Annotated in this window: 47 protein-coding genes and 1 pseudogene; 35 read left to right on the top strand and 13 right to left on the bottom strand. The window is 70.2% G+C overall.

Annotated elements, in window-relative coordinates:
* The 11 genes from ACZ6ZQ_RS27110 to ACZ6ZQ_RS27060 form a co-directional block, all read left to right on the top strand.
* The coding region (locus ACZ6ZQ_RS27110) for a hypothetical protein (RefSeq protein ID WP_469771117.1) at positions 1–1,054 on the top strand (1,054 nt) is incomplete at its 5' end.
* Positions 1,047–1,367 carry a hypothetical protein gene (locus ACZ6ZQ_RS27105; RefSeq protein ID WP_469771116.1) on the top strand — a complete coding sequence of 107 codons (321 nt, stop codon included), beginning with the start codon at positions 1,047–1,049 and terminating at the stop codon, positions 1,365–1,367. The genes ACZ6ZQ_RS27110 and ACZ6ZQ_RS27105, both read left to right, overlap by 8 nt.
* A 24-nt stretch (positions 1,368–1,391) precedes the next feature.
* A complete protein-coding gene (locus tag ACZ6ZQ_RS27100) occupies positions 1,392–1,982 on the top strand; it encodes an exonuclease (RefSeq protein ID WP_469771115.1) in 591 nt (196 codons plus the stop codon).
* 38 nt (positions 1,983–2,020) lie between these two features.
* Positions 2,021–2,278 carry a hypothetical protein gene (locus ACZ6ZQ_RS27095; RefSeq protein WP_469771114.1) on the top strand — a complete coding sequence of 86 codons (258 nt, stop codon included), beginning with the start codon at positions 2,021–2,023 and terminating at the stop codon, positions 2,276–2,278.
* Positions 2,279–2,852: 574 nt separating this feature from the next.
* Entirely contained in the window at positions 2,853–3,707 is an 855-nt protein-coding gene (locus ACZ6ZQ_RS27090; protein ID WP_469771113.1) for a HipA family kinase, read from the top strand.
* On the top strand, positions 3,704–4,087 hold the full coding sequence (locus ACZ6ZQ_RS27085) for a DUF3037 domain-containing protein (protein ID WP_469771112.1): 384 nt from the start codon (positions 3,704–3,706) through the stop codon (positions 4,085–4,087). Before ACZ6ZQ_RS27090 ends, ACZ6ZQ_RS27085 begins: the two co-directional genes overlap by 4 nt.
* Before the next feature lie 162 nt (positions 4,088–4,249).
* Positions 4,250–5,011 (top strand): 3-oxoacyl-ACP reductase FabG, encoded by a 762-nt coding sequence (gene fabG / locus ACZ6ZQ_RS27080; protein WP_469771111.1) that lies wholly within the window; start codon positions 4,250–4,252, stop codon positions 5,009–5,011.
* A gap of 16 nt (positions 5,012–5,027) precedes the next feature.
* Positions 5,028–5,801 (top strand): SDR family oxidoreductase, encoded by a 774-nt coding sequence (locus tag ACZ6ZQ_RS27075; protein ID WP_469771110.1) that lies wholly within the window; start codon positions 5,028–5,030, stop codon positions 5,799–5,801.
* A gap of 118 nt (positions 5,802–5,919) precedes the next feature.
* A complete protein-coding gene (locus ACZ6ZQ_RS27070; protein WP_469771109.1) occupies positions 5,920–7,500 on the top strand; it encodes an ABC transporter substrate-binding protein in 1,581 nt (526 codons plus the stop codon).
* A gap of 102 nt (positions 7,501–7,602) precedes the next feature.
* Positions 7,603–8,286, top strand: coding sequence for a uracil-DNA glycosylase (gene ung / locus ACZ6ZQ_RS27065; RefSeq protein ID WP_469771108.1), 684 nt, complete (start codon positions 7,603–7,605; stop codon positions 8,284–8,286).
* 147 nt (positions 8,287–8,433) lie between these two features.
* Positions 8,434–8,871, top strand: a complete 438-nt coding sequence (locus ACZ6ZQ_RS27060) for a hypothetical protein (protein WP_469771147.1) — start codon at positions 8,434–8,436, stop codon at positions 8,869–8,871.
* Between the two features lie 11 nt (positions 8,872–8,882).
* On the opposite strand, the gene ACZ6ZQ_RS27055 is transcribed toward ACZ6ZQ_RS27060, so the two are convergent.
* Both ACZ6ZQ_RS27055 and ACZ6ZQ_RS27050 read right to left on the bottom strand, forming a co-directional pair.
* The gene (locus ACZ6ZQ_RS27055) at positions 8,883–9,395 is read right to left on the bottom strand and encodes a DinB family protein (RefSeq protein WP_469771107.1); all 513 of its coding nucleotides are present in this window, start codon (positions 9,393–9,395) and stop codon (positions 8,883–8,885) included.
* Positions 9,396–9,438: 43 nt separating this feature from the next.
* The gene (locus tag ACZ6ZQ_RS27050) at positions 9,439–10,050 is read right to left on the bottom strand and encodes a TetR/AcrR family transcriptional regulator (RefSeq protein WP_469771106.1); all 612 of its coding nucleotides are present in this window, start codon (positions 10,048–10,050) and stop codon (positions 9,439–9,441) included.
* Positions 10,051–10,126: 76 nt separating this feature from the next.
* Here ACZ6ZQ_RS27050 and ACZ6ZQ_RS27045 point away from each other — a divergent pair, with 76 nt between their 5' ends.
* Positions 10,127–11,344: an FAD-dependent monooxygenase gene (locus ACZ6ZQ_RS27045; protein WP_469771105.1), complete on the top strand. Its 1,218-nt coding sequence runs from the start codon at positions 10,127–10,129 to the stop codon at positions 11,342–11,344.
* 10 nt (positions 11,345–11,354) lie between these two features.
* Positions 11,355–12,260, top strand: coding sequence for a Gfo/Idh/MocA family protein (locus ACZ6ZQ_RS27040; RefSeq protein ID WP_469771104.1), 906 nt, complete (start codon positions 11,355–11,357; stop codon positions 12,258–12,260).
* On the opposite strand, the gene lnt is transcribed toward ACZ6ZQ_RS27040, so the two are convergent.
* The 6 genes from lnt to ACZ6ZQ_RS27010 form a co-directional block, all read right to left on the bottom strand.
* A complete protein-coding gene (gene lnt, locus ACZ6ZQ_RS27035; protein ID WP_469771103.1) occupies positions 12,184–13,791 on the bottom strand; it encodes an apolipoprotein N-acyltransferase in 1,608 nt (535 codons plus the stop codon). The two genes, ACZ6ZQ_RS27040 and lnt, sit on opposite strands and share 77 nt — an antisense overlap.
* A 74-nt stretch (positions 13,792–13,865) precedes the next feature.
* The gene (locus ACZ6ZQ_RS27030; protein WP_469771102.1) at positions 13,866–14,327 is read right to left on the bottom strand and encodes a nuclear transport factor 2 family protein; all 462 of its coding nucleotides are present in this window, start codon (positions 14,325–14,327) and stop codon (positions 13,866–13,868) included.
* Between the two features lie 97 nt (positions 14,328–14,424).
* A complete protein-coding gene (locus tag ACZ6ZQ_RS27025; protein ID WP_469771146.1) occupies positions 14,425–16,425 on the bottom strand; it encodes an APC family permease in 2,001 nt (666 codons plus the stop codon).
* Between the two features lie 119 nt (positions 16,426–16,544).
* Positions 16,545–17,420: an undecaprenyl-diphosphate phosphatase gene (locus ACZ6ZQ_RS27020; protein WP_469771101.1), complete on the bottom strand. Its 876-nt coding sequence runs from the start codon at positions 17,418–17,420 to the stop codon at positions 16,545–16,547.
* A 215-nt stretch (positions 17,421–17,635) separates the two neighbouring features.
* Positions 17,636–18,685, bottom strand: coding sequence for a helix-turn-helix domain-containing protein (locus ACZ6ZQ_RS27015; RefSeq protein WP_469771100.1), 1,050 nt, complete (start codon positions 18,683–18,685; stop codon positions 17,636–17,638).
* Positions 18,686–18,939: 254 nt separating this feature from the next.
* Positions 18,940–19,395: a winged helix-turn-helix transcriptional regulator gene (locus ACZ6ZQ_RS27010; protein ID WP_469771099.1), complete on the bottom strand. Its 456-nt coding sequence runs from the start codon at positions 19,393–19,395 to the stop codon at positions 18,940–18,942.
* Positions 19,396–19,514: 119 nt separating this feature from the next.
* Here ACZ6ZQ_RS27010 and ACZ6ZQ_RS27005 point away from each other — a divergent pair, with 119 nt between their 5' ends.
* Positions 19,515–20,684: a thiolase family protein gene (locus tag ACZ6ZQ_RS27005; protein ID WP_469771098.1), complete on the top strand. Its 1,170-nt coding sequence runs from the start codon at positions 19,515–19,517 to the stop codon at positions 20,682–20,684.
* A gap of 240 nt (positions 20,685–20,924) precedes the next feature.
* Here ACZ6ZQ_RS27005 and ACZ6ZQ_RS27000 read toward each other — a convergent pair whose 3' ends face one another.
* Positions 20,925–21,647, bottom strand: a complete 723-nt coding sequence (locus ACZ6ZQ_RS27000; RefSeq protein WP_469771097.1) for a UdgX family uracil-DNA binding protein — start codon at positions 21,645–21,647, stop codon at positions 20,925–20,927.
* Positions 21,648–21,815: 168 nt separating this feature from the next.
* Here ACZ6ZQ_RS27000 and ACZ6ZQ_RS26995 point away from each other — a divergent pair, with 168 nt between their 5' ends.
* From ACZ6ZQ_RS26995 to ACZ6ZQ_RS26960, 8 genes are all read left to right on the top strand, one after another.
* Positions 21,816–22,304 carry a hypothetical protein gene (locus ACZ6ZQ_RS26995; RefSeq protein ID WP_469771096.1) on the top strand — a complete coding sequence of 163 codons (489 nt, stop codon included), beginning with the start codon at positions 21,816–21,818 and terminating at the stop codon, positions 22,302–22,304.
* Positions 22,301–22,618, top strand: a complete 318-nt coding sequence (locus ACZ6ZQ_RS26990; RefSeq protein ID WP_469771095.1) for an MrpF/PhaF family protein — start codon at positions 22,301–22,303, stop codon at positions 22,616–22,618. The genes ACZ6ZQ_RS26995 and ACZ6ZQ_RS26990 overlap by 4 nt, the downstream gene beginning before the upstream one ends.
* A gap of 1 nt (position 22,619) precedes the next feature.
* Complete coding sequence (locus tag ACZ6ZQ_RS26985) at positions 22,620–22,925, top strand: monovalent cation/H(+) antiporter subunit G (protein WP_469771094.1); 306 nt, start codon at positions 22,620–22,622, stop codon at positions 22,923–22,925.
* Positions 22,922–23,212 (top strand): Na(+)/H(+) antiporter subunit B, encoded by a 291-nt coding sequence (locus ACZ6ZQ_RS26980; protein WP_469771093.1) that lies wholly within the window; start codon positions 22,922–22,924, stop codon positions 23,210–23,212. The genes ACZ6ZQ_RS26985 and ACZ6ZQ_RS26980 overlap by 4 nt, the downstream gene beginning before the upstream one ends.
* Positions 23,209–23,949 carry an MnhB domain-containing protein gene (locus ACZ6ZQ_RS26975; protein WP_469771092.1) on the top strand — a complete coding sequence of 247 codons (741 nt, stop codon included), beginning with the start codon at positions 23,209–23,211 and terminating at the stop codon, positions 23,947–23,949. The genes ACZ6ZQ_RS26980 and ACZ6ZQ_RS26975 overlap by 4 nt, the downstream gene beginning before the upstream one ends.
* Positions 23,946–24,290 carry a sodium:proton antiporter gene (locus tag ACZ6ZQ_RS26970; protein WP_469771091.1) on the top strand — a complete coding sequence of 115 codons (345 nt, stop codon included), beginning with the start codon at positions 23,946–23,948 and terminating at the stop codon, positions 24,288–24,290. The genes ACZ6ZQ_RS26975 and ACZ6ZQ_RS26970 overlap by 4 nt, the downstream gene beginning before the upstream one ends.
* Before the next feature lie 8 nt (positions 24,291–24,298).
* On the top strand, positions 24,299–26,152 hold the full coding sequence (locus ACZ6ZQ_RS26965) for a complex I subunit 5 family protein (RefSeq protein WP_469771090.1): 1,854 nt from the start codon (positions 24,299–24,301) through the stop codon (positions 26,150–26,152).
* Positions 26,153–26,630: 478 nt separating this feature from the next.
* A complete protein-coding gene (locus tag ACZ6ZQ_RS26960; protein ID WP_469771089.1) occupies positions 26,631–27,563 on the top strand; it encodes a cation diffusion facilitator family transporter in 933 nt (310 codons plus the stop codon).
* Positions 27,564–27,805: 242 nt separating this feature from the next.
* On the opposite strand, the gene ACZ6ZQ_RS26955 is transcribed toward ACZ6ZQ_RS26960, so the two are convergent.
* Positions 27,806–28,510: a TVP38/TMEM64 family protein gene (locus ACZ6ZQ_RS26955; protein WP_469771088.1), complete on the bottom strand. Its 705-nt coding sequence runs from the start codon at positions 28,508–28,510 to the stop codon at positions 27,806–27,808.
* A 49-nt stretch (positions 28,511–28,559) separates the two neighbouring features.
* Here ACZ6ZQ_RS26955 and ACZ6ZQ_RS26950 point away from each other — a divergent pair, with 49 nt between their 5' ends.
* The 5 genes from ACZ6ZQ_RS26950 (at position 28,560) to ACZ6ZQ_RS26930 (ending at position 32,745) form a co-directional block, all read left to right on the top strand.
* Positions 28,560–29,261, top strand: coding sequence for a DNA alkylation repair protein (locus ACZ6ZQ_RS26950; RefSeq protein ID WP_469771087.1), 702 nt, complete (start codon positions 28,560–28,562; stop codon positions 29,259–29,261).
* A gap of 62 nt (positions 29,262–29,323) precedes the next feature.
* Positions 29,324–29,485, top strand: coding sequence for a hypothetical protein (locus ACZ6ZQ_RS26945; protein ID WP_469771086.1), 162 nt, complete (start codon positions 29,324–29,326; stop codon positions 29,483–29,485).
* Between the two features lie 111 nt (positions 29,486–29,596).
* On the top strand, positions 29,597–30,766 hold the full coding sequence (gene tuf / locus ACZ6ZQ_RS26940; protein ID WP_469771085.1) for an elongation factor Tu: 1,170 nt from the start codon (positions 29,597–29,599) through the stop codon (positions 30,764–30,766).
* A 65-nt stretch (positions 30,767–30,831) separates the two neighbouring features.
* Entirely contained in the window at positions 30,832–31,704 is an 873-nt protein-coding gene (locus tag ACZ6ZQ_RS26935; RefSeq protein WP_469771084.1) for a patatin-like phospholipase family protein, read from the top strand.
* A 195-nt stretch (positions 31,705–31,899) separates the two neighbouring features.
* A complete protein-coding gene (locus ACZ6ZQ_RS26930; RefSeq protein ID WP_469771083.1) occupies positions 31,900–32,745 on the top strand; it encodes a spermidine synthase in 846 nt (281 codons plus the stop codon).
* On the opposite strand, the pseudogene ACZ6ZQ_RS26925 reads toward ACZ6ZQ_RS26930, so the two are convergent.
* Positions 32,707–33,000: pseudogene (locus tag ACZ6ZQ_RS26925) on the bottom strand (MFS transporter); the annotation flags it as partial. The gene ACZ6ZQ_RS26930 and the pseudogene ACZ6ZQ_RS26925 overlap by 39 nt on opposite strands.
* 179 nt (positions 33,001–33,179) lie before the next feature.
* Here ACZ6ZQ_RS26925 and ACZ6ZQ_RS26920 point away from each other — a divergent pair.
* Positions 33,180–34,094, top strand: a complete 915-nt coding sequence (locus ACZ6ZQ_RS26920; protein WP_469771082.1) for an aminoglycoside phosphotransferase family protein — start codon at positions 33,180–33,182, stop codon at positions 34,092–34,094.
* Between the two features lie 3 nt (positions 34,095–34,097).
* On the opposite strand, the gene ACZ6ZQ_RS26915 is transcribed toward ACZ6ZQ_RS26920, so the two are convergent.
* Positions 34,098–35,474 carry a sporulation protein gene (locus ACZ6ZQ_RS26915; RefSeq protein WP_469771081.1) on the bottom strand — a complete coding sequence of 459 codons (1,377 nt, stop codon included), beginning with the start codon at positions 35,472–35,474 and terminating at the stop codon, positions 34,098–34,100.
* Between the two features lie 196 nt (positions 35,475–35,670).
* Between ACZ6ZQ_RS26915 and ACZ6ZQ_RS26910 the strand changes: the two genes are divergently transcribed.
* On the top strand, positions 35,671–36,231 hold the full coding sequence (locus ACZ6ZQ_RS26910; protein ID WP_469771080.1) for an ATP-binding protein: 561 nt from the start codon (positions 35,671–35,673) through the stop codon (positions 36,229–36,231).
* A gap of 309 nt (positions 36,232–36,540) precedes the next feature.
* On the top strand, positions 36,541–36,846 hold the full coding sequence (locus tag ACZ6ZQ_RS26905) for a hypothetical protein (protein ID WP_469771079.1): 306 nt from the start codon (positions 36,541–36,543) through the stop codon (positions 36,844–36,846).
* 410 nt (positions 36,847–37,256) lie between these two features.
* On the opposite strand, the gene ACZ6ZQ_RS26900 is transcribed toward ACZ6ZQ_RS26905, so the two are convergent.
* Entirely contained in the window at positions 37,257–38,036 is a 780-nt protein-coding gene (locus ACZ6ZQ_RS26900) for a GntR family transcriptional regulator (protein WP_469771078.1), read from the bottom strand.
* 150 nt (positions 38,037–38,186) lie between these two features.
* On the opposite strand from ACZ6ZQ_RS26900, the gene ACZ6ZQ_RS26895 reads away from it, so the two are divergent.
* The 5 genes from ACZ6ZQ_RS26895 to ACZ6ZQ_RS26875 all read left to right on the top strand — a co-directional run.
* Complete coding sequence (locus tag ACZ6ZQ_RS26895) at positions 38,187–38,546, top strand: SCO3933 family regulatory protein (RefSeq protein ID WP_469771077.1); 360 nt, start codon at positions 38,187–38,189, stop codon at positions 38,544–38,546.
* The gene (locus ACZ6ZQ_RS26890; protein ID WP_469771076.1) at positions 38,546–39,847 is read left to right on the top strand and encodes an FtsK/SpoIIIE domain-containing protein; all 1,302 of its coding nucleotides are present in this window, start codon (positions 38,546–38,548) and stop codon (positions 39,845–39,847) included. The genes ACZ6ZQ_RS26895 and ACZ6ZQ_RS26890 overlap by 1 nt, the downstream gene beginning before the upstream one ends.
* On the top strand, positions 39,844–40,041 hold the full coding sequence (locus ACZ6ZQ_RS26885) for a hypothetical protein (RefSeq protein WP_469771075.1): 198 nt from the start codon (positions 39,844–39,846) through the stop codon (positions 40,039–40,041). The genes ACZ6ZQ_RS26890 and ACZ6ZQ_RS26885 overlap by 4 nt, the downstream gene beginning before the upstream one ends.
* A 296-nt stretch (positions 40,042–40,337) precedes the next feature.
* Complete coding sequence (locus ACZ6ZQ_RS26880) at positions 40,338–41,717, top strand: replication initiator (protein WP_469771145.1); 1,380 nt, start codon at positions 40,338–40,340, stop codon at positions 41,715–41,717.
* A gap of 563 nt (positions 41,718–42,280) precedes the next feature.
* Positions 42,281–42,748, top strand: a 468-nt coding sequence (locus ACZ6ZQ_RS26875) for a hypothetical protein (protein WP_469771074.1), incomplete at its 3' end; no start/stop codon positions are given.

Here is a 42,748-nt window from a genome sequence, read left to right as displayed (position 1 = left end):
GGAGGAGCCTGGAGCCCCCGACGACTGGTCGCCGGACGGCTGCGCAGAGCCGGAGGAGCCTGGAGCCCCCGACGACTGGTCGCCGGACGGCTGCGCAGAGCCGGAGGAGCCTGGAGCCCCCGACGACTGGTCGCCGGACGGCTGCGTACAGCCGGAGGAGCCTGAAGCCCCCGACGACACGGCGGAGCCGTCGACTGCCGACGCCGACGGTGTGGACGCTGCCGACACAGTCGATGCCAGGAAGCAGGCGGCGCAGGCCAACGGGCTGATAGACGAAGCCGGGCGTGTTCCGGTCGAGGAACTGGACTCGGGCGACCGGGTGCGGGGTTGGCCGTGCGACGACACCGGGTACGAGATACGGGCCGAGGACTTGGAGTACCTGGGTTTGGACGAAGAACAGGTGGAGGCCTGGCAGCGGTTCGAAGCGCCGCTGGGCATGACCCCGGAACAGTTTACGGAGTTCAGAGCCGGGCTGAACGAAGCGCTCGCGGCGGACGGGATCGATCCGGAGCGAGTGGATATCCGCCTGCAGGGCTCAGCGGCACATTTCTTCTCGGGGTCCCACAAGGACTTTCCCGTTGAGCGGGACCTGACCGACCAGCCCGAAGCGCAGACCAGGCTGGCGGAATGGATGGGTGACCGACCGGAATCCGAACGGCCTGCCCGGATACCCTTTGACGCCAAGCATCTGCTGGGGGTGGAGGACAGTGAGGGCACGTGCGAGCCGCGCAGCGACTACGATGTTCAGCTTTCCTCCAGCGAAATGGTCGACAAGGCCAAGGAGACGTGGGAGGCCGCGGACCCCGACGTGCGCAGGCCCAGCGTCATCCACCCGAAGTATGACTTCGTGGACAAGAAGACAGTTGAACAGGCGTTCCCTGCGCTGAATGAGTGGAAAAATCACTGGGAGCAGGAGACCGGGCGCGAAGTGGCCCCGGCTCTGTTCTCGTCGGACGGCCCCCCGGACAGGACCGACGTGGGCAAGGGAATCTCGACGCATTTTCGTGAAACCGATTGGATCATCAACCGTCCGAGAGGCGACGTAGATGAATGACCAGCTGCAGATTCGAATGAAGGGAGAGCTCAGCGAAGGCCGGCTCTCCGCCTTCCGGGAGAAGGTGGGGTTGGCGCCGCGAGGTCGCCTCGACGATGACTGGGACGAGGAGTTCGGGAGGCGGGAGCTGCGCCCCAAGGAAAAGGGCGGGGTGAATCTGTCCCTATGGCGTTACGCAGATGACGACTGGATGATTTCACTCACTTACGAGCGGGATCCGCTGCCCGCCGAGGAAGCGGCAGAGGTGCGGCGAAACGTTCTGGACGCAGCTGCCCACGTCGGGCTGACGATCACCGCCCAGGTCCCCTCGTAGAGCTCGGAACGCGGAGAAAAGATCATGACGAAATCTGAGTTCCATGTTTCGGCTGATGTGGAAGCCGACGGACCGGTACCCGGGCCGTTCTCGATGTCGAGCTTCGGCCTGGCGGTCGCGGGGGTTCACGACGGAACGGCGTTTCAGGCCTGTGACCCCGCCGAGCGCACGTTCTACGCCGAACTCAAGCCGATCAGTGACGCCTACGACCCGGAGGCCCTGGCAGTCAGCGGCCTGGACCGCGGCCGGCTGGCACGAGAAGGCCAGGATCCCGCGCAGGCCATGAACGCTGCGGCTGCCTGGCTCGCAGGCGTATCCGACGAGCTGGCCGCCGTTCCGGTATTCGTCGCGTACCCGCTGGGCTATGACTGGATGTGGATGTACTGGTACTTCATGCAGTTCGCCGATTCCGGCTCGCCGTTCGGGCACTCCCGCTGCATGGACCTCAAGACGCTGTACGCCGCCAAAGCCGCCGTGCCGATCAACGAGGCGACGAAGCGGTCGATGCCTCGCCATCTGCTGTCCTCGCGCCCCCATACCCACAACGCCCTGGACGACGCGATCGAACAGGCCGAGCTGTTCCAGAACCTGATGCGCTGGGAAGTCGACGCCTGAACCGTCAACGGGGGACGCGCAATAAGCGAGTCGGCGCCATGCTGATCGGCCATTGCCCGTACCTGGTCGACCGCTTCACCTTCAACGGCACGATCATCGAGACCGGCACTGACCTGTCGGAACGAAGACCGGTGCTGAAAGACGGTTGTATGTGGGTTCAGCGAGTGATCGAAATGACCGGGTGGGAACCGCTCGGGATCTCCGTCGACTGGGCGGCGATCGAGGCAGAGCTGGGGTTCCGCTGCCGGCGGACGACAAGGAGCTCTACGAGGCGTTCGGCGCGGCGTCTTCAGTGATTCCGTCTACTTTCTGGGGCGCGACGAGGGCGTCTCGTTCGACTTCCTGACACAGTGGCGGGTCTCCCTGTCGGTCGACCAGGACAGCAAGCTCGGAGACGTCTCCGCCGTCGGTCCCTATGCGATCTACGCGCCGGGCGGCAAGGGGCTGGTTGAGTGGGGCTTTTTCCGGCGCGCCGCTTCACAGCCGGTGCAGAAGGTCTGCCGCCAGGGAGCGGGCGTGTTGAAGGCGGTCGCCGTTCGACGCGCGTCCTGCCTCCCAAGCGACTGGACCCGCCCCTCGTCATGCGCGGGCTCGCCTCGGGTGAAGAGCTGCGGCGGGCACCGGCTTCCGTGCCCTGAGGCCCACACGCTTCGGTCGTCCCGGAGGACGACGAGTCGGTGGTCACCCTGGCGAGGGGGCTGGGGAAGGGGCGCCGAGACATCGACGGTCTGCCGGGCGGCCCGGGGAGCGAGGCCCCTGAGCAGAACGCCCAGAATCTCCCCAGGGGGGATCGCCGCCCGCCCCAGGGTGAGTCGTGATTTCGGGAGGGATCTTGGATCGTGAAGCTCAGCCGCCGGATAGCCTGGGAAAATGCTCACAGAAGTGATCGCGACCCGATACGTCACGCCCTTGCGTGAAGGCGGCTCGCTCCCGGGGATCGTCGAGGCCGACGACCTCGGCACGTACGTCATGAAGTTCACCGGGGCAGGACAGGGACGCAAGCCCCTGGTCGCCGAGGTCATCTGCGGACAGCTGGGTCGGCGGCTGGGGCTGCGGGTCCCGGAGCTCGTCCAGATCCAGCTCGACCCCGTCATCGGGCTCTCCGAGCCGGACCAGGAAGTGCAGGAGCTGCTCAAGGCCAGCGGTGGGCTGAACCTGGGGATGGACTTCCTGCCCGGCTCCCTCGGCTTCGATCCGCTCGCGTACGAGGTGAGTGCGGCGGAGGCGGGCCGGGTCATCTGGTTCGACGCGCTCATCAACAATGTCGACCGGTCCTGGCGCAACCCCAACATGCTTGTCTGGCACGGCGACCTGTGGCTGATCGACCACGGCGCCACCATGATCTGGCACCACAACTGGCCGGGTGCCCAGGCCTCCGTGGCCAAGCCCTACGACGCCTCCGACCATGCCCTCGCGCCCTTCCGGCCCGACATCGCCACGGCTGCCGCCGAGCTCGCTCCGCTGGTCACCGAAGAGCTGCTGACCCAGGTCACGGCGGATGTCCCGGACGAGTGGCTGGTCGACGAACCGGGCTTCGACTCCACCGACGCCGTGCGCCGCGCCTATGTGGAGGCCCTGCTGCCGCGCGCGGCCACCATTCATGAACGGATCACTCTGAGCGCCCCGTCCAAGCCCCGCACCTCCCAGGCACCCGGCTGGCTGACCGAGCACCTCACGCCCTGGCCGCACCCGACCAAGAAGAGCAAGAAGGGCGACAGCCGGTGACCGAGCGCGATGTCTTCGAGTACGCGCTGCTGCGCGTCGTACCCCGCGTCGAGCGGGGCGAGTGCTTCAACGCGGGCGTGGTGGTGTACTGCCGCGCCAAGTCCTTCGTGGCCGCCCGCACCCACCTCGACGAGGGCAAGCTCAGGGCGCTCGACCCGCAGGCCGATGTCCTGGGCGTACGGGCCGCGCTGCACGCCGTCGAGGGCGTCTGCCGGGGCGGCGAGGACGCCGGCCAGGCCGCGCGCGACGACGCCGGGCGGCGCTTTCGCTGGCTGATCGCCCCGCGCTCGACGGTCGTCCAGCCCGGCCCCGTACACACCGGACTCACGGCCGACCCGGAGGCCGAGGTCGAGCGGCTGCTGGATGTGCTGGTGCGGTGAGCGCCCGGAGGTGAACCGAGCCCTGGAAAGAGGGGGGCACGTTGACACCGGGTGCCAGGGCTTCTAGCGTCTCGTCCACGAAGGTACTAAGCGGTCGCTCATCCATCTGGGCCGTGCCGGGCAGCCGCTTCCAACGGGATCCAAGGGCGAGGAGAACCAACCATGTCCACCACCGAGCAGCGCGTCGCGATCGTGACGGGAGCGGCGCGAGGCATTGGCGCCGCCACCGCCGTACGCCTGGCGGCCGAGGGCCGTGCCGTCGCCGTACTCGACCTCGACGAGGCGGCCTGCAAGGACACCGTCGAGAAGATCACCGCGGCGGGCGGGAAGGCCATCGCCGTCGGCTGCGACGTCTCGGACTCCACCCAGGTCGAGGCTGCGGTGGCGCGTGTCGCCACCGAGCTCGGCGCGCCGACGATCCTCGTCAACAACGCGGGTGTGCTCCGCGACAACCTGCTCTTCAAGATGAGCGAGTCCGACTGGGACACCGTGATGAACGTGCACCTCAAGGGCGCGTTCCTGATGGCCAAGGCCTGCCAGAAGCACATGGTGGACGCGGGCTTCGGGCGGATCGTCTCGCTGTCGTCCAGCTCGGCCCTGGGCAACCGCGGCCAGGCCAACTACTCCGCGGTCAAGGCCGGCCTGCAGGGCTTCACCAAGACCCTCGCCAAGGAGCTCGGCAAGTTCGGCATCACCGCCAACGCCGTCGCGCCCGGCTTCATCGTCACGGAGATGACCGCCCAGACGGCCGCCCGCGTCGGCATGGGCTTCGAGGAGTTCCAGGCCGCGGCCGCCACGCAGATCCCGGTGCAGCGGGTCGGCAGGCCGGAGGACGTTGCCAACGCGATCGCCTTCTTCGCGGGCGACGACGCCGGCTTCGTCTCCGGCCAGGTCATGTACGTGGCCGGCGGCCCGCTCAACTGAACCGGAGGTGACTGACATGACTGCTCAGGAGCAGGAGCTTCCCCCGCTGTCCGGAAAGGTCGCCCTGGTCACGGGAGCCAGCCGGGGCATCGGCTACGGCATCGCGGAGGCGCTCGTCGCGCGCGGCGACCGGGTGTGCATCACCGGCCGCGGCGAGGACGCCCTCAAGGAGGCCGTCGAGAAGCTCGGCGGCGACCGTGTGATCGCCGTCGCGGGCAAGGCCCATGACGAGACGCACCAGGCGGTTGCTGTCGAGCGCACCATGGAGGCGTTCGGCCGCGTCGACTTCCTCGTCAACAACGCCGGCACGAACCCGGTCTTCGCCCCCATCGCGGAGCTCGACCTCAACGTGGCCCGCAAGGTCTTCGAGACCAACGTGATCTCCGCGCTCGGCTTCGCCCAGCAGACCTGGAAGGCCTGGCAGAAGGAGAACGGCGGTGCGATCGTGAACATCGCGTCGGTCGCCGGTATCTCCGCGTCCCCCTTCATCGGGGCGTACGGGATGAGCAAGGCGGCGATGGTCAATCTGACCCTCCAGCTGGCGCACGAATTCGCCCCGGCCGTCAGGGTCAACGCCATCGCCCCTGCCGTGATCAAGACGAAATTCGCGGAAGCGCTGTACGAGGGCCGGGAGGCCGAGGCGGCGGCGGCCTATCCGCTGGGCCGGCTCGGTGTTCCGGCGGACATCGGAGGAGCGGCCGCGTTTCTCACGTCCGACCAGTCGGATTGGATCACGGGGCAGACACTTGTGGTCGATGGCGGTATTTTCCTGAATGCCGGAGTTCACTGAACCGGTTTGTGCCTGAATGACCAGGGATTGCCTTAAGTGCCCCGCCGGACCTCCACGTTGGTCCGGCGGGGCACTGCGGTATGGTTCGCCGACCCATGGCTGAACGAGGAGCGTGCACGTGTTCAACCGGACGATGCTGCGGGCGGCTGCAGCCCTTGCGTCCATATCCCTGGTGGCGGGATGCGGTCTGTTTTCGGAGGACGACGCCGATGGGGCGCAGCAGATAGTTGTCGGTACGACGAGTGCGCCCAGCACACTCGATCCGGCCGCCGCGTGGGACGGCTCCTGGGAGCTGTTCCGGAATGTGTTCCAGACCCTACTGAGCTTCCCGACCGGGAGCACCGCGCCGGAGCCCGACGCGGCGGAGAAGTGCAAGTTCACCGATCCCACCAATACGGCATACCAGTGCACGCTGCGCGAAGGCCTCAAATTCTCCAACGGGAATCCGCTGGACGCGGCCGCGGTCAAGCACTCGATCGACCGTATTCAGAAGATCAACGTCAACGGCGGTCCGAATGGACTGCTCGGATCGCTCCGTGCGGTCGAGACGGACGGGAACCGTACCATCACCTTCCGGCTGACCAAGCCGGACGCCACGTTCCCGTTCATCCTCGCCACGCCCGCGATGTCCCTCGTCGACCCGGCCGAGTACCCGAAGGACAAGCTCCGCGAGGACGGCAAGGTCACCGGCTCCGGCCCGTACACCCTGGAGTCGTACCAGGAGGGCACGCAGGCGGAGCTGAAGAAGAACGCGCGCTACAACGGCTTCGCCGACCGTAAGAACGACGCCGTCACCATCCGTTACTTCAAGGAATCCGAAGCGATGGTCGGCGCCCTCAAGCGGAAGGAGATCGACGCGACGTACCGCGGTCTCACCGCGGAGGAGGTCGTCGATCTGCAGGAGAAGAAGAAGGCGAACGAGGGCCTCCAGCTCATCGAGACCACCGGCGCCGACATCCGTTACCTGGTGTTCAACCCCAAGGACCCGTCGGTCGGCAAGCTGCCGGTCCGCCAGGCGATCGCCCAGGTCGTCGACCGCGGGGCGCTGGTCGGCAAGGCCTACCGGGGCACTGCAGAGCCGCTGTACTCGATGGTCCCCAAGGGCATCGCCGGGCACACCACCGGCTTCTTCGACAAGTACGGTGACGCCGACGCCGACAAGGCACGCGCCATCCTGAAGGACGCGGGAATCGACACCCCCGTTCCGCTGACCCTCTGGTACACCACCGACCGGTACGGATCCGGCACCGCCGGCGAGTTTGCGGAGCTCAAGCGACAGCTCGAATCGTCGCGGCTGTTCAAGGTCACGCTCCGGGGCAAGCCCTGGAAGGAGTTCCAGGAGGGGTACAAGAAGGGCGAGTACCCGGTCTTCGGCCGAGGCTGGTTCCCCGACTTCCCCGACCCGGACAACTTCATCGCGCCCTTCGTCGGCACGCAGAACGTGCTCGGTACGCCGTACGAGAGCCCGGAGATCACCCAGCAGCTGCTGCCCCAGTCGCGGAAGACGAGCGATCGCGGGGACGTGTCCAAGGAGTTCGCCCGGGCACAGGAGATCCTCGTGGACGATGTGCGGCTGCTGCCGCTGTGGCAGGGCAAGCTCTACGTCGCGTCGAGCGAGGAGATCGCCGGCGGCGAGCGCGCCCTGGACCCGCAGACGGTCATGCAGATGTGGGAGCTGCACCGGCAGACCAGCTGGTAGGGGTGGGGCCGGTGCCGGGCGGACCGTCCGGCGGGAGCGATTGTCAGTGGCCGCAGGTAGGTTCTGTGGTCGAGAACTGATCGCACACCGGAGGTTGTTGACGTGACCGACACCGACATGCTGCCCGAGTCCTGGCGCGGCGTCCTCGGCGAAGAGCTCCAGAAGCCGTACTTCAAGGAGCTCGTCGACTTCGTCGAGGACGAGCGCGCCAGGGGGCCGGTGTACCCGCCGCGCGAGGAGGTCTTCGCCGCGCTGGACGCCACGCCCTTCGACCGGGTGAAGGTGCTGGTCCTCGGCCAGGATCCCTACCACGGTGAAGGGCAGGGGCACGGCCTGTGCTTCTCGGTGCGCCCGGGCGTCAGGACCCCGCCCTCCCTGCGGAACATCTACAAGGAGATGCAGGAGGAGCTGGGCCTCCCGGTGCCGGACAACGGCTATCTGATGCCGTGGGCCCAGCAGGGTGTCCTGCTGCTCAACGCGGTGCTGACGGTGCGCTCCGGCGAGGCCAACTCCCACAAGGGCAAGGGCTGGGAGAAGTTCACGGACGCGGTGATCAGCGCCGTCGCCTCGCGGCCCGATCCGGCGGTCTTCGTGCTCTGGGGGAACTACGCGCAGAAGAAGCTGCCGCTGATCGACGACGAGCGCCATGTCGTGGTGAAGGGCGCGCATCCTTCGCCGCTGTCCGCGAAGAAGTTCTTCGGCTCCCGCCCGTTCGCGCAGATCAACGAGGCAGTGGCGGCCCAGGGGCACGAGCCGATCGACTGGCGCATCCCCGACCTGGGCTGACGGTTCGCGCACCTGGCTGACAGGTTCGGGCCCGGCGCCCGAGCCTGTGCCGGATCACCGGTGGCGGCGGCTAGCGTCGGCACCACCGATGTCGAAGCGCTGGAGGCCGCACTCGTGGAGCAGCAGGAGGCGTCGGAAGACGCGGTCATGACCAGGATCGGGCAGGCGATCATGCTGCTCCACGGCGGGGACCGCGAGGAGGCGCGCAACCGCTTCACGGAGCTGTGGACGCTGCTGGGGGAGGGCGGCGACCCGTTGCACCGCTGCACCCTCGCCCACTACATGGCGGACACCCAGGACGATCCCGGGGACGAGCTGGCCTGGGACCTGCGGGCGCTGGCGGCGGCGGAGGGACTGACCGACGAGCGTCTGGCGCAGCACCACTCGGCGGCCGCCGTGCGCGGCATCTATCCGTCCCTGCATCTGAATCTCGCCGCGGACTATCTGAAGCTCCACCGCCCCGAGGCCGCCCGCGCCCATCTGGACCGGGCGCGGGCGGCCTCGGACGCACTGGGGGACGACGGCTACGGGGACGGGGTGCGTGCGGCGATCGACCGGCTGGGCCGCCGGTTGTCGGAGGGGTGACGCGAGGCGCGTCAGACCCCCGCCGTACCGTCGATCCGCTCCCGGAGCAGATCGGCGTGCCCGTTGTGACGGGCGTACTCCTCGATCATATGGACATAGATCCAGCGCAGGTTGAACGTCAGTCCGCCGTGGTGCGTGCCGGTTCCGAGGTCGTCCAGGGAGCGCGAGGCGGCCAGCTCCCGGGCGTGCGTGATCTCCTCGCTCCAGGCTGTGTGCGCGGCCTCCCAGGTGTCCCCGTCGGCCAGATGGAACTCACCGTCCGGGTCCTCCTCGCTGTAGTACAGCGGCGGTGCGTCCTCCGCGGCCAGGATGCGGCGGAACCAGTTCCGTTCGACGTCCGCCATGTGCCGTACGAGGCCGAGCAGGGAGAGCTGCGAGGGCGGCACGCTCGTTTCGCGGAGCTGCGTGTCGTCGAGCCCCGCGCACTTCAGCGCCAGGGTCTCGCGATGGAAGTCGAGCCAGCCCTCCAGCATGTCGCGCTCGCCGGCGGTCGTTGGTGCTGTGGTCCGCTCAGATGTGGTCATGCTGCGCATCTTCGACGATGCGCGTCCACCCCCGCCAGGGAATTCAGTGACCGAGCATTCCGTGCAGCAGCTCGCCGAACCCCTTGCGCAGCTCCGCCCTGCTGGGCACCTGCGCGTGGTACGACCCGGCGGCGCAGGAGAACATGAGTCCCTCGCACCACGCCACCAGCGACAGCGCGTGCCGCTCCGGTTCGGCCGATCCGGCCCCCGCCATCAGCGCGACCAGCGGCTCGCGGAACGCCGCACCCGTCCGGTCGTAGAAGGCCCTCAGCTCGGGCCTGCGTGTGGCCTCCAGAGCCAGCTCGTACCGGCAGACCAGCAGCGGCCGGTGATCGGTGAGGTAGCGGTGCAGCGCCAGGGAGAGCGCGTCGAGCAACTCGTCCGTGCCGCCTGCCGGCTCCGGCATCTCCTCCGGGGTGAGCACCTGCGCCTCGCGCTCCGCCAGGCGGCGAACCGCTGTCTCCAGCAGCGCCTGCCGGGTGCGCGCGTGATTCGACGTCGAGCCCTGGGGGAGCCCGGCTTGTCCGTCGACCGCCCGGTGGGTCAGCCCCCGCATGCCGCGCTCGGCGAGGAGGGTCAGGGCGGCGTCGGCGATCAGCTCGCCGCGTGGGACGGCGGCGGCGCGGGAGCCGGGGCCGGTGGCGCGTGGGGTCATGGGGACAACCTACCGCTGTCACTACACCTGTAGTACGGTGAGCCTGTCACTACAGGTGTAGTTCCGAGGAGGAGTCATGGACCGGCACACCGCGCCCCGGGCCGTCGTCGTCGGTGGCGGAATCGGCGGACTCACCGCTGCCGTCGCCCTGCACCAGCAGGGCTGGGACATCACCGTGCTGGAACGTGCCGCCGCCCTCAGCCCGGTGGGTGCCGGAATCGGCCTCGCCCCCAACTCCCAGCGCGCTCTCGACGTCATCGGCCTCGGCGACCGGGTCAGGTCCCTCTCCGCCTGGCAGGGAGACGGCGGACTGCGCACTCCACGGGGGCGCTGGCTCAACCGCACCGACAGCGCCGCCGCCGCCGAGCGGTTCGGCGGCCCGCTCGTCCTGCTGCACCGCGCCACCCTCGTCGACATCCTCGTCTCCGCGCTGCCCGGCGCAGCCGTACGGACCGGCGCCGCCGCCACGCTCCTCGACGCGGGTGACGAGCGCCGCCGCGCCGTCGTCACCACTCCCGACGGTGACGTCGAAGCCGATCTCGTCGTCGGCGCGGACGGCATCAACTCCGCGGTGCGCCGGGCGCTGTTCCCGGGGCATCCCGGACCCTGTTACTCCGGTTTCACCACCTGGCGCGTCGTCGTCCCCGCACCGGACCGGCCCTTCGCGCCGCACGAGACCTGGGGCAAGGGCCGTCTCTGGGGCACCCAGCCGCTCAAGGACGGCCGTGTCTACGCCTATGCCGCGGCGGTGACGCCCGCCGGCGGGCACGCCCCGGACGACGAGCGGGCCGAACTGCTCCGCCGCTTCGGCGACTGGCACGATCCGATCCCCGCGATCATCGACGCCACCGAGCCCGACGGGGTGCTGCGCCACGACGTGCACCACATGGCCGTGCCGCTGCCCGCCTACCACCACGGCCGGGTCGCGCTCCTCGGCGACGCCGCGCACGCCATGCAGCCCACCCTCGGCCAGGGCGGCAACCAGGCCATCGAGGACGCGATCGTCCTCGCCCACCACGCCGGACGAGGACCGGACATCACCCGGCGCCTCGCCTCGTACACGCGCGAACGACTGCCCCGGACCATGGGGATCGTGCGGCAGGCCACGAGGACCGGCCGGCTGGCCATGCAGAGCAGCGCACCCGCCGTCGCCGTGCGCGACGCACTCATCGCCGCCGTCTCCCGCTTCGGACCCGGCCTCGTCCTGCGCGGCTTCGACGACATCGCCGGCTGGCGGCCGCCCCAGCACACGTATGCTGCCGGAACAGCGAAGCCACAGAGGACAACGCCATAGGGAGGCCCTCGTGAAGGTCGGCTGCATCGGGCTCGGAGACATCGCGCAGAAGGCCTATCTGCCGGTGCTCAGCACTCGTCCGGGCGTCGAACTGCATCTGCACACACGCACGGCGGCCACCCTGGACCGGGTCGCCGCAGCCCACCACATCCCCGGGGAGCACTGCCACACCACCCTGGACTCCCTCCTCGCCCAGGGCCTCGACGCCGCCTTCGTCCACGCCCCGACCACCACGCACCCCGAGATCGTCTCCCGGCTGCTGGAGGCAGGTGTGGCGACGTACGTCGACAAACCGCTCGCCTACGAACTCACCCAGTCCGAGCGCCTGGTGGAGCTGTCCGAGCGGACCGGGACCAGCCTCGCCGTCGGTTTCAACCGCCGCTTCGCCCCCGGCTACGCCCAGTGCCTGGAGCACCCGCGCGAGCTGATCCTCATGCGGAAGAACCGGGTCGGCCTCCCCGAGGACCCCCGTACCCTCGTCCTCGACGACTTCATCCATGTCGTCGACACCCTCCGCTTCCTGCTCCCCGGGCCGGTCGAGCACACCGACGTACGAGCCAGGATCCGCGACGGGCTCATGCACCACGTGGTGCTGCAACTCTCCGGCGACGGATTCACCGCGATCGGGATGATGAACCGGCTGAACGGCTCCACCGAGGAGATCCTCGAAGTGGCCGGGCAGGACACCAAGCGGGAGGTGGTCAACCTCGCGGAGATCATCGACCACAAGGGCCAGCCGACCTTGCGGCGGCGAGGCGACTGGGTGCCGGTGGCGCGCCAGCGCGGCATCGAACAGGCCGTGATGGCCTTCCTCGACGCCGTTCGCGCCGACAAGTTCCTCAGCGCCCAGGACGCGCTGCTGACCCATGAACTGTGCGAGCGGGTGGTGCGGGAGGCGCTGGAGCAGGCCTCCTGAGGGCTCGCAGGCCCTCCGCCGCGCAGAGCGCCGCCAGCACCGCCAGCGCGCCGTACACGGCCCAGTCGCCGAGCCGGACGTACGGCGTCGTACCCCGGGCGAGCGGGATCTCGTACACGGCGGTGGTGCTCGCGTCCGTACCGAGCCTGGCGCCCACCGGCTCACCCTCGGGACCGTGGACCGCGCTCACGCCCGTGAGCGTGGCGTGCACCATCGGCCGGCCCGTCTCGGCGGCCCGCAGCGCCGCCAGCGAGGCATGCTGCCCGGGCGCCCAACTGCCCTGGAACGTCGAGGTCGCCGACTGGGCGATCAGCAGCTGGGCGCCGCCGCGGACCAGCCGCCTGCTCATGTCGGGGAACGCCGACTCGAAGCAGACCAGCGGCCCCACCCGCAGCCCGCCGCGCGCCCCGTCACCGGGCAGCGTCATCACGACCTGGCGGCTGCCGCGCATCCGGTCCTCACCCGCCGCCTCGCCCACGGACGTCGCCCAGCCGAGCAGCGCCCGCGCCGGTACGTACTCGCCGAAGGGGACCAGCCGCATCTTGTCGTAGCGGTCCCCGGTCGGACCCTCCGGGCCGACCAGCACACTGCTCTTGAATATCCCCGGGCGGTCCGAGCGCCGGGCGTCCACGTTGACCAGCACGGGGGCACCCACCGTCCGCGACAGCGCGGCGATCCGTGCCGCGAGATCGCGCCGTGCCGCCAGGTCCGCGCCGACGCTGCTCTCGCCCCACACCACGAGATCCAGCCGTTGCCCCGCCAGCTCCCCGGTCAGCTGCTCGCCGCGCGCGAAGCGCCGCTCCGCCCCGCCGACCCCGTTGATGACGCCCGGCTGGACGACGGCGACCCGCAGCACCTGGCCCGGCCGTTCGGGGCGCGGCGACCACACCCACACCGCCCCGGCGGCCACGGCGCACGCGCAGACACCCGCGACCGCGGGGACGCGTGCGGTGGGGAGCGCCAGGAGCACGGTCACCGCCGTGTTCACCGCGACGACCAGCAGGCTCACCAGCCAGACCCCGCCCACCGAGGCGAGCCGCAGCGCGGGCGGGACCTGCCACTGGCTCGCCCCGAGCAGACCCCACGGGCCGCCCAACCCCTCCCAGGATCTGACGAGTTCCACCATCAGCCAGCCGGACGGCACGACGACCAGCGCCGCGGCCGCCCGCGCCGCCGACGGCGAACCGCCCAGCACCGAGCGGACCAGCCACCCCCACGGCGCCCAGAGCAGCCCGAGCAGGGTCGCCAGCACAACGAGGAAGACATGCAGATTCGGCACCAGCCAGTGGTGCACGGCGAGCATGAAACCGATACCGCCGAGCCAGCCGTCGAGAGCGGCGCGGGGGCCCGTCTGCGCGGTCCGGATCAGCAGCAGCCACGGTACGAGCGCGACATACGCGAACCACCACAGCGCGGGTGCCGGGAACGCGAGCGCGGGCAGCGCGCCCGTCACGAGCACGGCCGCTCCGCGCAACCACGGCGACGACAACAGCCTCGTCAGCTGCTCCCGCCGGCCGACCGGAATCCGCATGCCGCGCCTCCCCGAGAGCAGTGTCTTCCTCCAGTGTGATGGAGCGGCGCGGCCCGGGACAGGCCACGTGTCGATCAGTCGGCGGCCGGCGCGGGGAAGGCGGCGTGCCGCCACTTCTCCCGGACGGTCACCGAACGCAGCCGCCAACCGCCGTCCGTACGCGTCAGGCCGAACGCGTACCGCCCGCCGGAGACGAAGTCGTCCCCCGACTCCAGCCGCATCGGATTCACGTAGTCGGCCTGTACGTCGGCCCTGTCGCCGGGGTAGCCGCCGAGGTCCTGGAGACGCACCTGCCGGTTGACGATCAGGTGCTGCCGTACGGGGAACAGCCGCATGGTCTCCGCCAGCCAGTCGGCGACCGTCGCCGCCGGGCCCTCGATGCCGCCCGCGCTGCGGTAGTCGGCACGGCCCTCCGGGGTGAACAGGGCCCGGTAGCCGGGCCAGTCCGCGTCGTCCACGGCCACCGCGTACCCGGTGATCACCTCGTCGATGGCCAGCCGGTCCATCACCGTCGCGAGATCCACGCGCTGCGTCATCGGCCAAGTGTCGGTCAGCGGACGCGTCACGCCAAGGGCCCACGCAGGGCCGGGGACATACGCGGGGCCGGCGAAGGGGCTCAGGGGTCGTGCGCAGTCAGCGCCTGGAGCGGGCGGCCGGCTCGCCGCGGCGGACCGAGCCGGGGGCGCGCGCCGCGGGGTGGTCCGCGTGAACGGAGGAGCTCAGCTGCCAGGGGACGCTGGTCACCATGACTCCCGGTGTGAAGAGCAGCCGGCTCTTCAGCCACAGTGCCGACTGGTTGTGCAGCAGGTTCTCCCACCAGCGGCCGACCACGTACTCCGGGATGAAGACGGCGATGACGTCCCGCGGGCTCTCACGCCTGATGGAGCGGACGTACAACAGAACGGAGGCGGTGATCTCCCGGTACGGGGAGTCGAGGACCTTGAGCGGCACCTCGATTCCGTACTCCTCCCACTGCCGCTGCAGCGCCGCCGCCGCGTCGCGGTCGACGGCGACGGTGAGGGCCTCCAGCCGGTCCGGACGCATCGCACGCGCGTAGGCGAGGGCCCGCAGCGTGGGCTTGTGCACGGTGGAGACCAGCACGATCCCCAGGACCCGTGAGGGCGGCGCCAGTTCGCTGCGCGGGTCGGTGACCGCAAGTTCGGCCGTGGTGGCGTCGTAGTGGCGGCGGATGCCCCGCATCATCACCCACAGCACGACGGCGGCGAGCACCGCGAGCCAGGCGCCCTGGGCGAACTTGGTGAGCAGCACGACGACGAGGACCAGACAGGTGGTGACCGCCCCGGTCGCGTTGAGGATCCGGGAGGTGGCGTGGCGCCGGCGCATTGCGGGGTTTCGCTCCGTGCGCAGCTCGCGGTTCCAGTGCCGGACCATGCCGGTCTGGCAGAGCGTGAACGAGGTGAACACGCCGAGGATGTACAGATGGATCAGGCTGGTGACGTTCGCCTTGTAGGCCCACAGCAGCAGTCCGGCCACGACCGCGAGCGCCAGGATGCCGTTGGAGAAGGCGAGGCGGTCACCGCGGTTGTGCAGCTGGCGGGGGAGGTAGCGGTGCTGGGCGAGGACGGAGGCGAGCAGCGGGAAGCCGTTGAACGCGGTGTTCGCGGCGAGGATCAGGACGAGCGCGGTGGAGGCCTGGACGAAGTAGAAGCCGAAGCTGTTCTCTCCGCCGAAGACCGAGGCGGCCAGTTGCGCGATGACGGTGCGCTGCGGGTAGTTCTCGCAGTCGGCGAGCCCCGTCAGATTGCAGGAGTCCGTGGCGATGTGCACCTTCGCGACGATGGCGAGCGTCGTGACACCGACGAACATGACGACGGCGATGATGCCCATCCAGGCCATGGTGGTGGCCGCGTTCCGCGACTTGGGCTTGCGGAAGGCCGGCACGCCGTTGGAGATCGCCTCGACGCCGGTCAGCGCCGTACAGCCGCTGGAGAACGCGCGCAGGACGAGCATCACCAGGGCCAGACCGACCAGGTTGGCGTCCGCGGGGACCGGTTCGATGCCGTACTCGGCGGTCGCGGCGACCGGTGCGTCGCCGAGCAGATAGCGGAAGAGCCCCGTCCCGCACATGATCAGCATGCCGCCGACGAACAGATAGGTCGGCGCGGCGAAGGCCCGGCCGGACTCGCGTACCCCGCGGAGGTTCATCGCGGTCAGCAGGGCGACGAAGGCGAGCGCCATCAGCACCCGGTACTCGGCCAGCTGCGGAATCGCCGAGATGATGTTGTCGACGCCGGAGGCCACCGACACCGCCACGGTCATCACATAGTCGACCAGCAGCGCAGCGGCGACCACGAGACCGGCGGACGGGCCCAGATTGCTGGTGGCGACCTCGTAGGAACCGCCGCCGCTCGGATACGCGTGCACCACCTGGCGGTACGAGAGCACGACGACGGTCATCAGTGCCACGACCGCGGCCGCGATCCACGGGGTGAAGTGCAGATAGGCGAGCCCGCCGAGGGTGAGCACCAGCAGGATCTCCTGCGTCGCGTACGCCACCGACGAGAGCGGGTCGGAGGCGAAGATCGGCAGGGCGAACCGCTTGGGCAACAGTGTCTCGCCCAGCTCCTCGCTGCGCAGCGCGCGGCCGATGACCAGCCGTTTCAGGACCGCCATCACGTTGGGCACGGCGCGAGCGTACGAGGCAGGTCCCGCACCGCCCCGTTGCGCCGCGCCGGTCACCGGCACGACCCCACGGGCGACGGACCGCCGTGTGGGGCCTCTCCGGGCGCGGGTCAGCCCGCTGACTCGCCGGCGTGCGGGCTCAGGACGTCCGTGCCGACCAGGATGAACAGGAGGATCCCGAGCAGGATCCGGTAGATGACGAAGGGCATGAAGCTCTTGGTCGTGATGAACTTCATGAACCACGCGATGACCGCGTAGCCGACACCGAACGCGATGATCGTCGCGAAGATGGTCGGGCCCCACGACACATGCCCGCCGTCACCCGCGTCCTTCAGCTCGAAGAGCCCGGAGGCGAGCACGGCCGGAATGGCCAGCAGGAACGAGTAGCGGGCCGCCGCCTCGCGGGTGTAGCCCATCAGCAGACCACCGCTGATCGTGGCGCCCGAGCGCGAGACACCCGGGATCAGGGCCATCGCCTGGCAGACGCCGTAGATCAGACCGTCCTTGACGGTGAGCTCTTCCAGGGACTTCCGCTGCTTGATGGCGCGGTGCTTGCCGCCGGTCTCGTCGCGGGCAGCGAGGCGGTCGGCGACACCGAGGACGATGCCCATCACGATGAGCGTGGTCGCGATCAGCCGGAGATCACGGAACGGACCCTCGATCTGGTCCTTGAGCGTGACGCCGAGCACGCCGATCGGGATCGAGCCGACGATCACCAGCCAGCCCATCTGCGCGTCGTGGTTCCTGCGCATCGACTTGTCCGTGAGCGAACGGAACCAGGCCGAGACGATCCGCGCGATGTCCTTGCGGAAGTAGATCAGCACGGCCGTCTCGGTGCCGATCTGGGTGATCGCGGTGAAGGCCGCACCCGGGTCGTGCCAGCCGGCGAACGACGCCGTGAGGCGCAGATGCGCGCTGGACGAGATGGGCAGGAACTCCGTCAGCCCCTGGACGAGCCCGAGGATGAATGATTCGAACCACGACATGAAAGCTAAGCCATCCAAGTGCTGGTCAGGTCTGAATGTGCGATGCGGGCCGCGATCATGCGTCCGTCCGTGGCAGCGTAGCGGCACCGGGTTCACGGCCCACGGGCGGGCTGGCACCCGGCGAATCCCGCAAGATCATCGCCGTGCGAGGTCGGTTGCCTCCTCGGCGGGTCCGCCGGGTCCGGGCCGATCCCGTCCGGCCCGGGCCGGGCTGGTCAGGCTCCGGGCCCGGGCGGCGGAGGGCTGCCGATCAGGCCCTGGTGGGCCGCCTGGAGCCCGGCCTGGAAGCGGGTGCGGGCGCCCAGAAGGTCCATGATTCTGCGCATCCGGCGCTCGACGGTGCGCTGTGCGACGCCGAGGCGGCGTGCGATGGCGTGGTCGGTCAGGCCGGACGCGGACAGGGCGAGGAGCTGCTCGTCATCGGCGGACAGGGCCCGGTCCTCGGCCGGCCGGCTGCGGGCGGGCCACAGTGGCACCGCCCGGTGCCACAGCATCTCGAAGAAGACCACCAGGGCGTCGAGCAGCGCGGAGGCCTGCAGCACCATCACCTCGCGCTCGGTCGGCAGGACGAACGGCACGAGCGCGAGCCGCCGGTCGGCGATCACGAGCTTGAGCGGGACCTCGTCCAGGACCCTGCTGTCCTCGCCGAGCAGCGCAAGCTCCCGGGAGAGGCTCAGTTGTCCGGGGGAATCGAGGGAGCGTTGGTCGTAGATGGTGCGATAGCGCACGCCGCGGCGCATGAGCCGGCGCTGTACGGAGGTCTGCTCGTCGGCGGGCCGGGCGACATAGGGCGGCCGGTCGAGTATGAGCACCTCGTCCCTGGTGGACTGCTGGGTCTGGAAGAAGCGCTGCGCGATCGCGTCCCGTCCGCTGAGGACCTGGACGGCCGGGCCGCCCTCGACGCGGCGCACCGTACGGAACTCCTCGGTGAGCGAGGCCGCCGCGAGCCGGGCGCGCTCGATCTCCTCCTGCCGTTGCAGGGCCAGCACTTCGGTCACGACGTCCGGGGGCGCGGGGGCGAAGCGGACGGGGCGGCTGGGCACGCGCGTCAGCATGCCCCGCTTCTCCAGCGAGCGCGTCCGGCGCCGGACGCGCGCTGCGTCCCAGCCGGTGGCCGCGGCGAGCTCGGCGACGGTCGCGTCGGGCCGGGCGAGCAGCACCCTGTAGAGGCGCTCGTCGTCCGCGGGCACTCCCAGCGCGGCCAGCCGGTGTTCTGAGCGGCCTCCTGATGGCTCCGCCGCGTCGGGTTGCCGCCCGGTGCCCATGCTCCGCCTTTCCCGCAACTGCCCGTCGGGATACCGGCATCGACGGTAGGGCGACCGTCGCGACAGGTCCAGAAGTCCGGCGGTCCGGTCTGCCTTACGGCGCTGTACGGGTGCCTCGCCGTGCCGCAGGTTCCGCGCCCTTCCGCAGGTTCCGCGCGTGCCGCGAGCTTCCGCACCGCGGACGCCCCGAGGTGTGTTCCGCGCAGGCCCCTGCCGTGGGACACGCGATCCCCACCAGGTTCCGCGGCGGGATCTCAGTCGTCCGCCGGGCCCGTCACCGTCCAGCCCGGCGCATGCACGTGCGGGGTCAGGGTGTCCGGGGCCGCCTCTGCGCCGCAGGACGCACAGACGACGACCGGGGCGAGCTTCTCGCCGCACGCGTGCTCCAGCACCGTCGGCGGGCGGTCCGCCAGATGCCGGTCACCCCAGGCCATCAGCGTCAGCAGGACGGGCTGCAGATCCCGCCCGGCGTCCGTCGGGTGGTACTCGAAGCGCTGCGGGCGGTCGCTGTACGGGACCTTTTCCAGTACCCCGGCCTCGACCAGCCGGCGCAGCCGGGCGGTGAGGATGTCGCGCGGTGCCCCGGTGTTGCGGGCGATCCGGTCGAAGCGGCGGACTCCGAGGAAGACCTCGCGCAGGACGAGCAGGGCGTACTTCTCGCCGACGAGGGAGAGCGCGTCGGCGATGGAACAGGGGCGGGCGGCCTTCATGGGGCCAGCCTAGAAGGTAGTGGGTTGGAAAATCCAACTCGGTGAGCTACTGTCGAGTAGGCCAGAGAGTCCAGTTTCCCAACTCACCCACTGATGCTATGAGCGAGGAGGCGCGCTCCATGCGTGACGCCGTCATCGTCGAAGCAGTCCGTACACCGATCGGGAAGGGCAGGCCGAACGGCGCCCTGGCCCACGTCCACCCGGTGGAGCTGCTCTCCCACACCCTCCGCGCCCTCGTCGAGCGCAGCGGGATCGATCCCGCGCTGGTCGACGACGTCGTGGGCGGCACCGTCGACCAGGTCGGTGAGCAGGCCATGAACACCACGCGCTACGCCTGGCTGGGCGCCGGCTTCCCCGAGTCCGTGCCCGCCACCACCGTCGACCGGCAGTGCGGCTCCTCGCAGCAGGCCGTCCACTTCGCCGCGCAGGGCGTCATGGCGGGCGCGTACGACGCCGTCATCGCCTGCGGAGTCGAGTCCATGAGCCGCGTGCCGATGTGGTCCAACGTGCCTCCGGGCGCCGACCCGTTCGGACCGGGGGTCGCCGAGCGCTACCCGGAGGGGCTCGTCCCGCAGGGGATCAGCGCCGAACTCATCGCGGCGAAGTGGTCCATCGGGCGCGAGTCGATGGACGCGTTCGCGGTGACCTCGCATCAGCGGGCCGCCAGGGCCTGGGCGGACGGGCTGTTCGACGCCGAGGTGGCACCGATCGGCGGTCTGGAGCGTGACGAGAGCGTACGGCCGGGGACGACGGGGGAGGTCCTGGCGGGGCTGCGCCCCTCGTTCGAGGACCCCGTCTTCGCTGAGCGCTTCCCGCAGATCGAGTGGTCGGTCACGGCCGGAAACAGCAGCCCGGTCAACGACGGGGCGTCGGCCGTCCTGATCACCTCCGGCGAGACCGCCGAGCGGCTCGGCCTGCGCCCGCTGGCCCGGCTGCACAGCTTCGCCGTCACCGGATCCGACCCGCTGCTCATGCTGACGGGAGTGCTGCCGGCCACCGAGAAGGTGCTCAAGCGGGCGGGCCTCGGCCTCGACGACATCGACCTCTTCGAGGTCAACGAGGCCTTCGCGAGCGTGGTCCTCGCCTGGCTGCAGGAGACGGCAGCCGACCCGGCGAAGGTCAACGTCCACGGTGGCGCCCTCGCCATCGGCCACCCCCTCGGCGCGAGCGGCACCCGCCTGATGACCACGCTGGTCCACGCGATGCGGGCACGCGGCGCGCGCTACGCCCTCCAGACGATGTGTGAGGCAGGCGGTCTCGCGAACGCCACGATCCTCGAGGCGCTGTAGCCACACAACCGCCCTGCACCCCGTCCTGGGGCGTGGCGGTCGGGCCGGCCCGGGTCGCCTGCGGCGGGTGACGTCGCGGCGGTACCGGACGGCGGCGATCATGACCGGGGGAGCAGGCCGGCCACCAGGGTGTGACCGGACACGAAGACCTCCCCGGTCAACCGTGTGACACAGGGTGCCAGGCATCGAGGCGGCTGTGCGGGCGTCGCGGGACGCAGCCATGGCACCGACGCCGCAGTGTCACGAGGCCTTTCCGCCCCTCTTGCCGTTCAGGACGTCCGCGACGACCCGGAGGTCGGTGACCAGCCCGCGGTACACCGACTCGCGGTCGTCCGCTCGCAGGACAGCGGAGGGGTGGATCGTCGCCACCAGGCCCTGGATGCCCTTGTCGGCCTCACCTCGCTCACCGTTCTCACCACTCTCGTCCAGCCCCGGCCACGGCAGCAGGGCACCCCGCTGCTCGGTCACCCGGAACGACGACCCCAGCAGCGCCTTCCCCGCCGTGGAGCCGAGCGCCACGACCAGCTCAGGGGATACGAGCCGAAGTTCAGCCACAAGCCATGGCTTGCACGCCGTCATCTCCCGCAGGCTGGGCGCCTTGTGAATGCGCCGCTTGCGCCCCTCGGGGATCGTGAACTTGAAGTGCTTGACCGCGTTGGTGATGTACGTCTGCATGGGGTCGATGCCCGCCTCCTTGAGTGCGCGCATCAGGACCTTCCCCGCAGGGCCGACGAACGGCCTGCCCTGCCGGTCCTCCTGGTCGCCAGGCTGCTCCCCGAGGAGCAGTACGCGCGCCGAGGCGTCGCCCTCGCCGAACACCGTCTGCGTCGCATCCTCGTACAGCGGGCAGCCGCGGCAGTCGGCCGCCGCCTTTCGGAGCCCGGCCAGGCCTGCGCGTCGCCCCGGCAGGAACGGAGTGGCGTCGTACCCCTGCCCCTCTTGCTCGTCAGACGTTCTGCCCATGTGCCGACGCTTCCCTTCGTGACGGCAGAGCCTCGGCAACATCCGTCGTCCCTCGCGACTGCGCCACATCAGTGAAGGTACCGCGCCCCGGGGCGTGCCGCGCGGCGCACTCGCACTGCCCGGAACCGCCGCACGGTAGACGTGGCTGATGCATTCCGGGGAGGTCTGATGTGGCGCTCATGGACCGCGGCGGCAGGGGAGTTCCTGATCTGGTGGGCGCTCTGCGTCCTGCTGTACGTGATCCTCATCAGTACGGTGTCGGCGCTGGAACTCGCCGTCGGGTCGGTGATCGCCGCGCTCGCCGTCGTGGCCGCCCGGAGAGTCCGCACGGCCTCCGGCGCCGCGCTCGGCGGCAGGGCACGCGTCGCGCAGGCCCTCCTGCGGTGGCCCGGTTCGGTCCTGTCCGACACCGGACGGCTCGCCCTGGCCACCGTGCGTGTCCTGCGCGGCGCACGCGTCCACGGCCGGTTCCACACCGTGGCACTCGCCCGGGGCACCGGCCCCGCCTGGGCGAGCGCGCTGCTGTCCGCCACGCCGGGCGGTTACGTCGTCGAGAGCACGGGCTCCCGGGACGAAGGGCCGGTCCTCCTCGTCCACACCCTCCCCGGAGGCCCGTCCGCCCTGGAGAGCGCGCTGACGAGGGGCGGGCGCCAGTGACGGTCGCATGGCTGACGGCCGCGGCCCTGCTGCTGCCGCTGGGGCTGGCGCCGTGCCTGTGGGTGAGCGGACGAGGCGCCCCGCACGAGCGGCTCGCCGGACTGGCGCTGGCCACCACCACGGTCACCGTTCTCCTGCTGCTGATCGCGCAGGGGTTCGGGCGGAATGGGTACCTGGACATGGCGCTCGTCCTCGCGGTGCTCGGCCCTGTCGGAACGCTGGTCTTCGCCCGCTTTCTCGGCGACAGCGGCGGGAACGGTGCGGGCGGCGGGAGTGGCGGGAACGGTGCGGGCGGCGGGAGTGGGCCGAGCTGAGATGGCCGTGTCCTCCGCCGTACTCGTGCTGCTGACCGCCGGGGTCGCGATGCTGCTGCTTTCGGCCCTGGCCCTGGTCGTACTGCCGCGCCCTCATGCCCGGCTGCATGCCCTCGCGCCCGCGTCCCTGCTCGGCGGGCCGCTGATCGTCCTCGCGGCGGCCGTGGACACCGGGCCGGGTCGGAACGCGGTGAAGCTGCTGGCCATCGGCGTGCTGATCGCCGGTGGCGGAACGGTGACGACGATGGCGATCGGCCGCGCCGTCGCCTCCCACGAGGGCCGCACCCCGGAGGACACACCGCAGTGACCGGAACGGAACAGAGCCTGACCGACTGGCTGATCGGCTCGGCCGTCGTCCTCGTCACCGTGACCGCGACCATGACCGTGCTCACCCGGGACCCGGTCCGGCAGGCAGTCCTCCTCGGCGTGCTGGGCCTCCATCTGGCCCTGCTGTTCGCGCTGCTGCAGGCGCCGGACGTGGCGCTGTCGCAGCTCGCCGTGGGGACGGTCGTCACTCCGCTGCTCTTCCTGCTGACGGTACGCAGGATCCGGCGGTCGCCGAGCGGCGGCCGTGGCAAGGACCGCAAGCGGTGAGCCGTACCGTACGCATCCGGATGTTCTGGGCCGCGGCGGTCCTCCTCGCGGCCGGCTGGGTGCTCGCCTGCCTGGATCTCCCCGGCTTCGGCGGCGCCGAACACCCCTACGGAGACCGTGCGGTGGCCGCGGCCCTGCGGCAACGCACCGCCAACGCCGTCGCCTCCGTCACGTTCGACCAGCGCGCCTTCGACACGCTCGGCGAGGAGTACATTCTGCTCGCCGCCGTCCTCGGTGCGATCGTCCTGCTGCGGCGCGCCCGCGACGAGCAGCCCGCACGGCCGCGGCCCGGCAACGCGCAGCCCGTCATCCGACTGGCCGGCACGGTCCTGCTCCCGGCCACCCTGCTCACCGGTGGCTACGTCGTCGCCCACGGTCAGGTGTCGCCCGGCGGCGGCTTCCAGGGCGGCGTCGTCCTCGCGACCGGACTGCACATCGCCTACATCGCCGCCGACTACCGCGTGCTCAAACGCGTGCGCCCACTGGCGGTCCTGGACGTGGCGGACGCGGTCGCCGCGGGTGCCTTCGCCGCTCTCGGCCTGGCCGGACTGCTCGCAGGAGCCGCGTACTTCGAGAACGTCCTGCCGCTCGGCACCTTCGAGTCGATCACCTCCGGCGGTCTCGTCCCCTACGTCAACGCGGCGATCGGCGTCGAAGTGGGCTCCGGCATCGTCGTACTGCTGGCTGCCTTCATCGACCAGGCTGTCGAGATCAGGACACCGGAGGACGTCGGATGAGCCTGCTGTCCTATCTGGCCGCCGGCTGGATCCTGCTCGCCGGGCTGTACGGCCTCGTCACCAGCAGGGACGCGGTCCACGCCATCGGGTGCCTGTCGGTCGCGCAGTCGTCGACGTACGTCCTGCTGCTCACCGTCGGCTACCGGCGCGGCGCGACCGCCCCCTACTTCTCCGACACGAGCACCCGCGCCCCCGTCGTCGACCCGGTTACCCAGGCCCTCGCACTCACCGATGTCGTCGTCGGTGCGACCATCACCGCGCTGCTGCTGGCGCTCGCCATCCAGATCCGCAAACGACACGACACGGTGGACCCGGACGCCCTCACCGGTCTCAGGGGCTGACCGGATTCGTGCGAACCGAGAGTCTGCTGCCCCTCGCCGTCGCGATTCCGCTGCTGGGCGCCGTCGTGCTGGCCGTGGGCGGCAGGTGGCTGCCGAGGATCGCCACGGACGCGCTGGCTGCCGCGGCGGCCGCCGCCGTGGTCGCCGACCTCGCCCGGCTGTGGGAACGCACGGGCGACGGCACGGTGGTCTCCTGGGTGGGTGGCTGGGCCCCGGACGGCGGGGAGAGCGTCGGCATCGTCCTCGCCGCCGACCGGATCGGTGTCGGGCTGGCGCTGCTCGCCGCCGCACTGGTCCTCGCGGCGATCTCGTACTCCTGGCGGTACTTCGACGAGCCGCCCGCCGAACACGCGGGTACGTTCCCCGCGCTGATCCTCCTCTTCGACGCGGGCATGTGCGGATTCGCGCTCACCGGTGACCTGTTCAACGCCTTCGTGTTCTTCGAGCTGATGGGCGTGGTCGCGTACGCGCTCACCGGCTTTCGGATCGAGGACCCCCGCCCGCTCCAGGGCGCCCTCACCTTCGGCATCGTCAACTCCGTCGCCGCCTACTGCACCCTGCTCGGCACCGGCCTCCTCTACGCGCACACCGGAGAGCTCGGCCTCGCCTTCATCGGGCGCGAACTCGCCGGGCGCGTCAGCGATCCGCTGCTCGTCGTCGCGTTCGTCCTCGTCCTGACCGGGCTGCTCGTCAAGGCGGCGGTGGTCCCCTTCCACTTCTGGCTCCCGGACGCCCATGCCGTGGCGCCAACACCCGTGTGCATGCTCCTGTCCGGAGTCATGGTCGAACTCGGCGTGTACGGGGTGGGGCGGCTCTACTGGACGGTGTTCTCCGGCCCCGGCGGCATCCCGCACCACGTCTTCCGCGACACGTTCGTCGCTCTCGGTGTCGCCACCGCCCTCGTCGGCTCGGTGATGTGCTGGCAGCAGCGCCACCTCAAGCGGATGCTCGCCTTCTCGACCGTGGGTCATGTCGGCCTCTTCCTGGTCGGAGTCGCCCTGCTGACGCCGGAGGCGACGGCCGGCGCGGCCCTGTACGTGGCCGGGCACGCCGGCGCCAAGGCAGCCCTCTTCGCGCTGACCGGGCTGCTGCTGGACCGGCACGGCTCGGTCGACGAACACGGACTGCGGGGCCGGGCCCGTGATCTGCCCCTCTGCGGTGCGCTGTTCGGGGTGGGCGGCCTCGCGCTGGCCGGGCTGCCGCCGTTCGGAACAGGGCTCGGCAAGGCCGTCGAGGAACACGCGGCAGCCGAGTGGGCGGGATGGACGCCCGTGCTGTTCGTGCTGGTGTCTGCCGTCACCGGAGGGGCGGTGCTGCGGGCAGCCGCCCGGGTGTTCCTGGGCGCGGGGACCCGGCCCGAGCAGCACCACGGCCCCGAGACCACCGGCAGCGGCGAAGAACCGGAGGTACGGGACCCGAAGCGGCGGATCCCCGTCCCGATGGTCGTCGTCCCCGTGCTGCTGTTGGGCGCAAGCCTGGCCGTGGGGCTGCTGCCCTCCCTGGGCGAGTCACTCGCACGCGCCGCGGCGGAGTTCACCAGCCGCGCGGACTATGCCGTCGCCGTAAGCGGACTGCCTCCGGGACCGGTGACGCCGGCGGCGCCGAGCGTCGGCTGGACCCTCGAAGGCGTGGGGCTCGGGCTGGTCTCCACCGGGCTCGCGGCCGGGGTCGCGGCCGCCGCCCTGTGGGGGCCGGCGCTGTCGTGGCACGCCGCGCACCTCACTCGCGCCGGGCTCGGCCGCACCGCCCGCGTGGTGGTCGTGCCGCTGCGCAGGCTGCACTCGGGCCACATCGGCGACTACACGAGCTGGCTGACGGTGGGCATCGCGCTGCTCATGGTGCTGGTGGCAGTACGTACGTAACCGGGTCGCGCATGTCACCGGGTCAGCACAACGACGCAACGGCGTCACCGAGGTCCTGGTGCGTCCCGCCGGCCGGAGCGTTCCGCGGCCCGGGGCGAGCAGCTCGGAACTGTGCGCAGAGGACAGCCGCCGGATCCGAAGGCGTCGGCGAGCGATCCCTCGACGGCACGCCGCAGCGCCCGCGTCCTGGCCCTGCAGGGAGGTCGCAGTAGGTTCGACGACGTGCGGGCCTTCGCCGAGGACACGGCGCTCCGGACCTGTGGCTCCGTCGTCCGTCCGGGCCTGTGACGGGATTGGCCTGTCCGCGCCGCTGGACCGTCGCCGATGCTGCCGGGCAGCCGCGATGCGGACCGTGGGAAGGGGTGCGGACCGGTGGGAAGAGGTGCCGCGGCGGGGCAGGGCGCTGGGCCCGGCAAGGCGCCGGCTCGACGCGTTGCGCCCGAGCCGGCAACAGTGGCCAGAGACACCGTGAGTAGTGGTGAACCGTAAGGAAAGCAAACGGCGGACGCGTTCCGACCGGAGGACGCGGCTGACGGTCCTTGTCGCGCTCGCCGCGAACCTCGTCATCGCCGTCGCCAAGGCAGTCGGCGGATTCGTGGCGTCGTCGCCCGCGCTGCTGTCGGAGGCGGCGCACTCCGTCGCGGACAGCGTCAACGAGATCTTCCTGCTCGCGTCTCTGCGCCGCAGCCGCCGCCCGGCCGACCGCCGCCATCCCTTCGGCTACGGCAAGGAGCGCTGGTTCTGGTCGCTGCTCGCAGCCGTCGGCATTTTCGTGATGGGCGGCTGTTTCTCGTTCTACCAGGCGTCCGAGGCACTGCGCGGCAACGGGGAGGTGTCCCCGTCGCGTTACGCCGCCGGGCTCGCCGTACTGGGCGTCGCTCTGCTTGCCGAGGGCACGTCGCTGGTACGCGCGCTGTACCAGTTCCGCGGACAGGGCGAGGCGACCAGCGATCCGGCACTGCGCACGGTCATCGCGGAGGACGGCACAGCCGTGGTCGGGGTGCTGGTCGCGATGACGGGGATGGGGCTGCATCTGGCCACCGGAGAGGCGGGGTGGGAGGCAGCCGCATCCCTGGCGATCGGCCTGCTGCTGGTGTATGTCGCGTACCGGCTCGGCCGGGAGTCGCGCGACCAGCTCATCGGTGTCGCGGTCGATCCCGCGATGCGCAAAGCCATCCGCACCATGCTGGAAGGACAGCCGGAGATCGACAATGTGGCCTCGCTGCTGACGATGCGTCTGGGGCTCGACTCGGCTCTGGTGGTGGCGCGGATCGATCTGGTGCCGGGGCTGGACAGCGAGGAGGTCGAGCTGGTGTCCGAGCGGATCAAGCAGGCTGTCGAGGATCGCTGGCCGGAAGCCGACCAGGTCTTCCTCGACATCACGGAGGCGCCGCCGCGTGCCGGGCGCTAGTGCCGCTCCCGGCAAGCTTTGCCCTGTAGCGTCGTCCGGCACGCACCCTCGCTGCGTTGGCCAAAAGCCCTGGTAGCTCCGCTACAAGGACTTCCGGCCGCCTTGCGATGCACGCACCGGACGACGCTCCTTGACGGGCAAACATTGCCGGTCGCGGCACTAGTCGTATTGATCACCAGCGTTAACGACGCTCGTGATCAATACACCTAGGTGCCCAGGACCGGTCGGCCGCGCCCCCTGCGTCACACCCCGCGCAGGCGGTGCCGTTTGCGCCAGGCCACCACGGCGCCCGCCAGGGCCGACAGAACGATGAAGCCCATCGAGAAGAGGAAGACGGGCGACGTCGGGGAGGCCGCGCTGCTGCCGGCCACGACGTACGCCGCGGTGTTCGGGATCGAGCCGATCCCCGTCGCCAGCAGGAAGGGCAGATAGCCCATCCGGGACACCGCGGCGCAGTAGTTCGCGGCGGCGAAAGGGATGCCGGGAAAGAGCCGCAGAGCCAGCATGGAGCGGAAGCCGTGGCGGCTGAGCTGGCCGTCGGCGGCCGTCAGCCAGCGGCCGCGCACCAGCGGCCGGAGCGCGTCCTGGCCGAGGACCCGGCCCAGGGTGAAGGAGATGCCGGCGCCGAGCACCGTGCCGGCGACTGCGGCCGCCAGGCCCGCCTGGGAGCCGAAGAGCGCGCCCGCCGCCAGATTCAGCAGCGGCCTGGGCACGAAAGCCGCGGTGCACAGGCCGTACGCAAGCCCGAAGAGCACGACCGCGGCGCCCCCGCTCAGCTGCGGCGGCCAGCCCGTCGCGAGCAGCCGCTGGGGCTCGTACAGCGCGACCGCGGACGCCGCCGACGCCAGCACCAGAACGAGCAGCGCCAGCCGCGACCGGGGCGACAGAAGGGCCCGGCTGCGGCGGAGCGCGAGGCCGTCGGGCGGCCCGGGAACGGGGTCGAGCATCAGGGGAGACTAACCGACGGGCATCTGTGATCGCCGTAATGTGTGGCGCATGACGCCCCCGGCAACGCCTCGCAGCGCACTCGCCGACACCGTGCTGGAACGGCTCACGGCCGTGTACCCCACGGCGGCCGACCCCGTCCGGGCACGCGAGGCCGCCGCGTACATGAAGGACATCGCACCGTTCCTCGGCATCCGTACCCCGGACCGCCGCGCCCTGTCCCGTGCCGTACTCGACGGCGCCCCGCGCCCCGACGAGACCGACTGCACGGCCATCGCCCTGCGCTGCTGGGAGCTGCCGGAGCGCGAGTACCACTACTTCGCGGTCGACTACCTGCGCCGGTACGTGACCCGCTGCTCGTCCGGCTTCCTCCCGGTCGTACGACACCTGATCACCACCGTCTCCTGGTGGGACACCGTCGACGCGCTCGCCTCGCACGTCGTCGGCGGACTGGTCGCGGCCGGTCCGGAGCTCGTCCCCGTCATGGACGAGTGGATCGAGGACGAGGACCTCTGGATCGCGCGCACCGCCCTGCTCCACCAGCTCCGCCTCAAGGACGCGACCGACGCGGAGCGCCTTTTCCGGTACTGCCTGCGTCAGTCGGGCCACCCGGACTTCTTCATCCGCAAGGCGATCGGCTGGAGCCTGCGCGAGTACGCCAAGACCGACCCTGACGCGGTCCGCGGCTTCGTCTCCTCCGCCCGTGACCGGCTGGCGCCGCTCTCCGTACGCGAAGCGCTCAAGAACCTGTGACCCCGTAACGCCGCCGGGAAAACCATTCGACGCCCACCCACGCCGTCGGAGATCCTTCAGGCATGTTCCGGTACGCCTTCCCCGCAGCGCCGTCCGCAGTCGCGGACGCGCCGAAGGCTGCCGGTTTCCACCTGGCCGCGGCAGTCGACGCGGTCGTCGCAGCAGCTACGGCCGCTGCAGTCGACGCAGCTGCCGCCGCGCCCTTCGACGGCGCCCGAAGCTGACCCTCCCCGGATCGACCGGCGGACCCCGCAGGGGGAGGGTCGGTCCGGCCCAGGGGGTCCCCCTCCACAGGGAGTTCACGCTTCGAGTTCCGGGAAGGAACCGCAACAGCCATGCCCAAGACGGCATACGTGCGCACCAAGCCGCACCTCAACATCGGCACCATGGGCCACGTCGACCACGGCAAGACCACCCTGACCGCCGCCATCACCAAGGTCCTCAGCGAGCGCGGCACCGGCACGTTCGTGCCCTTCGACCGAATCGACCGGGCCCCGGAGGAGGCTGCGCGCGGCATCACCATCAACATTGCGCACGTCGAGTACGAGACCGGCACGCGGCACTACGCCCATGTCGACATGCCGGGTCATGCCGACTACGTCAAGAACATGGTCACGGGAGCGGCACAGCTCGACGGGGCGATCCTCGTCGTCTCCGCGCTCGACGGGATCATGCCGCAGACCGCCGAGCACGTCCTGCTGGCCCGTCAGGTCGGCGTCGACCACATCGTCGTCGCGCTCAACAAGGCCGACGCGGGCGACCCCGAGCTGACCGACCTCGTCGAGCTGGAGGTCCGCGAGCTGCTCACGGCACACGGGTACGGCGGAGACGCCGTCCCCGTCGTACGGGTCTCCGGTCTCAAGGCCCTGGAAGGCGACCCACGCTGGACCGCCGCCATCGAGGCACTGCTCGATGCAGTCGACACCTATGTGCCGACGCCGGTCCGCTACACGGACGCGCCGTTCCTGCTCCCGGTGGAGAACGTCCTCACCATCACCGGGCGTGGCACGGTCGTCACGGGCGCCGTCGAGCGCGGCACCGTGCGCGTCGGCGACCAGGTGGAGGTGCTCGGCGCGGACGTCACGACCGTCGTCACCGGCCTGGAGACCTTCGGCAAGCCGATGGAGTCCGCCGAGGCCGGCGACAACGTGGCGCTGCTGCTGCGTGGTGTGCCGCGTGACGCGGTGCGCCGCGGCCATGTCGTCGCCGCGCCGCGCAGCGTCACGCCGAGCCGCCGCTTCACCGCGCAGGTGTACGTCCTGTCCGGCCGTGAGGGTGGTCGTACGACCCCGATCGGCACCGGCTACCGGCCCCAGTTCTACATCCGTACGGCGGACGTCGTCGGGGACGTCGACCTCGGCGAGGCGGCGGTCGCGCGCCCAGGCGACACGGTCACCATGACCGTCGAGCTCGGCCGCGACATGCCGCTGGAGCCCGGTCTCGGCTTCGCGATCCGCGAGGGCGGCCGTACGGTCGGTGCCGGCACGGTCACCGAACTGGTCTGAGTCCGGAGCCCGCCTCCCGCCGTGTGCGGGGGGCGGGCTCGCCCCGTACACGTCACACTGCTGCCATGGCGGAGAAGGACGACGAAGCGAAGAAGCAACGAACGGCACTGGTACTCGGCGGTGGCGGGCTCGCCGGCATCGGCTGGGAGATCGGCATGCTGCACGGACTCGCCGCGGCGGGTGCCGATCCGACCGGTGCCGATCTCATCGTGGGCACCTCGGCCGGGTCGGTCGTCGGCGCGCAGCTCACCTCCGGCCGCTTCACCCTGTCGGAGCTCTACGCCCGTCAGCTCGCCGACCCGTCGGGGGAGGTGCCCGCGGGCATGGGCCCGACCGTGCTTGCCCGCTACCTCTGGGGCGTCGTGCGCTCCCGGGACGCCGAGGCGTACGGCGCACGCATGGGACGGCTTGCGCTGGGCGCCCGCACGGAGCCGGAGGAAGTCCGGCGAGCCGTCTTCGCCGAACGGCTGCTCACACACGACTGGCCGTCGGAGCGGCGGCTCGTCGTGACCGCGGTGGATGCCGTCACGGGGGAGTTCCGGGCGTTCGACCGGGAGAGCGGGGTGGAGCTGATCGACGCGGTCGGCGCGAGTTGCGCCGTTCCCGGTGTATGGCCGCCCGTCACCATCGACGGGCGGCGTTTCATCGACGGCGGAGTGCGCTCCTCGACCAACGCGGATCTCGCACTCGGCTACGACACGGTCGTCATCGTCGCACCCATCGCGGTCGGCGGCGGCCCGGTGCCCTCGGCCCGCGCGCAGGCTTCCCGGCTCGCGGCGGCCGGAGCCCGCGTGGTCCTGATCACGCCGGACCGGGCGGCCCGCCGGGCGTTCGGGCGCAATGTCCTGGACCCTGCGCGCCGGGCGCCCGCGGCGCGGGCGGGGCTGGCCCAGGCAGCGGCCCACGCGGAGGAGGTCCGCGGCACCGTGGCCGGCTGACGGTCCGCGCGCGGCGCCTGCCCGGCCGGTGTGCCGCCCACATCCGATGGGGCCGGTCTGTCCGTCCGCCCGCACCGGACGGGCCCTCGTGGGCGGGCCCGGGATTCGGCGGCCGGACGGCCCTCGTGGACGGGCCCGTGCTCGAGATACGGCGGCCGGACGGGCCGGCCTCGCGGGCAGGCGCACAATGGGCGGGTGAATGAGGCCATCCCCGTCATCCGGGCCGTCGACCACGGCACCGCCAAGCTCATGCCCGACGTGGACCGGGAGCGGGCCTGGCTGCTGACCGTGGACGGTGCTCCGCAGTCGTACGTCGACCTGGACGATCCGACACACCTCGAGTTCGAGTACGCGCGCCGGCTCGCGCACGTGCTCGACTGCGCGGCGGACGAGGGTGCTCCGATCGATGTGCTGCATCTCGGCGGTGGGGCGCTGACGCTGCCGCGCTATGTCGCGGCCACCCGGCCCGGCTCACGGCAGGACGTCGTGGAGGCGGACCGCGGGCTGCTGGCGCTCGTCGCCGAGCACCTGCCGCTGCCGCCCGGGACGGGGATCGTCGTGCACGGGGCGGACGCCCGGCAGTGGCTGGAGCAGGCGCCCGCCGACTCGGCGGACGTGCTGGTCGCCGATGTGTTCGGGGGATCCCGAGTGCCCGCCCCACTCACGTCCGGTGAGTACGCGCGGGCCGCGGAGCGTGTCCTGCGCCCCGGCGGCATCTATGCCGCGAATCTCGCCGACGCTGCTCCCTTCACCTTCCTCCGCTCCCAACTGGCCACGTTCGCGGCCGAGTTCCAGGAACTGGCGTTGATCGCCGAACCCGGCGTACTGCGCGGACGCCGCTTCGGCAACGCCGTACTGCTCGCTTCGCACCGCACGATCGACACGGCGGCCCTCGCCCGCCGCACCGCGTCCGACGCCTTCCCCGCGCGTGTCGAACACGGCGAAGCTCTGCGACGACTCATCGGGGACGCGCGCGCGGTACGGGACGAGGACGCCGTCGCGTCACCCGAGCCGCCCGACGGAGCCTTCAGCATCGGCTGAGGCGCCGAGCGGTGCGTCGCTGTTTCCCGCTACCCGCTTCGTGCGCCGGGTCAGATTCCGGACGTCGGGAACCAGCAGCACCAGCGCCGTCACCAGCACGATCAGTGCCGCACAGCCCCACAGGGCCTCCTGGCGCCCGAACAGACTCTCGGCGGGACCGGCCAGCGCCGTCGAGAGCGGCAGCATGGCGGTCGAGCCGAACCAGTCGTAGGCAGAGACCCGGGACAGCTTCTCCTCCGGGATCTCCTGGTGCAGCGTGCAACACCTTGGCGAATGTAACCTTTCTATTTCTCCCCGTCTTGGGCCTCCACGCCTGGTCTCGCCCCCTCCCTGGCCTACTAGGTACGGTCGGGGTCGTGTCCGGTGCACGTCGGGTTGGTCACCCGTGGGCGTGCGCCGGTTGATCGCGCGCGACTAGGGGAGCTGGTACGGGCATGGCGGTTGACGCTGCTCGAACGCAAGAGGGGTTCACGTCGGCGAGGGCTGCGCGGGTGATGGCCGCCGCGTGCCGGGCTGCGCGACTCGACGACAGAGGCGCAGAGCTGATCCGACTCGGGGAGAACGCACTGTTTCGGCTGGCATCCGTGCCGGTGATCGTGCGCGTGGCGCGGGGGGAAGAGTGGCTGCCCAAAGCCCGCACCGAAGTGGCCGTGTCGCGGTGGTTGGCAGGGGAAGGGTTCTCAGCCGCTCGCATCATCGAGGACCTGGAGCAACCGCTCTTGATCGATGGCCACCCCGTGACCTTCTGGCATCTGATCGTCGAGGGCGACCGCAAGGCGACGTACGGGGAGCTGGGCGGCGTCCTGCGGGATCTGCACTCGCTGACCGTGCCGGAGGGTCTCGTACTTCCGTCGTTCGCCCCCTTCGACAAGCAGCAGCTACGACTTGACCGGGCCGTGATCCCGGACGATGACAAGGTCTTTCTGCGGAAACGGTGGTGCGAACTACAGGACAAGTACGCCGTGTTGGAGTTCAAGACTCCCAAGGGGCCGGTGCACGGAGACGCCCACGTGCAGAACCTCATGGTTGACGACCAGGGGCGCGTCATCCTGATCGACTTCGAAGCCTTCTGCTACGACCACCCTGAGTGGGACCTCATGGTCACGGCCGTGGAGCACCACAGCCTTGGGTGGCAGACCGACGAACAGTACGCCGACTTCGTGGCCGCGTATGGGCGCGACCTGTACGAGTGGCCTGGCTACGAGACGCTTCGGGGCATCCAAGAGTTCGGCATGACGACCTGGCTGATGCAGAACGTGCAGGAAGACGAGGAAACCGCGGCCGAGTACCGCCGGCGCATCGCCGGTCTGCGGAACGACGATGCACCCCGGGACTGGCGGCCCTGGTAGCTGCTACTCGTCGTCCTCGTCCAGGCGGGTAAGCGCGTCGTCTACCTTCTCGTTGAAGGCGGCCACAAAGGGGTTGGCCGCGTGCGCGCTGACCTCGTTCTGGAAGTCGGTCACATAGCGCTGGAAACGGGTGGACTGTAGAGAGTCGCCGCCATCGACTGCGAGGCTCGCGGTGGTTACGGCGGCTTCCAACTCGCCGTTCAGTAGATGGCTCTGGGCGAGCACCATGCGGCAGAACCCCAGAGTGCGGGCGTACTTCGGGTCGGTGCTGTCGACGGCGCGTTGGGCCTGATCGACGGCTTCGCGGCGCATCTTGAGGTCGCGGAAGCAGTGGCAGAGCTCGCCCATGAGCTCGGCTTCGTCGAAGTAGCTCAACCATGCCGGGTCTTCGGCAGTGGCGGCCTGCTCGAAGCGGCGCTCCGCCTCGGACATCGCGCGGGCGGCCGCGACTCTGTCACCTGCGTTGGACAAGGCGCGGGCCTCCATGGCCGAGTAGTTCGCCATGGCGCGCGGGGTGGCTCGGCCCTTGGCGCCCTCGACGGCAGCACGGGCTAGCTGGATGGCTTGGGCGTGGTTGCCCAGGTAGTTGGCCTGGTGGCTGAGGTTGCCGAGAATGCGGGCACCGAACATGCGGTCGTCGATGACCTGGGACAGGCGCAGCGTCGACGTCAGGTAGCGGTGGGCAAGGCGGTGGTTACCGACGTCGTACGCGGTCCATGCGAGCAACTGGGAGATCTCGGCGGCGGCGCCGAACAGGGCTGTACCCACCTTCTCGCTGTAGCTCGCACTCAGCAAAGGCAGCACCTCGTGCCGGAAGTAGTGGCGTAACGCCCGGTGGCCATGGCCACCGCCGTACTTGAAGTCGAGCTGCATGAACGTGGCGGCGGCGTCCCGGATAGCGCGAACGTCGCGCATCCCAACGCGTTGGAGTGCAGGGCGGTCGGCTTCGATTCCGTCCGGCCGGGAGATCATCCAGGACAGGACAGAGGCGCTGAGATCGGCGTCCGCGATGATCAGCCGTTCGGAGGTGGGGGCGTCGGCGCGCTCCTGGGCGAGTCCGTCAAGCAGGGACAGGGCCTCGGGAACCGTGCTCGGGTATCCGGTCGGCTCCGGGGTGCCCGCTCTCGTGTGATCGAAGAAACCGAGATCGCCGGGCGCGATGCGGCGGCCGAGCTTGGCTGAGAGAACATCCGCCGCGATCGCCGCCGTCTCCGGCTTGATGCCTGCTCCATCCCGCCACCGCTGCACGGAGATATGCGTCGTTCCCAGACTGATGCCGCGCTGGGCGGCGGCATCCTTCATACGCCGCGCAAGGCCCTTATTTGAGACCTTCGCTGCTTCCATGATGGCGATCAACTGCGCGTTTGGCTCCCGGCGCATGCTCCCCTGCCAACCCGAGAATGACGGCGAGTATTCATCCTGTCACAGCAGTATCGCCCTGGGGGTTCATCGGCGAACCCCCTTTGCATCTGCCGGTGTACACGTGAACCCCCTGGCGAACGCTCCCGATCACGCCCTTGACCCCGTCTACTGGCTCGCGTGATGCAAGCGGTGCCCCGACCGGGAGAGGGAAGTGATGGACGCGAGGAAAGCTGAGCATGTGGCCAGTGAAGTGAACGCGTACGCTCACTGGTTCGCGGCTCCGGATCCGTCTGGTGCCGGGCGCTTCATGACACTCACGCTGTTCGCCGAGTCGCCCAACACGGCGCGCGTGGCACGTGACATGACGGCGGTGTTCCTGCGGGACGTGGGCGCGGGTGAGGTCGTGGATAACGCCCGGCTGGCCGTCTCGGAACTGGTCGGGAACGTGGTGAACCACGCGGTACCGGAACGCGGCCTGATCCGTCCGGGCGGCGCCCGACGCATCGACGTGACGTTCAAGGTCTGGCCCAAGTGGCTGTTCATCGGCGTTGCTGATGAGGACTCCTCGCCTCCGCTCCTTCCCCTCGGTGATGCGTTCTCACCCGGTCTGGCGGGGGAGCTGGTGGAAGCGGTCCTGCCCGACAGTGGCCGTGGGTTGCTGATCGTTCAGCGGCTGGCGGCGGCGGTCTGGTGGACGCCGGGCGAACTGGGCGGCAAGACGGTCTGGTGTCGCTTCGATCGTGACAACAGCGTCAAGGACCGAACACACCACTGATCCCCGGACCGTCGCTCTGCTCGCTCCCTCGCGATCAGGAGAGGGCGGCGGCCCGGTCACCGGCTGGAGCACGACCACTCCGGCCAAGAGGCGCGGCCCCTTTCCGGGGTTCACTCCTTTCCCCCGGGTGAGGGGCCGTGCTTCACAACCCCATACCGAGACCGGGCCACCCCATCAGCCCTGGAAAAGCGAAGGGTGGCCCGGCAGGGAACACGACGGTTCCCGGTGCCTGATGGTACCGGGGCCGTCGTGCTGCGTTTGCGCCCCGGTTCAAGAAAGTTGACGAACCAACCTAGATCGGGGTCGGGAGTGAGCAAGGTGATCGGCGCTGGTGAGAACTGGCCGGACGACGGCTTGGACGTGGAAGGTGCAGACTTCGGTCTGTGGGTGCGTGGTGTCGACTACGTGGCGGGGTGGCGTGAGGCGCGTGATGCTGCTGACCGGCTGAACCGGGCTTTCCTCGGCGTGGGGTTGGAGCTGTCCGAGTTACGGGCCGTCGCCTCGACGAACGATGACGGGCGTGGTGTCGTCCGTCTGGCGGCCTGGCCTGGTGCGGTGGAGAGGCTTGCTCGGCTTCTGGAGGCGCGCTTGGACGGCGACGGTGGTGCGGCATGAGGCGTCTATCCGCTGGTGAGCGCCGCGCGTGGGCACGTCGCCGGCCGGAGAGACTTTGGGCTGGAGCTGCCGTGGGGCGAGTGAACAGGGGGCCTTACGCTGGCCCGGCGAATCGGGCAGGCACCTGCCCTGCCCGTTGTAGTGCCCGATGGGCCCCCTGTTCTTCGAGGCTCGCCCCATGGTGGCTGCCTAAAGTCTCGGAGGTCGTCGACCCCCAGCCCCGTGGCCTTTGGCCTGCGTCGGCCGGTCGTCGCCTCGACTCCTGGGGCTGGCTGCGGTGTGGGGCGTCCGGCGCTCGGACGGGATCGGCGGTTACGCCGCACGCCCGGCCGGGGCGGCCGGGCGTCCCGGCGCGCCGCAGGCGCGCCCTTGAGGAAGTGAAGGCTGTTTCGACCGATGCGGGCTGCCGGTCAGGCTCGGGTGCGTCGCGCGGGATGCTTGTCGGCGGTGATCCGGTAGGCGAGTTCGGCGCGGTCGGCTCCGATGCGGAGTTCTTCGAGGATCAGGGGCCGGTCGTCGGTGTCGTGGGTGACGCGGGAGATGTGCAGGATCGGGGTCGCGTCGGGGAGCTGGAGCGTGGTGCGCTCGTCGGGCAGGGGCATGTGGGCGCGTACGGTCTCGGACCAGGTGAGCTTGTGACCGTCCTCGGTGAGCAGCCGGTAGAACGCTGCGGGACGCCTGCATGGCTCTTCGGCAAGCAGTGGGATGCCGTCGGCGACAACGAGCGGGATCAGGGTGCGGTGCATCGCGCGTGTGCCCGTGCTCGGGTCGAAGAGCAGCCGGTCACAGCCGAACAGGGCTTCCTCCTCGCCAAGTTGGAGGCGTCGGCCGGTGGTCTTCGTGGTGTGTGTGCGGTAGGTGCTGGGCTCCTCGGTCTCCTGCCAGACGTCGCCGTTGGGCATGACGAACTTGCCGTCGGCCGTGCGGCTGATGCGTCGCTCGATGGTGAGGGCGGGCTGGCCATCGGAGCGTACGAAGCTGCCCTTGCCGTGGCGGACGTCGATGAGTCCTTCAGCGCGCAGTGCTGCGATGGCGTTGCGGACGGTCGGGCGGGAGACGCTGTAGCGGGCCATGAGTTGGACTTCGGAAGGCAGCAGGGAGTCGGGTGCGAACTCGCCCGACAGGATCGCTTCGCGGATGGCGGCGGCCACCTGCTGGTAGAGGGCTCCGGGGCGCTGGATCTCCGGCATCTCTGCATCTCCGACGGATTGAGGCGCGACATCACTCGTCAGCATAAGTAGTTGCGCACTCGCCGTACAGCAGCCCACACTCATAACTCATAAGGACAAGTGACGTCAGCATAAGGCTGGTGTCGTGACTGGCCAAGGAGGCCACAGAAAATGCAGTCCATTCCCGTGGACACGACGCGGCTCGGCGTACTGCGGTGCGCCATCGCGCCGGAAGTGAAGCTCAGCAACTCCGAGACACAGGAGGTGAAGAAGGACCGGGACGGCAACCCCGTCTACACCGTGGCGGTCACCGTGCGGCAGGACGGGCGGCGGATCTCCGTGATCGAGATCGCTGTCAGCGGTGAGCCGACCGGGATCGAGGAAGGACAGATCGTCAAGGTCACCGGCCTGACCGCGTTCGCGTGGTCGATGGGCGACCGCCACGGAGTCAGCTTCCGGGCCGACGCCATCACCCCCGTGCCCGTGCCCGTGCCCGTGACGGCGGCGCAGCGCAAGGGCGGTGACGCGTGATGGAGCCGTACATCATCGCCTTCGCCCTGGCCGTGCTGGCCTGGATGCTCGTCGTCGGTGACCTGGTGCGCCGACACCGTCCCCTCTGGCACTGGTACATCGTCGGCTACCCGGTAACCGCCTGGCGCGTGGTGTCCACCTGGCGGCGCGTCGCGATGCTCCACGATCTCGCGGTGTCCCGGCTTCCGGCGCGCACGCTCGTCGGTCACCTGCTGATCAAGGGTGACCCGGTGCGGCCGATGGCGCCCCGCTGCTCCTTCCCGCGCGTCACCCCCATGGGCCTGACGCTGATCGTGCGGCTGCACGCGGGCCAGACCCCGGCGACCTATCTGAAGGCGGCGGATGCCTTCGTGCACGCGTGGAAGGTCCACACGGTGCGGGTCACCTCGCCGGAACGCGGCCTCGTGCTGCTGACCGCCATGGCCCGTGACCCGCTGGAGCGGCCGGGCTTAGCCACGGCCCCGGCCGAACTCCTCTCCGCCCTCATCGGCGCACTGGAGACGGGCAGGGCGTGGGTGATGAACCTGCGCCTGGTCCCGCACTGGCTGATCACCGGGGCCACCCGGTCGGGCAAGTCGACCCTGCTCGCCCGGCTCATCACCCAACTCGCCACACAGCGCATCGCCCTGGTCGGCATCGACTGCAAGGGCGGCATGGAACTCGGCCTGTTCACCGCACGGCTCAGCGCGCTGGCGACCTGCCGCCGTGAAGCGGTCGCGGTGCTCTCCGCCCTGGTCGTCGACATGCAGGACCGGATGAGCGCCTGCCGGTCGGCCGGAGTCCGCTCCATCTGGGAACTCCCGGACAAGCTGAGGCCCGTGCCCGTCGTCGTCCTGGTCGACGAGATCGCGGAACTGTACCTGTCCGACGGCACCCGCGAGAGCAAGGCGGAAGCCGAGCAGTGCTCGACGCTGCTGCTGCGGCTGGCCCAGCTCGGTGCCGCGCTCGGCATTCACCTGGTGGTGGCCGGCCAACGCGTCGGATCCGACCTCGGGCCCGGCGTCACCGCCCTGCGGGCCCAGCTCGGCGGCCGGATCTGCCACCGGGTCAACGACCCCGGCACGGCGGAGATGACCCTCGGCGACCTGAACAAGGACGCCGTGGCCGTCGCCCAAGCCATCACAGCGGAGGAACGCGGTGTGGCGGTGTGCACCGGGCCCGACGGTGGCTGGAGCCGCGCACGCTCCCACCTCACCCCCACCGATGAGGCCGTGGCCACGGCACGCAAGTACAGCGCGATGACCCCGGAACTGCCCCTCGTCACCCGCGCGCTGACGGCGCTGGAAGGAGAGTCCAAGTGATCAGCGAAGGTACGGCGTTCACGTTCGCGGTGATCTTCGGGATCATCACCGTCCTCCTCATCCGCTCCCGCGACGTGCGCGCCTGGGAAGCGGTGTGCGTCGGCCTCTTCGGGCTCTACCTCGGTCAGACCCCCGTGCTCTTCACCATTCACGGGCTCGTGACCTGGTTCATCAGCGGCTTCTCCCACACCTGAGCAGAGAGGACACCCGGCCATGCCCATGCCACGCGTGAGGTGCCCGAACTGCAAGGGCGACGGCGCCCGTAAGACCTGGACCGGACGGATCCGGCGCTGCCGCGTCTGCCGGGGCTCCGGCACCATCCGCTGACCCGCCCCTCACCCGACCCACGCAAGGGAGTGATCCCCATGACCCACGGCGCACCACACACCACCGTCCCGGCCGCTTCGGCGGCCCACCCCGGAAGGTCACCACCATCACCCCGGAGTACACCCCGGCTGACAGGCGCGCCGTTCTCGACCGTGCGGCGCGCCTGCGTCAGCTCCGCGAAACCGACCGCGACGCCATCCGCCTCGCCCAAGACCCGAGATTTGCCCGCTGGCTGGAGCAGGTCACCGCAACCGGCGGATGCTCCCAGCCCGTCCACCTCTCCGGCTCCACCACCACCCTGGACGGCACAACCGGCGAGATCCTCCACCACTACGACACCCGCGACGAACCCGGCGAACGCCTTCTCGTCCGCTGCCGCAACCGCCGCGCGAGCGTCTGCCCGGCCTGCTCCCGCCTCCACGCCGGGGACACCTACCACCTGGTGCGCGCGGGCCTCCTCGGCGGCAAGAACATTCCCACGACAGTGCGCGACCGGCCCCGTCTCTTCGTCACTCTGACTGCCCCGTCCTTCGGGCCTGTCCACCGGGCAGGGGAAGTCTGCCGACCCCGCCGCGACGGCCGCATCTGCGAACACGGGCATCCTCTTGGCTGCGGCCTGGTCCACGCTCCGGATGCCCCGGTCGTCGGCCAACCGCTCTGCCTGGACTGCTACGACTACACCGGCCATGTCCTGTGGCACGCGCATGCCTCCAAGCTGTGGGACCGGTTCGTCATCGACGTCCGGCGGCGCCTCGCCTCCTCGGCCGGCCTCGTACAGTCGCACTTCGCCCGGCATGCCCGGCTGTCCTTCGCCCGCGTCGCCGAGTACCAGAAGCGGGCGGCCGTCCACGTGCACGCCGTAGTCCGCCTCGACGGACCGACCGGATCCGACGACGAACCCCCGGCCTGGGGCACTGCGGAACTGCTCACCGACGCGGTGCACGCCTCCGCCCGGCGGGTCCACGTCCGCACACCGCACAGCGCTGCCGTGGGTGAGCTGGCACTGCGCTGGGGCGAACAGATAGACGCCCGACCGCTGCACGCCAACGGCGACGGACCGGACGATGACGCCGTAGCCGCGTACGTCGCCAAGTACGTCACCAAAGGCGCGAGCGAGACCGGCGCCGGCCTCGACCACCCGCCCACCACCTGGGCCGACATCGCAACGGCACCCGTCAGCACACACGTCCGCACCCTCATGCGTACCTGCTGGCGCCTGGGCGGCCTTCCCGAGTATGAGCCCCTCTGCCTCCGGGCCTGGGCTCACACCCTCGGATACCGGGGCCACATCCTCACCAAATCCCGCGCCTACTCCACCACCTACGCGGCACTCCGCGCCGAACGCGCCCACCACATGGGCCACACCGATGCCCCCGACGCGATCACCGAGCGCCATTGGCACTACGTCGGCTCCGGCCACACCCCTGGCGCAGCCCTCATCGCCGCCGGAGTCGCCGAAGACATCGCAACCAACCGAGAGATCGCCCGAGAGGAGCGGGCCGTTGAGGGAAGGGGGTTGGGTGCCGAGACAGCGTCGGACTGAAGAAGATCAGGACATGGCTTGGGCTCGGGCTCATGCGCGCGAATCGCCCGGCTGGTCTGAGACCCAATGGCGGCGCATGAACGCTGCTCTGGGCATCGAGGTCTCGACACGCGATGGAGTGCGCCACCATCGCCGTACTGGCTTTGTCGAGCAGTAGTGAAGTCACCTCCGCGACGCCTTCACCGCACCCTCTGGATGCCCTCGTCTTCCGCGAACACGCCCTGATGGCCTGAACCGTCATGCACCGAGCGGCGAAGCGGATGACCTGCATGCAATGCCCTTGTTCGCACAGCGGCCTCAATTTGACAAGCTGGCGGCTTGAGAGAAGCCTTGCAATAAAGGCAGACGGGAACTGCCCTCCAGCTGGGGGCGCCTGTTGAAGTTTTCGCGGGCTACTTTCAGGAGCAAGCCTCAGGAGTTGCTGCTCCTACTTTTCACTTAGGCCACTCTCGGAAGCCGGAGACCTCGGGCGTACCGGGGCCCGGGCTCTTACCCTGAGTCAATTAAACGGCACTGGACCGTCATTGTGGTCGATGTAGCGTGCGCCACCAAGGAGATACCTGATGACTGAGGGATCCGAAAAGTCAGGGTCGGCGGCGTCGGCGATTGAAACTTTGCGAGCATCCGCTGACTCCCCGGGTGCAAATGTCCTGCAGATTGCAGGTTTGTTGATATCGCTGTCGCATTCATTCGCCACAAACGGTCACCTCGCTGATGCGACAGCTGCAGCGCAGGCTGCCGTCGACGTACTCAAAGCGCACTCTCCAAGTCCGGATCAGGTAGCTGACTACCTATTCAGTCTGGCGAACTTCGAGCATACGTTGGCTGTGCGGCTTTGGGCTGAACGCCGTGACGGCGATGCCGTCCCCGTGGCACGCGCAGCAGTGAGTGACTACCAGCAAGCGGCAGCAGCCCCTGGCGCGAGGGTGCTGGTGATTGCAGGTTTGTTGATATCGCTGTCGCATTCATTCGCCACAAACGGTCACCTCGCTGATGCGACAGCTGCAGCGCAGGCTGCCGTCGACGTACTC

Source organism: Streptomyces sp. NPDC053673 (genome assembly GCF_055585225.1).
The sequence above is the reverse complement of the archived record's forward strand: the minus strand, read 5'-3'. Positions and strand labels throughout refer to the sequence as shown.

What these genes read in the sequence shown, in the direction of transcription:
- ACZ6ZQ_RS27000 (WP_469771097.1), bottom strand. Translation starts at nt 21,647, where the DNA reads ATGGGCAGAACGTCTGACGAGCAAGAGGGGCAGGGGTACGACGCCACT.
- ACZ6ZQ_RS26915 (WP_469771081.1), bottom strand. Translation starts at nt 35,474, where the DNA reads ATGCGCCGGGAGCCAAACGCGCAGTTGATCGCCATCATGGAAGCAGCG.
- ACZ6ZQ_RS27090 (WP_469771113.1), top strand. Translation starts at nt 2,853, where the DNA reads ATGCTCACAGAAGTGATCGCGACCCGATACGTCACGCCCTTGCGTGAA.
- ACZ6ZQ_RS27075 (WP_469771110.1), top strand. Translation starts at nt 5,028, where the DNA reads ATGACTGCTCAGGAGCAGGAGCTTCCCCCGCTGTCCGGAAAGGTCGCC.
- ACZ6ZQ_RS26895 (WP_469771077.1), top strand. Translation starts at nt 38,187, where the DNA reads ATGCAGTCCATTCCCGTGGACACGACGCGGCTCGGCGTACTGCGGTGC.
- ACZ6ZQ_RS26995 (WP_469771096.1), top strand. Translation starts at nt 21,816, where the DNA reads ATGTGGCGCTCATGGACCGCGGCGGCAGGGGAGTTCCTGATCTGGTGG.
- tuf (WP_469771085.1), top strand. Translation starts at nt 29,597, where the DNA reads ATGCCCAAGACGGCATACGTGCGCACCAAGCCGCACCTCAACATCGGC.
- ACZ6ZQ_RS26985 (WP_469771094.1), top strand. Translation starts at nt 22,620, where the DNA reads ATGGCCGTGTCCTCCGCCGTACTCGTGCTGCTGACCGCCGGGGTCGCG.
- fabG (WP_469771111.1), top strand. Translation starts at nt 4,250, where the DNA reads ATGTCCACCACCGAGCAGCGCGTCGCGATCGTGACGGGAGCGGCGCGA.
- ACZ6ZQ_RS27050 (WP_469771106.1), bottom strand. Translation starts at nt 10,050, where the DNA reads ATGACCCCACGCGCCACCGGCCCCGGCTCCCGCGCCGCCGCCGTCCCA.
- ACZ6ZQ_RS27020 (WP_469771101.1), bottom strand. Translation starts at nt 17,420, where the DNA reads ATGTCGTGGTTCGAATCATTCATCCTCGGGCTCGTCCAGGGGCTGACG.
- ACZ6ZQ_RS27030 (WP_469771102.1), bottom strand. Translation starts at nt 14,327, where the DNA reads ATGACGCAGCGCGTGGATCTCGCGACGGTGATGGACCGGCTGGCCATC.
- lnt (WP_469771103.1), bottom strand. Translation starts at nt 13,791, where the DNA reads ATGCGGATTCCGGTCGGCCGGCGGGAGCAGCTGACGAGGCTGTTGTCG.
- ACZ6ZQ_RS27105 (WP_469771116.1), top strand. Translation starts at nt 1,047, where the DNA reads ATGAATGACCAGCTGCAGATTCGAATGAAGGGAGAGCTCAGCGAAGGC.
- ACZ6ZQ_RS27025 (WP_469771146.1), bottom strand. Translation starts at nt 16,425, where the DNA reads ATGGCGGTCCTGAAACGGCTGGTCATCGGCCGCGCGCTGCGCAGCGAG.
- ACZ6ZQ_RS27015 (WP_469771100.1), bottom strand. Translation starts at nt 18,685, where the DNA reads ATGGGCACCGGGCGGCAACCCGACGCGGCGGAGCCATCAGGAGGCCGC.
- ACZ6ZQ_RS27095 (WP_469771114.1), top strand. Translation starts at nt 2,021, where the DNA reads ATGCTGATCGGCCATTGCCCGTACCTGGTCGACCGCTTCACCTTCAAC.
- ACZ6ZQ_RS27060 (WP_469771147.1), top strand. Translation starts at nt 8,434, where the DNA reads ATGACCAGGATCGGGCAGGCGATCATGCTGCTCCACGGCGGGGACCGC.
- ACZ6ZQ_RS26955 (WP_469771088.1), bottom strand. Translation starts at nt 28,510, where the DNA reads ATGCTCGACCCCGTTCCCGGGCCGCCCGACGGCCTCGCGCTCCGCCGC.
- ACZ6ZQ_RS27005 (WP_469771098.1), top strand. Translation starts at nt 19,515, where the DNA reads ATGCGTGACGCCGTCATCGTCGAAGCAGTCCGTACACCGATCGGGAAG.
- ACZ6ZQ_RS27010 (WP_469771099.1), bottom strand. Translation starts at nt 19,395, where the DNA reads ATGAAGGCCGCCCGCCCCTGTTCCATCGCCGACGCGCTCTCCCTCGTC.
- ACZ6ZQ_RS26945 (WP_469771086.1), top strand. Translation starts at nt 29,324, where the DNA reads ATGTTCCGGTACGCCTTCCCCGCAGCGCCGTCCGCAGTCGCGGACGCG.
- ACZ6ZQ_RS26950 (WP_469771087.1), top strand. Translation starts at nt 28,560, where the DNA reads ATGACGCCCCCGGCAACGCCTCGCAGCGCACTCGCCGACACCGTGCTG.
- ACZ6ZQ_RS26920 (WP_469771082.1), top strand. Translation starts at nt 33,180, where the DNA reads ATGGCGGTTGACGCTGCTCGAACGCAAGAGGGGTTCACGTCGGCGAGG.
- ACZ6ZQ_RS26910 (WP_469771080.1), top strand. Translation starts at nt 35,671, where the DNA reads ATGGACGCGAGGAAAGCTGAGCATGTGGCCAGTGAAGTGAACGCGTAC.
- ACZ6ZQ_RS26935 (WP_469771084.1), top strand. Translation starts at nt 30,832, where the DNA reads ATGGCGGAGAAGGACGACGAAGCGAAGAAGCAACGAACGGCACTGGTA.
- ACZ6ZQ_RS27100 (WP_469771115.1), top strand. Translation starts at nt 1,392, where the DNA reads ATGACGAAATCTGAGTTCCATGTTTCGGCTGATGTGGAAGCCGACGGA.
- ACZ6ZQ_RS26970 (WP_469771091.1), top strand. Translation starts at nt 23,946, where the DNA reads ATGAGCCTGCTGTCCTATCTGGCCGCCGGCTGGATCCTGCTCGCCGGG.
- ACZ6ZQ_RS26890 (WP_469771076.1), top strand. Translation starts at nt 38,546, where the DNA reads ATGGAGCCGTACATCATCGCCTTCGCCCTGGCCGTGCTGGCCTGGATG.
- ACZ6ZQ_RS26900 (WP_469771078.1), bottom strand. Translation starts at nt 38,036, where the DNA reads ATGCCGGAGATCCAGCGCCCCGGAGCCCTCTACCAGCAGGTGGCCGCC.
- ACZ6ZQ_RS27045 (WP_469771105.1), top strand. Translation starts at nt 10,127, where the DNA reads ATGGACCGGCACACCGCGCCCCGGGCCGTCGTCGTCGGTGGCGGAATC.
- ACZ6ZQ_RS27055 (WP_469771107.1), bottom strand. Translation starts at nt 9,395, where the DNA reads ATGACCACATCTGAGCGGACCACAGCACCAACGACCGCCGGCGAGCGC.